The organism is Burkholderia sp. SIMBA_062 (assembly GCF_046534765.1).
GTDB lineage: Bacteria > Pseudomonadota > Gammaproteobacteria > Burkholderiales > Burkholderiaceae > Burkholderia > Burkholderia ambifaria.
Genome location: NZ_JAWRYD010000040.1, coordinates 1 through 55,905 on the forward strand (window position 1 = coordinate 1; position 55,905 = coordinate 55,905).

General features: G+C 63.9%; 57 protein-coding genes and 1 pseudogene (1 of these 58 only partly in view). 18 read left to right on the plus strand and 40 right to left on the minus strand.

What is annotated here, in order from left to right:
* Window positions 1-118 precede the first annotated feature (118 nt).
* The 29 genes from SB786_RS30595 to SB786_RS30735 form a co-directional block, all read right to left on the minus strand.
* Complete coding sequence (locus SB786_RS30595; RefSeq protein WP_410730721.1) at window positions 119-1,270, minus strand: phage late control D family protein; 1,152 nt, start codon at window positions 1,268-1,270, stop codon at window positions 119-121.
* Window positions 1,267-1,695: a phage tail protein gene (locus SB786_RS30600; protein WP_006757087.1), complete on the minus strand. Its 429-nt coding sequence runs from the start codon at window positions 1,693-1,695 to the stop codon at window positions 1,267-1,269. Before SB786_RS30600 ends, SB786_RS30595 begins: the two co-directional genes overlap by 4 nt.
* A gap of 13 nt (window positions 1,696-1,708) precedes the next feature.
* On the minus strand, window positions 1,709-4,471 hold the full coding sequence (locus SB786_RS30605; RefSeq protein WP_410730722.1) for a hypothetical protein: 2,763 nt from the start codon (window positions 4,469-4,471) through the stop codon (window positions 1,709-1,711).
* A complete protein-coding gene (locus SB786_RS30610) occupies window positions 4,468-4,587 on the minus strand; it encodes a GpE family phage tail protein (protein ID WP_014724666.1) in 120 nt (39 codons plus the stop codon). Before SB786_RS30610 ends, SB786_RS30605 begins: the two co-directional genes overlap by 4 nt.
* A complete protein-coding gene (locus tag SB786_RS30615) occupies window positions 4,587-4,898 on the minus strand; it encodes a phage tail assembly protein (RefSeq protein WP_410730723.1) in 312 nt (103 codons plus the stop codon). Before SB786_RS30615 ends, SB786_RS30610 begins: the two co-directional genes overlap by 1 nt.
* Window positions 4,899-4,922: 24 nt before the next feature.
* Window positions 4,923-5,432, minus strand: coding sequence for a phage major tail tube protein (locus SB786_RS30620; protein ID WP_060082134.1), 510 nt, complete (start codon window positions 5,430-5,432; stop codon window positions 4,923-4,925).
* A 29-nt stretch (window positions 5,433-5,461) separates the two neighbouring features.
* Window positions 5,462-6,634, minus strand: coding sequence for a phage tail sheath protein (locus SB786_RS30625; protein WP_410730725.1), 1,173 nt, complete (start codon window positions 6,632-6,634; stop codon window positions 5,462-5,464).
* 111 nt (window positions 6,635-6,745) lie between these two features.
* A complete protein-coding gene (locus SB786_RS30630; RefSeq protein WP_410730726.1) occupies window positions 6,746-7,495 on the minus strand; it encodes a DNA-methyltransferase in 750 nt (249 codons plus the stop codon).
* A complete protein-coding gene (locus SB786_RS30635) occupies window positions 7,473-7,655 on the minus strand; it encodes a Com family DNA-binding transcriptional regulator (RefSeq protein ID WP_410730727.1) in 183 nt (60 codons plus the stop codon). The genes SB786_RS30630 and SB786_RS30635 overlap by 23 nt, the downstream gene beginning before the upstream one ends.
* Window positions 7,656-7,804: 149 nt before the next feature.
* Window positions 7,805-8,143, minus strand: coding sequence for a hypothetical protein (locus SB786_RS30640; protein ID WP_410730728.1), 339 nt, complete (start codon window positions 8,141-8,143; stop codon window positions 7,805-7,807).
* A gap of 66 nt (window positions 8,144-8,209) precedes the next feature.
* Window positions 8,210-8,638 carry a phage tail assembly chaperone gene (locus SB786_RS30645; protein ID WP_410730729.1) on the minus strand — a complete coding sequence of 143 codons (429 nt, stop codon included), beginning with the start codon at window positions 8,636-8,638 and terminating at the stop codon, window positions 8,210-8,212.
* A gap of 1 nt (window position 8,639) precedes the next feature.
* Window positions 8,640-10,316, minus strand: coding sequence for a gp53-like domain-containing protein (locus SB786_RS30650; protein ID WP_410730730.1), 1,677 nt, complete (start codon window positions 10,314-10,316; stop codon window positions 8,640-8,642).
* Window positions 10,317-10,321: 5 nt separating this feature from the next.
* Window positions 10,322-10,873, minus strand: coding sequence for a phage tail protein I (locus SB786_RS30655; RefSeq protein ID WP_410730731.1), 552 nt, complete (start codon window positions 10,871-10,873; stop codon window positions 10,322-10,324).
* Complete coding sequence (locus SB786_RS30660) at window positions 10,866-11,771, minus strand: baseplate J/gp47 family protein (protein WP_410730732.1); 906 nt, start codon at window positions 11,769-11,771, stop codon at window positions 10,866-10,868. Before SB786_RS30660 ends, SB786_RS30655 begins: the two co-directional genes overlap by 8 nt.
* A complete protein-coding gene (locus SB786_RS30665; RefSeq protein ID WP_410730733.1) occupies window positions 11,768-12,133 on the minus strand; it encodes a GPW/gp25 family protein in 366 nt (121 codons plus the stop codon). The genes SB786_RS30660 and SB786_RS30665 overlap by 4 nt, the downstream gene beginning before the upstream one ends.
* The gene (locus SB786_RS30670; protein ID WP_410730771.1) at window positions 12,130-12,837 is read right to left on the minus strand and encodes a phage baseplate assembly protein V; all 708 of its coding nucleotides are present in this window, start codon (window positions 12,835-12,837) and stop codon (window positions 12,130-12,132) included. The genes SB786_RS30665 and SB786_RS30670 overlap by 4 nt, the downstream gene beginning before the upstream one ends.
* Window positions 12,816-12,938, minus strand: coding sequence for a hypothetical protein (locus SB786_RS30675; protein ID WP_410730773.1), 123 nt, complete (start codon window positions 12,936-12,938; stop codon window positions 12,816-12,818). Before SB786_RS30675 ends, SB786_RS30670 begins: the two co-directional genes overlap by 22 nt.
* Window positions 12,939-12,969: 31 nt before the next feature.
* Entirely contained in the window at window positions 12,970-13,437 is a 468-nt protein-coding gene (locus SB786_RS30680) for a hypothetical protein (RefSeq protein ID WP_410730734.1), read from the minus strand.
* A gap of 89 nt (window positions 13,438-13,526) precedes the next feature.
* Window positions 13,527-13,976 carry a phage virion morphogenesis protein gene (locus SB786_RS30685; RefSeq protein ID WP_410730735.1) on the minus strand — a complete coding sequence of 150 codons (450 nt, stop codon included), beginning with the start codon at window positions 13,974-13,976 and terminating at the stop codon, window positions 13,527-13,529.
* The gene (locus SB786_RS30690) at window positions 13,976-14,386 is read right to left on the minus strand and encodes a phage tail protein (RefSeq protein WP_410730736.1); all 411 of its coding nucleotides are present in this window, start codon (window positions 14,384-14,386) and stop codon (window positions 13,976-13,978) included. The genes SB786_RS30685 and SB786_RS30690 overlap by 1 nt, the downstream gene beginning before the upstream one ends.
* A complete protein-coding gene (locus SB786_RS30695) occupies window positions 14,383-14,874 on the minus strand; it encodes a hypothetical protein (protein WP_410730737.1) in 492 nt (163 codons plus the stop codon). Before SB786_RS30695 ends, SB786_RS30690 begins: the two co-directional genes overlap by 4 nt.
* Window positions 14,871-15,671, minus strand: a complete 801-nt coding sequence (locus SB786_RS30700) for an N-acetylmuramidase domain-containing protein (RefSeq protein ID WP_410730738.1) — start codon at window positions 15,669-15,671, stop codon at window positions 14,871-14,873. Before SB786_RS30700 ends, SB786_RS30695 begins: the two co-directional genes overlap by 4 nt.
* Entirely contained in the window at window positions 15,664-15,984 is a 321-nt protein-coding gene (locus SB786_RS30705) for a phage holin family protein (protein WP_410730772.1), read from the minus strand. The genes SB786_RS30700 and SB786_RS30705 overlap by 8 nt, the downstream gene beginning before the upstream one ends.
* Window positions 15,984-16,358, minus strand: a complete 375-nt coding sequence (locus tag SB786_RS30710) for a putative holin (protein WP_012327676.1) — start codon at window positions 16,356-16,358, stop codon at window positions 15,984-15,986. Before SB786_RS30710 ends, SB786_RS30705 begins: the two co-directional genes overlap by 1 nt.
* A gap of 2 nt (window positions 16,359-16,360) precedes the next feature.
* A complete protein-coding gene (locus SB786_RS30715; protein ID WP_012327677.1) occupies window positions 16,361-16,573 on the minus strand; it encodes a tail protein X in 213 nt (70 codons plus the stop codon).
* Entirely contained in the window at window positions 16,573-17,055 is a 483-nt protein-coding gene (locus SB786_RS30720; RefSeq protein WP_410730739.1) for a head completion/stabilization protein, read from the minus strand. Before SB786_RS30720 ends, SB786_RS30715 begins: the two co-directional genes overlap by 1 nt.
* A 104-nt stretch (window positions 17,056-17,159) precedes the next feature.
* On the minus strand, window positions 17,160-17,846 hold the full coding sequence (locus SB786_RS30725) for a terminase endonuclease subunit (protein ID WP_410730740.1): 687 nt from the start codon (window positions 17,844-17,846) through the stop codon (window positions 17,160-17,162).
* Window positions 17,843-18,862, minus strand: a complete 1,020-nt coding sequence (locus tag SB786_RS30730; protein WP_410730741.1) for a phage major capsid protein, P2 family — start codon at window positions 18,860-18,862, stop codon at window positions 17,843-17,845. The genes SB786_RS30725 and SB786_RS30730 overlap by 4 nt, the downstream gene beginning before the upstream one ends.
* 36 nt (window positions 18,863-18,898) lie before the next feature.
* Window positions 18,899-19,723: a GPO family capsid scaffolding protein gene (locus SB786_RS30735; protein ID WP_410730742.1), complete on the minus strand. Its 825-nt coding sequence runs from the start codon at window positions 19,721-19,723 to the stop codon at window positions 18,899-18,901.
* Between the two features lie 144 nt (window positions 19,724-19,867).
* Between SB786_RS30735 and SB786_RS30740 the strand changes: the two genes are divergently transcribed.
* Together SB786_RS30740 and SB786_RS30745 are read left to right on the plus strand one after the other, a co-directional pair.
* The gene (locus SB786_RS30740; protein WP_410730743.1) at window positions 19,868-21,619 is read left to right on the plus strand and encodes a terminase ATPase subunit family protein; all 1,752 of its coding nucleotides are present in this window, start codon (window positions 19,868-19,870) and stop codon (window positions 21,617-21,619) included.
* Window positions 21,619-22,671: a phage portal protein gene (locus SB786_RS30745; RefSeq protein ID WP_410730744.1), complete on the plus strand. Its 1,053-nt coding sequence runs from the start codon at window positions 21,619-21,621 to the stop codon at window positions 22,669-22,671. Before SB786_RS30740 ends, SB786_RS30745 begins: the two co-directional genes overlap by 1 nt.
* A 393-nt stretch (window positions 22,672-23,064) precedes the next feature.
* Here SB786_RS30745 and SB786_RS30750 read toward each other — a convergent pair whose 3' ends face one another.
* From SB786_RS30750 to SB786_RS30775, 6 genes are all read right to left on the minus strand, one after another.
* Window positions 23,065-23,718, minus strand: coding sequence for a hypothetical protein (locus tag SB786_RS30750; protein WP_410730745.1), 654 nt, complete (start codon window positions 23,716-23,718; stop codon window positions 23,065-23,067).
* A gap of 11 nt (window positions 23,719-23,729) precedes the next feature.
* A complete protein-coding gene (locus SB786_RS30755) occupies window positions 23,730-24,323 on the minus strand; it encodes a hypothetical protein (RefSeq protein ID WP_410730747.1) in 594 nt (197 codons plus the stop codon).
* Window positions 24,320-25,114 (minus strand): TIGR04255 family protein, encoded by a 795-nt coding sequence (locus SB786_RS30760; RefSeq protein ID WP_410730748.1) that lies wholly within the window; start codon window positions 25,112-25,114, stop codon window positions 24,320-24,322. Before SB786_RS30760 ends, SB786_RS30755 begins: the two co-directional genes overlap by 4 nt.
* A 303-nt stretch (window positions 25,115-25,417) precedes the next feature.
* Window positions 25,418-26,536, minus strand: coding sequence for a DUF3396 domain-containing protein (locus SB786_RS30765; protein ID WP_410730749.1), 1,119 nt, complete (start codon window positions 26,534-26,536; stop codon window positions 25,418-25,420).
* Between the two features lie 9 nt (window positions 26,537-26,545).
* Complete coding sequence (locus SB786_RS30770; RefSeq protein ID WP_410730751.1) at window positions 26,546-27,274, minus strand: VRR-NUC domain-containing protein; 729 nt, start codon at window positions 27,272-27,274, stop codon at window positions 26,546-26,548.
* Window positions 27,271-27,798: a PAAR domain-containing protein gene (locus tag SB786_RS30775; protein ID WP_410730752.1), complete on the minus strand. Its 528-nt coding sequence runs from the start codon at window positions 27,796-27,798 to the stop codon at window positions 27,271-27,273. Before SB786_RS30775 ends, SB786_RS30770 begins: the two co-directional genes overlap by 4 nt.
* A 626-nt stretch (window positions 27,799-28,424) precedes the next feature.
* On the opposite strand from SB786_RS30775, the gene SB786_RS30780 reads away from it, so the two are divergent.
* Window positions 28,425-28,628 (plus strand): hypothetical protein, encoded by a 204-nt coding sequence (locus SB786_RS30780; protein WP_006757125.1) that lies wholly within the window; start codon window positions 28,425-28,427, stop codon window positions 28,626-28,628.
* Between the two features lie 82 nt (window positions 28,629-28,710).
* Here the strand turns inward: SB786_RS30780 and SB786_RS30785 are convergent, their stop codons facing one another.
* Window positions 28,711-29,511, minus strand: a complete 801-nt coding sequence (locus tag SB786_RS30785) for a cystine ABC transporter substrate-binding protein (protein WP_410730753.1) — start codon at window positions 29,509-29,511, stop codon at window positions 28,711-28,713.
* A 312-nt stretch (window positions 29,512-29,823) separates the two neighbouring features.
* Between SB786_RS30785 and SB786_RS30790 the strand changes: the two genes are divergently transcribed.
* The 3 genes from SB786_RS30790 to SB786_RS30800 are packed head-to-tail and all read left to right on the plus strand — an operon-like array spanning window position 29,824 to window position 38,167.
* Window positions 29,824-32,997 (plus strand): type VI secretion system Vgr family protein, encoded by a 3,174-nt coding sequence (locus SB786_RS30790; protein ID WP_410730754.1) that lies wholly within the window; start codon window positions 29,824-29,826, stop codon window positions 32,995-32,997.
* Window positions 32,998-33,046: 49 nt separating this feature from the next.
* Window positions 33,047-37,702 (plus strand): RHS repeat-associated core domain-containing protein, encoded by a 4,656-nt coding sequence (locus SB786_RS30795; protein WP_410730755.1) that lies wholly within the window; start codon window positions 33,047-33,049, stop codon window positions 37,700-37,702.
* A 9-nt stretch (window positions 37,703-37,711) separates the two neighbouring features.
* Window positions 37,712-38,167, plus strand: coding sequence for a hypothetical protein (locus SB786_RS30800; RefSeq protein WP_410730756.1), 456 nt, complete (start codon window positions 37,712-37,714; stop codon window positions 38,165-38,167).
* Window positions 38,168-38,281: 114 nt separating this feature from the next.
* Here SB786_RS30800 and SB786_RS30805 read toward each other — a convergent pair.
* Window positions 38,282-39,464, minus strand: a pseudogene (locus SB786_RS30805) (IS256 family transposase).
* Between SB786_RS30805 and SB786_RS30810 the strand changes: the two are divergent.
* Both SB786_RS30810 and SB786_RS30815 read left to right on the plus strand, forming a co-directional pair.
* A complete protein-coding gene (locus SB786_RS30810) occupies window positions 39,363-39,578 on the plus strand; it encodes a hypothetical protein (RefSeq protein ID WP_410730774.1) in 216 nt (71 codons plus the stop codon). The pseudogene SB786_RS30805 and the gene SB786_RS30810 overlap by 102 nt on opposite strands.
* A gap of 292 nt (window positions 39,579-39,870) precedes the next feature.
* Window positions 39,871-40,188, plus strand: a complete 318-nt coding sequence (locus SB786_RS30815; protein ID WP_410730757.1) for a hypothetical protein — start codon at window positions 39,871-39,873, stop codon at window positions 40,186-40,188.
* Between the two features lie 82 nt (window positions 40,189-40,270).
* Here SB786_RS30815 and icmH read toward each other — a convergent pair whose 3' ends face one another.
* The 3 genes from icmH to tssJ form a co-directional block, all read right to left on the minus strand.
* Window positions 40,271-41,053 carry a type IVB secretion system protein IcmH/DotU gene (gene icmH / locus SB786_RS30820; protein WP_410730758.1) on the minus strand — a complete coding sequence of 261 codons (783 nt, stop codon included), beginning with the start codon at window positions 41,051-41,053 and terminating at the stop codon, window positions 40,271-40,273.
* On the minus strand, window positions 41,050-42,396 hold the full coding sequence (tssK, locus tag SB786_RS30825) for a type VI secretion system baseplate subunit TssK (protein WP_410730759.1): 1,347 nt from the start codon (window positions 42,394-42,396) through the stop codon (window positions 41,050-41,052). Before tssK ends, icmH begins: the two co-directional genes overlap by 4 nt.
* 105 nt (window positions 42,397-42,501) lie before the next feature.
* Window positions 42,502-43,113 carry a type VI secretion system lipoprotein TssJ gene (gene tssJ / locus SB786_RS30830; protein ID WP_034176290.1) on the minus strand — a complete coding sequence of 204 codons (612 nt, stop codon included), beginning with the start codon at window positions 43,111-43,113 and terminating at the stop codon, window positions 42,502-42,504.
* A gap of 375 nt (window positions 43,114-43,488) precedes the next feature.
* Between tssJ and SB786_RS30835 the strand changes: the two genes are divergently transcribed.
* The 10 genes from SB786_RS30835 to SB786_RS30880 form a co-directional block, all read left to right on the plus strand.
* The gene (locus SB786_RS30835) at window positions 43,489-44,130 is read left to right on the plus strand and encodes a tetratricopeptide repeat protein (RefSeq protein ID WP_410730760.1); all 642 of its coding nucleotides are present in this window, start codon (window positions 43,489-43,491) and stop codon (window positions 44,128-44,130) included.
* Window positions 44,131-44,174: 44 nt separating this feature from the next.
* Window positions 44,175-44,690, plus strand: a complete 516-nt coding sequence (gene tssB, locus SB786_RS30840) for a type VI secretion system contractile sheath small subunit (protein WP_410730761.1) — start codon at window positions 44,175-44,177, stop codon at window positions 44,688-44,690.
* Window positions 44,691-44,705: 15 nt separating this feature from the next.
* Window positions 44,706-46,196: a type VI secretion system contractile sheath large subunit gene (tssC, locus tag SB786_RS30845; RefSeq protein WP_006751237.1), complete on the plus strand. Its 1,491-nt coding sequence runs from the start codon at window positions 44,706-44,708 to the stop codon at window positions 46,194-46,196.
* Window positions 46,197-46,266: 70 nt separating this feature from the next.
* On the plus strand, window positions 46,267-46,770 hold the full coding sequence (locus SB786_RS30850; RefSeq protein WP_006477093.1) for an Hcp family type VI secretion system effector: 504 nt from the start codon (window positions 46,267-46,269) through the stop codon (window positions 46,768-46,770).
* A gap of 62 nt (window positions 46,771-46,832) precedes the next feature.
* Window positions 46,833-47,318: a type VI secretion system baseplate subunit TssE gene (gene tssE / locus SB786_RS30855; protein ID WP_410730762.1), complete on the plus strand. Its 486-nt coding sequence runs from the start codon at window positions 46,833-46,835 to the stop codon at window positions 47,316-47,318.
* Between the two features lie 77 nt (window positions 47,319-47,395).
* Window positions 47,396-49,231 (plus strand): type VI secretion system baseplate subunit TssF, encoded by a 1,836-nt coding sequence (gene tssF / locus SB786_RS30860; protein WP_011655824.1) that lies wholly within the window; start codon window positions 47,396-47,398, stop codon window positions 49,229-49,231.
* Window positions 49,195-50,295 carry a type VI secretion system baseplate subunit TssG gene (tssG, locus tag SB786_RS30865; protein ID WP_410730763.1) on the plus strand — a complete coding sequence of 367 codons (1,101 nt, stop codon included), beginning with the start codon at window positions 49,195-49,197 and terminating at the stop codon, window positions 50,293-50,295. The genes tssF and tssG overlap by 37 nt, the downstream gene beginning before the upstream one ends.
* Window positions 50,296-50,338: 43 nt before the next feature.
* Complete coding sequence (tssH, locus tag SB786_RS30870; RefSeq protein WP_410730764.1) at window positions 50,339-53,008, plus strand: type VI secretion system ATPase TssH; 2,670 nt, start codon at window positions 50,339-50,341, stop codon at window positions 53,006-53,008.
* Window positions 53,009-53,047: 39 nt separating this feature from the next.
* Entirely contained in the window at window positions 53,048-54,169 is a 1,122-nt protein-coding gene (gene tssA, locus SB786_RS30875) for a type VI secretion system protein TssA (RefSeq protein ID WP_410730765.1), read from the plus strand.
* Window positions 54,170-54,248: 79 nt separating this feature from the next.
* Window positions 54,249-55,905, plus strand: partial view of a type VI secretion system Vgr family protein gene (locus SB786_RS30880; RefSeq protein WP_410730766.1) — the 5' portion only. Its footprint extends 905 nt past the window's final position; only the first 1,657 of its 2,562 coding nucleotides appear in the window; it begins with the start codon at window positions 54,249-54,251; its stop codon lies beyond the right edge, outside the window.

Sequence of the window (55,905 nt, forward strand, 5' to 3'; positions counted from 1 at the left end):
TCGGCGAGCGATTCACGCAGGCGCGTGGATAACCTGTTGTTCAACCGCCTCGCCCACAAAAATGCGGACAGGTTCGCTTTTTTGATGCGGCGGGCAAACGGCTCGTCCGTCGAGGGCGCTACTCGCTTCCTTCGGATTCGATCTCCGGCACTTCGCTCGCCTTGACCTCTAGGTCGAGGTCCGATGTAAATCCGCCGTTACCGTCGATCGTATGTGTAACTCGTGCAATGATCCAGTTGCAATCGTCGATGACACGTTTGTAACCGCGCACGGTTACAGGTAATTCGGTCATCAGCTCGGGGCGGCCGAGCGCCAGCACAACGCTGAACTCTGCAACGCCGCGCTGCAACTTCTCCCATTCCGCTTTCGCCGCGCGCGTCGCGTTCGCCTTGTTCGCGTACGTGTGCCGCAACGTCTTCACGTTCTCGGCCGTGCCGAACAACACGTCGCCGCTCTTGTCGATCGGCTTCTTCTTCGCTGTCGTGCGACGCCGGCGCCGCTTCACGGTGGTCGACTGCTTCTTCGCAGTGCGCGTGTTCAGGTAGAACGCCTGCACGCCGGAATACGTGTCCCGATCGGCCACGCCGAACTCGTGACGGTCGCCGACGTCGCGCGTAATCGTGACGGCCGGCAGCGGCTTACCGCTCGCCGTGGTTGCCTCCCCGGCCTTGATGAAGAGCAGCAGCCCGTTCTTCACGGTGGCGATCGCGTCGAACATCTTCGCCAAGCGCGACAGCAGATTGGCGTCCGACTCGGCCGTCTGGTCGATGTGGTCGACGAGCTGCCCGTCGAGCGCCTTGCTGATACGCGCCTCGACCTTGTTCTGACTGGCGATCGCGCGCACGATTGCGCCGACCGTCTGCCGATGCCAGGAGCGCTCCTTCTTGATCGATAGGCCCGCGCGCAGATCGACGCTGCGCGCGCGGATCGTCAACACGTCCGGCGTGCCGGTGTGCCGAACCTCATCGACCATGAATTCGCCCTTGTCGACCAGGCCGTTCGCCGCGCCGGCCCAGCCGATCGCCAGCTTCAGCGTGACGCCGCGACTCGGGATCTCGAGGGCGCCGTCAGAATCGTCGAGGCTGATATCGAGCTGGTCCGCTTCGAAGCCGCGGTTGTCCTGCAGCGTCAGCGAGATCAGCCGCCCGTCGAACTTCTTCGTGATGTTCTTCCCGTTGAGCGTGATCGAGTAGATCGCACGCGGCACGCGATCGTCGGCAATCACGACCTTCTGCGCCAGGTCGGCGCCGGGGATGTCCGACAGGTTCATAGCGAGATCGCCCCCTTGATGGCATCGGTCACGATGCCAAGCATGTCGAGATCGTCGTTGCGTGTCAGAGCAATGGAAAACTCGATGCGGCGCGCGGTGCCGTCGTCGAAAAATAGCGTGCGCGTCGTATCGATGTTGTCGATCGTGAACATGCCGTAAATGTGGCCGGTGCCTTCGATCAGCGGCCAGGCGGTGTGCTGGCCCGCCATGGCTTCGATGACGGCGAGTGACATATCGCCGCCCGTCAGCTCGGGCAGCAGCACGCCGGACAGGCTGATGGTTTCGTCGTCCTCGCCGACGTACTGCCGCGCGGGCTTTCTGCCGACGCGGTTGTTGCTGGCGAAGCGCCAGCCGCGCCGGCGCTTCAGCTCCTGATAGGGTAGGGTCGACAGGCTGAACACGAACAGCCCGAGCGCCATCATCATGACAACCTCTCCTTCAATCCCGGTCGCGTAGGCGCGATCGGTCGCGTGCGGCCTGTGCGGCCTGTTCCTGGCGCATCACCTGCAGCACCTTCCGTGCGAGAGCACCCTCATCCATGCCCGGCGCCGCATACACCTGGATCGTGATCGGCGCCGGCGCGAGCGGTGCGCGCGCGGCGGTCGACGTGACCGTGAGCGGTGGCCGGTTGTCGACGGTGAGCGGTGCGCCGCCGGCGATCGCCGCGCCCGTAATGCTGATGCCGGCGCCGGCGGCGACGATTCGCTTGCCAACTTCGAGCACCGTCGACAGCGGCCCCTCCTGACCCTCGCGCAGACCTTGCTCGAGGCCGGCCATCGTGAAGCCGCCGAGCGCGGCGAACACGCGGCTCGGCGAATGGATGCCGAGCTTTTCCTTGAACCAGCCGATCACGCTGCTGCCGGCCGACGTGATCGCATCCTTCACCGCTCCCAGACCGCTTTTGATACCGTTGACCAGGCCGGACATGAGGTTGGCGCCGAACTCGATGAAGCGCGCAGATACCTGCGCAAAGATCACGACGATGTTCGCGAGCCACGCGCCGAACCCCGTGCCGGCATTGGTCGCGGCGTCGAGGCTCTTCTTGCTGGTATCGACCGGTCCTAAGAGGCGTGTGATCCAGCCCCACGCACTCTGCACCGCTCCGACCAACCAGTCGAACACGGGCTTCAGCGGCCCGAACGCCGCGCCGAGCGTCGCGAGCACGCCGCTGAAGATCGGCGCGAGCGGCCGGAGGCCCTCGGTCAGGCCCTGCCAGAAGCCGGAGAAAAACGCCTTGATCGGCTCCCAATACTTGATGACCAGGAGCGCGGCGAGCGCGATGCCGGCAATCACCAGTCCGATAGGGTTCATCAGCGCGGCGCGGCCGACGAACAGTAGCGCTCGCGCGACGGCGCCGAGCGCACGCACGAAGACGCCGCCCTGGATGCCGAGCAGCGACATGCTGAAGCGCACGATCGCCAGTGGGCCAAGGACGCCCGCGAGCGCGATTGTCAACGTGCCGAGCACGGCGAGCAGCATACCGAGGCCGGCCGCGCCGATCGCGACCGCACGCGTGAAATTCGGGTATTCCTTCGCGAAGCCGAGCAGCCGCTCGAGTACGCTCGTCGTCAGCTCGAGCGCGCGGTTGTACACGGGCAGCACCTGCTCGCCGATGACGGTGCGCAGGTTGCGCACCTTCTCGAGCGCGATCAGCTCCTTCCCTTCCGTTTGCTTCTGGCCCAGCTCGTGCAGCTTGTCGATGCCGTACGCGCCACGATTGAGCTTTTCGTTCTTGTGAATCTGCTCGCGCTGCATGTACATCGTGGCGAACAGGTTCGCGCCGTTGCCGTTCGTCATGATCGTGGAGAATTCCTCCAGGATCTTCGCGTCGGACGTGATGCCCTTGGCCTTTAGCTTCGGCAACAGCACCTTCTCCAACCACTCGAACGGCGACGCGTTGAAGAGGTCGCCACCGATCAGCGCGCCGGGCTTGATGCGCTTCACGTTGCCGATTGTGTTGTACTCGACCGATTTCTTGTCGACGAGCCCCAGCTCGACCAGGCGCTTCGCCGCGCGCACCGTGGTCTTGCCCTGCATCAGGTTGCTGTACGCGGCCTGCACGCCGGTGCCGGCGGCATGCCCGCCCATTTCCTGAATCAGCGGTTCCATCTGGTAGTAGAACGCGTCCTGGCGCATCTGCTTCGCCGCGACTTTGCCGGTCTGGATGAAGTTGCGCCACTCGTCGCCGCCGACGCGGCCGCCGGTCGCGGTCAGCACCTGCTGGACCATGTTCGCTTCGCCCTTGAACGCTGCTTCGCTTTTCGTGCCGCCGCGCAGCTCGATCACCTTCAGCATGTTCATGAACTTCTCTTCGTTCTCGTGCCCCTGGCCGGCACCGAACATCGCCTCGTTCGCGAACTTCATCTTCGCCAGAGTCGGCATCACCATCTGCGCGTGATGCTCGTCCGCGAAGATGGACATCGCGTCGCGCATCAACGTCATGTTCTCGGCGACCGCAACGCCCGGCGTGTTCATCGCGCGCACGTAGCGCTCGGCGTCCTGCGTCGCACGGTCGCCCAGGCCGAGCCCCTGGATGCGGCCCCGCTCGTTCTGGACCTTCTTCGCCTCGGCGAGCGGCTCGCGCAAATCGTTGAGGATGTGCGAGCCGGTCGCACGCGCGGCATATCCGCCGATCGCCATTTCTGCCGCTGCACCGCGCATGGCGCCCATTTTTGCGCGCGCGTCCGCGATGCGCTTCTGACGCGTGTTCAGCGCGTCGAGTCGCCGCGATTGGGCGTCGATCGCGCCTGTCGTTGCGGCGATGTCGGTGCGCAGCGTGCGCTCGTGCTGGGAGAGCTTGCCCGTGTCGACGCCGGCGCGGCTCAGCCGATTGCGCAGCTCGTCGACGCTGGCGGATTGCTTCTTGAACGCGGCGCCGAGCTTCGACGAGGCTTGCCGCGCCTTCGCCAACTCGGCAACCATCTGTTGCGACGGCGGCCCATACGCGCGCAGCGACGCCGCGAGTTCCTTGACCTTCTTCTGCGCGTCGGCGAGCTTCGTCGCGGTGTTGGCGAGCCCCGTGCGCATCTCGCGGAACTCGCCGATGCGCCGCTGCGTATCGTTGAGTTCCTTGAGGCGCGCGCGGGAGTCCCGCAGCTCCTTCACGAGCGTGCGGTTCTTCGTGGCGATCTCGCGGATCGGCCGGCTCGCTTGGTCGAGTGCCTTGAGGACGACCTCAAGGCGCAGGGAGCGGTCACTCATTCATCGCCCCGTTCGTAGCGGACGCGCGCGTGCTCGCGCCAGGTCATCAATTCATCCAGCGACATGGCGTTCATCACGTCAGGCGTCCAGTGGAAAACGAGGGCGATGTCGGCCATCACTTCGTCGACGGCTCGAGGGATGCGTCCTGCTTCACGGAGTTCGGTACCAAAAAACCGGCAAGCTCCGTGCCGAGCTTGACCAGGTCGGCCGGGTCCATGCGCAGCACGTCCTGCTCGGTCAGCATCGGATTGCTGATGCGCGGGAGCACCTTCGACAGGGCGATGACATCGAGCTGCAGGACATCGGTGAGCGTGACGCCGCGCAGCGCGCCGCTGCCCGACATGGTCAGCGTGACAGCATCGATTTTTTGTTCACCACGCGCGATCGGGGTATCGAGGGGCAGCAGGTCGGTTCGTTTCAGGGACATGTTCATTCCTTAGAGGGGGAGGGGTTACAGGCCCAGGTGGCGGCGCTGTTGGGCGAGGCGATCGACGCCGCCGACTATCTCGACGAAGTTGGGGATGTCGATCTCGATCAGGGTTTCGCCGTTGACGACGAGGCGGTAATACGACAGCGACATCGTTCCGGTCTGGTCAGCGTTGTCGCCGGCCTTGGCCTTGCCGGGGTCGATTTCCTTGTAGCGACCGCGCACGTACACCTCGACCCCATCGGTTTCCTCGGTGTCGTCGCGCTGATAGGAGCCGGCGAAGCGTACGGATACGCCGTCGATCTTCGACGTGCCCCATGTCTTGAACATCTCCTTCATGAAGCCGCCCATCGTGACGCCCAGCTCGAGCTTCTCCATGCCGAGGTCGATGTCGACCTCAGCGTTCATGCCGCCGCCGCGATACGCCTCCATCTTGCGCGTGAGCTTCGGCAACTGGATCTCGGGCACCTCGCCGACGAACGAGACGCCGTCCTCGAACACGTTGAAATTCTTGAGTTTGGATGGCAGAGCCATTGTGTTTTCCTATGGTGAGTGGCGGCCCGTCAGACGGCGATGCTTTCCGCGAACTTGACCAGGTAGCGGTCCGTGATGCGCTGCCGGAACGTCAGGTCTTCGAGCGGCGGAACCGGGCAGAAGTCATAGTCGATGAAGCCCTGGCCGGCCTTGAGCGATTCCTTCTCGTTGGCCGCCGGATCGAACCAGCACTGGCCGTCGATCAGGTAGCCGGCCGTTTTCCACGCGCGGAACTTCGCGTTTACGCCGTCGACGATGTCCTGCATCAGCGTGCGGCTCATCGGCTGGTCGACCGCCCACATGTGCGCCTCGGCCATCGTGTCGGCGATCACCTGCGCGCTGCGCACGTAGTTCTCGAACGCCCACAGCTTGTCCTCGGAGCAGGTCCGCGATCCCCACAGACGGTAACCATTCGCGTTCACGAGCGTGGTGACGTCGTGGCTGTTCAGGTACCCAGCGTCGGTGTCCGGGTCCTGCAGGTCCCAGAACACGTCGCGACTGATACCTGTGACGCCGTTCACGACGACGTTGGAGATCGTCTTGTGCCAGCCGGTTTCTTCGTCGATCTTCGCGCGCATGCCGAGTGCGCGCGCCGTGGCCCAGGTGATGTCCTCGGCGTTGGTCGTGGTGTTCCAGTTCACGAAGTCCGGCCAGATTGTCATCAGCTCGCGCTGACCGAAATTGGCGCGGTAGGCGACGGCCTCTTCTTTCGTCTTCGCGCCGAACGCGTTGACGTATGCAAAGCCGCGCAGCCTTTGTGCGACCGTCGCCAGCTCGGTCGCGACAGGCAGGGTGTCCAGACCCGGGCAACCAAGCACGCGCGGTTTGACGCCGAGCCGCGTATTCGCAGCGAGCAGCGCCTTCATGCCGGTGTACTGGCCGTCCGCGGTCGTCGTGCCGATCACATTGCTGGTAGTTTCGTCCGCGTCCTTGCCGGTCGGCACGCGCACGCCGACGATCAGCGGCGAGGTCTGCGCAGCGATCGCGTCGAGCGAACGCGCGAGCGTGCCCTTCGTGCCGGCGCGGCCGATTGCGGCCCGCACGTCCGTGATGAGGAAGGGACGGTTCTCGGGGAAGGTGGTGGCATCGGCGTCGTCGCCGGTACAGACCATGCCGATCACGGCCGTGCTGACCGTGCGGATGGGGCGCGTACCGTCATTGATTTCAATGACGCGTACGCCGTGGTGGTAATCAGAAGGCAAGCTTTTCTCCCGGAAGTGAGCCTTCCGAAAGATTGCCTTCCGCGCGCGCGGAGATCACGCGCGGTAGGTTGTACAGCGGCAGGGCACAACCGAAGCCGCTGCCGCGTGTCGCTATGCGGCGATGGGCAACATGTCCCGCTCGGTCAGGCGCGCCGTCGCGACCTGGTGATAGCTCGGTTCGAGCTCGCAACCGATCCAGTTCAAGCCGGCTTCCTTCGCTGCGTCGAGGAACGTACCGGACCCTGCGAACGGGTCCAGGACAACGCCGCCGGCCGGCGCCAGTCGCACGACGTCGCGCGCGAGCTGGGCGGGCTTCTCGGTCATATGGCGTTTCGGATGCGCGAGGCGCTCGGAGAACACGCCAGGCAGATACACGTCGGCGCGGCGCACGGCGCCCTTCGTCGCCCAGACCAGGAATTCGGCTTGCTGGGCGAAGCCGCCCATGCGCGGCCGCGTGCGGCCACTCGTCTTGTCCCATACGGCGACGCCGCGCCAGGTGAAGCCGGCGGCCTGGATCGCATCGGTCAGGCTTGGCAACTGACGCCAGTCGACGAAGCAGGCGAGGTGCGCTTCGTTGCGGCAGATGCGATAGGCTTCCGCCAGCCACGTCATGCACCAGAACGTCCAGGAGCGCTGGTCCTTGGTGTCGTGCTGGAATTCAGGATAGACGGTCTTCACGTCGCCGCCGATGTACTTGCTCGACGGCGCCTGGCTGCGCGAAGCGCTCGTGGTGCCTCCGGACGAGTAGGGCGGGTCGGTGAAGACCAGATCGACGCACGCATCGGGCATCGCACGCATGACGCTCAAGGCGTCGGCCTGGTGCACGCGGTTGATCAGATCAGCGGAGAGGATGTGTTGCATGGGGCGAATCCCTTGTGTCGGAGGCTCGGTGGCCTGCGGGTAAGGGGCTCGTGGCCCTCAGAATATTCATTGCACCGCAACGCGGGCATTTGATGGTGAGCCGGACGTATTCGCCGGCGCCGAGTTTGCGGTTACAGCTTCCGCATCGGATGTCCTGCATGGGGTGATTCCTGCTTGTGCTAGGATGCCGGCGCCTCTCGAGAGGTGTCGCGGCCCTGGCCAATCCTGCAGGCGTGCTCTGCGGGTGCGGGGCGTGCACGATGTTGCTGCATCGCGCACGTCGCCGCGTCCTTCCCTTCCCGTGTCGCGTTACGCGACGTATTCGCCGCCGGCGAGCATGTAGCGGTTGGTCGAGCCGTACATCATCGACCCGTCCGCATTTGGCGCGCCACCTTCGGGCTTCGGTTCCATCAGTCGCCGCTGGATGTACGCGAACGCCCCCTCGTCGGCTTCCGGCATGCCCGACACGAGGATCGTTACTCCGCCCTGCAACGGCAACTTCCCCGCCTTGAATGTGGCTTCCGACACATAACTCTGTACCGTTCCGCTCGTGTACTTCGACGCTGCATCGATCGAGACATTGCTGACGATGTGGTACGTCGCTCGTGCGCCAGTCGATTCCAGCACGACATCTTTCTTGATTGCCATTTTTGTTCCTTCCTGTGTGAAATGGGCGCTCGACCCAGAATCCTCAATTCAGTTCGCGGCCGCCAATCACAACGGAAAGGTGGGCCACTCGATCTCCGGGAAACCTTCCTTCCCGGTTAAGTCACGAAGCTCGCGACGATAGGCGAGCAGCGCGCGGTACTGCGCTTCGGTGAGCGTAGTCTCAACACCTTCTTCGACCTGGTCGCGGTGCCGCGTCACCAGGCCGTCGGTCTGCTCCAGTAGACGGTTGCGTTTGTTCGTTGCGATCTCGATGCGCTCTTCGAAGGGCTGCGGAGGATGATCAACGAACGCTGGCCGTCCTCGGACACAGAGCGCCATGCAGCGGCCGTGCGATTGGCCATCGAGAAGCCGAGCATGGTCGCTGTCGCTGATCTTGATCGCGCTGACCGGAATCGACTCACGGGAGTGCACTTGATCGTCGTAGAAGGCGATGACTCGCCGAGTGGAATCGATGTCTGCGTACTTTTGTCCCATATCACCAACCGAATGCCGTCCAAAAAAAACCATCGATTGAGCCTTGCCCGGAAGACTGGACGAAGGCTTGAAAGCCAGCGTTGTTCCACCACCGCATCTGAATCCACTGATCAGCCTGGTTCGTCCCGGCGCTGTTATGTGCGGTCGCGTTCAAACAGACACAGGCCGAAGGGAAGGCAACCGGGAAATTGATCACCGGTGGATGGCCTTCTGTCATGCCGCCGCCGAGGTATCCCCACTGGATCATGAATCCGCTGTTGTGTTTCCAAGCGCCGTTCCCGTTGCGGTTGAACATGATCGAACCACCGCCGCCGAACATGTTGTTCAGCCATTGGCCGGCCCACGGCAACCAGATGTTCCCGTCGTTCTGGATGGTCGCTGCGCCGATGTGCAGGGTGCCGTTGTCTTCAAAGAATGCGGGCACCCCGTTGTATGCGCTGTTGATCAGTTCGAGGCCACCACCGCGCCGTGCACGCAGGAACGTTTGCCAGCCGTCTGCCGCGCGGAGGCCGAAATCCGCATCCCATCCATCGCGCGCGAGATACAGACGCCCGTTCATGGTGTCGCCACCGCGATTGATTTTGGCGTTCGGATCGAAATTGCCGGTGTCCCATGGCGTGAGGCCGGCCCAATTCGGCCGTGCGCGAGGGAAACTCACGGTGCCGTTGTCCTGAATCGCCAAATTGACGGCAGTATTGGCGGCGTTCGCGATCATCAACTGGCGACTGGATGCCTGCGCTTGAATTCGCGGCGCATAGCCGTTCGCGTTGAATACCAGCGACGAACCATAGTCGCCCGCGCCGTACAGTGTGACGGCGCCGTTGACCTGGCCACCAATGTTCCTGTCCAGCGGCGTGAGATTCGCGTTATCCCACGGCGTCGCGCCGGACCACGATGGACGCTTCGCGAAACTGATTACCTGCGAGGCTCGAGGAATTTCCAGCACGCGACGCTGCGTGACGCCGTCATCGTCAAACGCGCTGATTGCGAAGTCGTCGGTATCGGACTTGCCGAGCGTCCACCGATTTTTCCCGCCGTTCCTCAGATAGACCGTGCTCCAGCCAGCTCCGTTATCGACGGTCGCGTAGGTCATCGATATACCGGCCGCCGCGCTGACGGGACCGGTGAAGCGCGCGCCCGTCAGTGCGGCGTACCGGATCGCGACTGTCTTCGGCGTCACGGCGCGCGTATCGTCGGTGCCGGAGTCGACCTCGTCCTGCGTTGCCAGCTCGACGACGCCCTTGCGCTCGATCGTCGCCGGCGGATTCAGGAACGTCGTCGGCCCGAAAACGAGCTTCGTCACGTCGATCGAGGTGAACACGGTATCGGCGGCCAGCAGCAGCATCGAGGCCGCCGCCTTTTCGAGGATCGGATCGTTCTGCACGTAGACGCCGAACAACACGCCGTTGTCCAGGTACAGCCCGAACCCGTACAGCGTGTACTGGTCCGCACTGTCGTCCTGGATCACAATGTGGATCGTATCGTTGGCGACGGTATCGCCGCCGAACGTCGTGATGCGCTTCAACTCGCTCGGCAGCGCGGTCATATCCGGTTGAAACACGAAGGCCGCCGTGGCGAGGCCAATCTGCGTGACCTGGCGCGCGGTGGTCCCGGTGTTGCCGGGCGCCACCAGTGCGGCGCGGCCGGCGTCCGTGATGTAGATGAGGTTTCCAGCCATGTTCGTTAATCCGTGAGAGAGAGGCGGCGATAAACGGCCGCGCGCACGCCACATGCGACGCCGATCGAGCCGTGCATGCTGAAGCCCTGCGTGAAGGTGTAGTGGGCGGTGCCGCGCTTCGCGCGATCGATCTCGGCGCGGATGTCGTTGACGTACTGCGCAGTGGCCGGCACGCCGTCACGCGCGCCGACCGTCATCACGATCTCGAACGTGCCCGGCACGCCTCGCGGCGTTTTCTCGAACCACTCACGCATCACCACATTCGCACCGAACGACGCACACACGTCACGCACGGCGTCGGCGGTGCCCTTCTTTCGGGCGATCCGGATCGCGGATTTCACGCGTGCACGCTTCACCTGCTCGGGCCATTCGTCGCGCCAGGTATCGACGCCCATGTGCCAGGCGAGCCAGGGAAGGAAGCGCAGCGGGATTCGATCCGGGTCCATCAGCGTGTCGATCTCGACCGGGATGTCGAGCACGTCCGCGTTGGCTTCGGCGAGGCGCCGCTCGAGCACGGTCGCGTTCGGCGGCAGCAGGGAGACGGCCGGCTTAGTCATCGGCCACCCCACCGTCCGTCAGCTCGATACCCGTGCAGTACGGCGCCTGGTCGATCGCGATCGGCACGCCTTCGGCTGGCGTGTCGAGCAGCACCTTCTGGACGCCGGCGACGCGCATCGACGCGTACAGACCGTCCAATGTGACCTCGGAACCCGGCCGATGCATCGAGTCAGTGAATTGCTGCGTCTTCTTCCGCGCTTCGGCAAGGGCGACCGCTCGATCCGGGCCATTGAAGAATCGCAGCGTCGCGCGAATCGCGTACGGGACGATCTTCGCGCTTTGCACGATGACCTCGTCCGCCTGCGGGCGCTTTTTCTCCAGCGCCTTCTTCACGATGTCGATCAGTTCCTGGCTCGCAGTGCCGTCACCCTCGCGCGACAGGATCGTGACGATCATCACGCATGGCGACGGGCTATAGGCGGTCGCCGCCTTCACGCGCCCGTCAGCAGCGCGCGCATGGAACACGTACGCGTCGTCGGGGCCAGCGACTGAGAAGCCACGCGGCGCGAGCTGGATGCGCTCGCGCAGGCTGTCGTCGTCCTCGTAGACAGGATCGATGCCCTGGTCGGGGTCCCCCGGCGAGATCCGCAGACGGTCGACGTCGAAGAGGGCGCCGATGTGCTCGAGCGTGCTGCGCTTCGCGTACGCGAGCAGGATGCCGCGCGCCTTCTCGTTCATGAGCGCGAGCAGCAGCATTTTTTCGTACGCGCCTTCCTGCAGCAGCTTCACCATCGGCTCCGATTCCAGCTCGAGCGTGGCCGCAATCTCGTCCTGCTGTTCCTTCGGATACAGCGAGATCAGGCGTGCCTTCTTCTCGGCCAGGATTGTTTCGTAGTCGAGTTCGTCGACGATGTCGGGGGCCGGGAGCTGTGACAGATCGATGGGCGTCGTTCTCATGCAGCACCTCGGCCGTTCGTCGCCGGCAGACGCATGGAGAATGCGGTGCCCGCACGCGGGCCGTCCGTGCGCTCGCCTTGCAGCTCGAGCATGGCGCCGCCGTCGATGCCGGTGCTACCGAAGTCCACCTGATTGACCTGGATGCGCGGTTCCCAACGAGCCAGCGCCATGACGGACGCCGCCATCACGCGCATGCGCATCACCGGATTGACAGGGCCGTCGATCAGCTCGGGCAGCAGCGAGCCGTATTCACGACGCATTACGCGCGTGCCGAGGGGCGTGAAAAGGATGTCCGCGACGGACTGCTCGATGTGGGCCTGGCCGGCGATCGCGCGGCCGGTGCGTGCGTCCATTCCGATCATGCGTCACCCGCGATCGGTTTCGAGGTCTGCGCAAACTCGCCTTGCGCCTGGTGCGGGTGGCCCACGAGGCTGACGCCGCGCGCCTTTACGTCGACATCAGCGGTCACAGTGCCGGTGAGATGCGCGCTACCCTCAATCTCGATCACTGGGCCGCCACCGCCGGCGCCGCCTCCATTCTTGCCGGTGGCGCCAGATTCGAACGTGAGCGGCCCCTTCACGAGCAGCGAGCCCGTTACGGTCGTGTCGTCGGCGTCGAGCGTGACGGATTGGGCCTTGACCGTCGCGGTGTTGGTTTCGACCGTGACGCTGCCGGGAGCGACGACGTGCACAGTCGCGCCGGCCGGCAGCGTGGCCGTTAACGCGTGCGCTGCGAAGTCGTACGCGATACGGGCGCCGTCCCGATAGGCCCGGAGGTGTTCGTTCGGATTCGAGCTCGGGGAGTCGTGTTCGTCGCAATAGACGCCGGGCAGGAAGAGGCCCGTCGTCGGTTCGCCCGAAGGGCAAAGGAGCAGACCCGGCTCGCCGATCGACGGCGGGTCCCACTCGATACTGTCGCCGGTGCGCTGCGCGAGCCAGCGAATCCAGTCGGTTTGCAGGCCGCCGGATTCGATGCGAACGCGGCGGGCGCCGTGATCGACTTCGATCACGGTGCCCTCGCGAAGCAGGCTCTCGATGCGGCGGTTCAGGTCAGCAAAATCATCCATGCGGCAAGGATGCCGCGCGCGCGGGAGAGGGTCACGCGGATGTCGTTGTACGCCGACAGGTGACAACAAAAATGCCCGCGGAACGACAGTTCGGCGGGCATTGCGGCGGCGGTATTGAGCGCGCGCGTCGGTTTATTTGACTTCTGGGAGGTTACACCGAAGCTTCCAGAGCATGAGCAACACGATTTCTTCAATCACATCGTTGCTGCGCGCATTTGGTCCGAAATTATAAATCTGCGGGTTGCCGTCGATCCTGATGATGTGCCAGTTCTCATTGAGCACGATCTTCAGGATATCGTCGCTGGACACCTTACCGTCATGTCCTAAGCGAATTTCCGTAAACGTCACAATTCCTACGATGTCGCTCCCGAGTCGGCCATGACCTCCCGAGACGATCACGTCGCCGTAAGGCGTTCGCAATTCAACTCTGCGCCCGATAGATTCTGCTCCTGTGGCTGATGTGCCTTGCGACGCGTAATCAGGCCGATTCATGAGCATGTGAACGGACGCCAGGAAATTCCCCATTACGCTGCTCACCTGCTTGGCTTTCGACAGGCCCTCGGTCGTTTTCATCACTGTGGACGGTTCGATCACCGACATGTTGGTCTCCTTGTTGTGGAGCGTTCATTCTGACAATCCCGCAACCTCAGAGCAAGAGACGTCCTTTCCATGGACCACGAGCTTCGCGCCTACCCCGACAGGAAATCGAGCACGACGTCGGCGATCCGGTCGACGTCCGCATCGGCCAGGCCGAGCAGCTCGCGCACCGGATATTGGACGACCGGGCCGTTGCGCTCGACGCGATCGCGCAGGCCCTCCTGGTGCACGCGCGCGATGCGCTCGACCTGGCGTGTGAAATGGAGGACCGACGCGTCAGCGGTCGACGCGGTTTTGAGGAAGCGCGCGGTTCGCAGCTTCGCGAACATCGCACGCCGGATGCGGCCCTTCTTTCGTCGGGCCTGCGGCTTGCGCGGTGCGTACCGGCTACCGTCGGGGTTGCGGGCTTCGGCGATGCGTCGCGAATGGCGCCGGCGCAGCTCGATGGCCAGCCCTTTCGCCAGCACCGCGCGCTGCGCGGACGTGAGCTGACCGAGCAGGCCGGTCGCCCAATCCTCGGCGCGGGACAGTCGATCGACCATCAGGCCCCCGCGATCGGCGGCTCGCCGAAGTGGCGAATCTCGTAGCCGCCCGGCTGCTCGACCACGCCGACGCGCTCGGTCAGCTTCAGCAGGATCTCGACGTCCGATTTGCCGTTGTCGAGCAGCTCGGCCTGGAACTTGAATCCGTCGCGACAGAGGTCGCGGTTGAGCAGCAGCTCGGGCTGGTGGATCTTCAGCCAGGCGATGATCGGCACCATCAGGTGATCCGAATGGCCGGCGTAGTCGGTCACGACGATGTCGAGCGTGTACGCATATTCGAACGACAGCGATTTCGCGGCGGTGACGGCAATGGACCCGTGTTCGATGAAGATGTGCAGCCGGTCGGGATCGCGCGCGAACTCGGGCAGGGCGGCTGTCAGCGCGGCGCGCAGGCTGTTGGGTTTGTTCATGGCGCGGGTTCCTCACCATCGCGCACGCGAGCTTGCAGCGCGATCAGTTGCTCGGCGTTTTCGTGACAGGTGGTGTAGTTGCCGGCGACGGTTGTGGCGACGGCAGAGAGCGCAATGCCCGAGGGGGCCGCATCAGCGCTTCCGGGATCGCCCACCGGCACGTTGGCGGCGGCGCCGTCGTGCACGCGCACAAACCCAACAGGAACAACGCAGGCGCGATCCGCTTCGCGATCCACATAGACGGGAACCTCCTTGATGATGGTGTCGCCCTTCTCGCGGACGACCTGGACACGGTCGACGTACTGCGTGACGACCATCACGTCGCGGCGTGCCGCGTCGCGCTCGGCCGTCCGATCGCGCACGTCGCGCGCGAGATTGTCGACGCGCCGGCCGGCGTCGACCAGGCGCGCATGCTGGATTGCGATGACGACCGCAGCTATGGCGAGCGCGATCGCGCCGGCGACGAAGATACGGGCGCCAGTCGTCACGCGGCCGCCCGGCTGTAGCGATCAAAGGCCCGTTCGAGCTTCACGTCGTAAAGGTGCTCTGCGTAAGCGTTGCCGTTGTACAGCTCGGCGAACTTCGCCCACTTCTTACCGCGCAACGCGGCGAGCATTACCTTGTCAGCCAGGACGAAGCGTACGAATGCCTCGAGCTGCTCGGCCTCGCTGACCTTCATCGCCTCGACATATGCGAACACGTCCGGGTAGCCGAGCGCCTTCCAGTGGAAGCCCATGATTTGAAACGCGCCCCAGCTCGTCGCCTCGAGCGCGCACGCGGCTGAAATCTGCGATGCGCTCGCGAGACGCGCGTATTCTGCAGCGTCGCCGGCGTAGCCGCCGCGTTTCTGGTTGATCAGGGCCGGATATTTCGCCGCCAGCGCGTCCGCGTCCAGGCCGGCCGCCGCGAGCTGGCGGTACATGATGTGCCGCTCGTACAGGATCACGGGCCGCCCGTCAGGCAGGAACCCGGCGCCTTTCGATTCCACCTCGTTGACGGCACGCACGGCCGCGATATCGACCTGCAGCCGATCAGCCGCGCGCTGCAGGTCGGCGTCGGTGAGGTGGCGCGGATCGCGCCGGCCGGCCGAGAGTGTCGACCACGTCTTCGGGCCGACGATGCCGTCTGCGACCAGCCCGTGCGTGGCCTGGAACGCCACCACGGCGTTGCGGGTTGCGTTGCCGTAGATTGCGTCGGCGTCGATGCGCGCGCCGGCTGCGATGAGCTGGCGCTGCAGGTAGCTGACGTCGGCGCCGCGGTCGCCGAGGCGAAGCGTTTTATACATGGCGCCCCCATACCTTGAATTGCAGCACGCGCGCGATCACGGAGTCGCGCGGGTTGCCACGGTGGAACAGCTCGACGACGTTGCCGCGAACGCCGTACACGGCGAGGCACAGGACGCCGACCAGCACCGTGTCGGCGAGATTCGCCGGCGGCAGCATGCCAAACGCGGCGCGGATCGGCGCGGCGCCGGCGGCGACCGCGATCGTGTACGCCAGGCATGCCGCGAGCGGCCGGTGTGTGCTCGTGCCACGGCGGAAGGTCACGAGGCGCAGCGCGAGCGCCGCGCACAGCATCACGTAGACGGTTGTGAGCATCACTTTTCCCTCCCCTTGAACACGTTCAGCAGCCGATCGGGCGCGTCGGCCTGGGCGATCAGCCACAGCAGCAGTTTCACGACGAGCGCGGATGCGATCAGCGCGCCGATGCCGGCGTGCACCTCAACGCGGGCCGGCAGCACCGCGTCGAGCGCGGCGGCGAATAGCTCGGCCGTGAGGCACCCGGCGACGAACGAGATCACGAAGAACGCGATGCGCTTCGGAATCGACGGGTCGGCGGCCGTCATCACGAACAGCAGCGAGCCGGCGAACGCGCCCATGACGACGTTGGCGTCGACGCCGGGAAACAGCGACAGCGTGGCGACGCCAAGCGCCGCGACCGTCGCGGACGACGTGGAAATAGGTTCAGCCATTCTCAGTCCCATAACTGGAGCCGCTCGGCGCCGGATTGCGCCGCTTGCGGTACTTCGTCGGGCAGCTCAACGAGCAGCCCGTGAGGCAGGATCGGGCCGTACTGCGCCAGGTCCCGGTTGAGGTCGAGCACCGCTTCGACGACGCCGCGCGTGCGGCCGAGCACGCGCCAGCAAAGCGCGTCGATGGTTTCCCCCTGGAGCGCCCGCACCTCCATCAGATCAGCTCCACCGTCACGCGAGAGCGCCCGATGATGTCGCTGATGGCCCAGCGGACATCGCGGCGCAGCTCGTCGCCCTGGGGCTCCAGCTCGTCTGCGCGGCGTGCGCCATCGCCTGTCGTGTCGTAGTCGCGGTACCGCTCGATGAGCGTCGCCTTCGCCAGGCAATACACCGCGCGCCGGTAGTGCTGCAGCCGTACGCTTTCGCCGTCGAGCTGGTCGGCCGGCGCGTCGGCCAGGCAGGTGATGCCGGCATCGCGCCAAGCCGCGCGTGCGCTGCGCAACTCGTCGTTTACCTCGGCGATCGCGGCGAGGAGCTCGTGCCGCAGACGGGCGTCGGTGATCGACCCGTCGAGGCGCATCGTGTCGCGCGCATGCTCGAGCGACACATCCGGATAGAACGGGTCGTTCTTGATCGGCTTGGCGGGTTCCGCATCCGCCGGCGCACGCGGCAGCGGCGGGGTCGAGACAAAGGACATGGTCGGGTTCGTCAGGTTGATCGGTAGAGGCGGTGGACGGGGCTTTCGCGCGGACAGTGCCGGCTACGGCCCCGTGCCGCCTGGTGCGCGGGGTACGCTCGGTGTCAGCCACCGGGGCCGGACTGGCCCCCGTTGGCGGAATTCTTCAGCTCGCGCTCGAGCCGCTCGATATCCTTCTTCACACCCACGTTCGCGAAGAGCTGCAGCGCGCGGCGTAGATGGTCGAGGGCACGCGCCGGATCGGAAGCGGAGAGGCCGTAGCCGATCGCCTTGTGCAGCTTCGCGCGAACTTCGTCGGGCATGTCGGCCGTTGCCGTGAGCTGCTCGATCTCGACGAGCGGCTCGACCTGGATTGCATCGCCGGCGCGATGGGCGCGCAGCGCGGCCTCGGCGAATTCCTCGACGAGCAGACACGGCGTGCTGCGTTTGTACTGGTCGGGCAGCGGGAGAGCGTGCTGCAGGGCATACGCACCGATCTCGAGCGCGCCCTGGTAGTCGCCGACGTCGACCCGCCAGACCATGATCGTCATCAGCACGTCGTCCTGGGCGCCGGCCGCGCCGTCGAGTACGCCCGCGACCCACGCGTCGTATGCGGGAAGAAACTGCCGCTTCAGGTCGGCCTTGCGCTCGAGCGACTCGACGGCCTTCAGCGCGCGGCGGTGTTCGTCGAGCTGCGCGAGCATCAGCGTGTACGCCGAGTCGTCGCGCAGCCCGCCGGCACTCGTCGGCGTGCCGCGCGCGGCCGTGGCCGCGACGGTCCGCTGGAAGTGTTGGCGGAAAGGGTTCGTCATGCGCCACCTTGCGGAGCGGCCGGGGCAGCGTCGACGAGCTGGATGTCCTCGACCACGCAGCCGGCGCCGTACTGCTCAATCACGTACGCATCGTTCGAGCTTTCATAGTTCTCGATGCGATCGCGTTCCGGCTTGTCCACGAGCGAACGCCGGCGAGCTCCGGTTTGCCAGTAGATCGACAGGTTGTCCAGGCGCGTGATCATCAGCGCATGAGCCGGGAAGAACGGAACGCTGACGGCCGGCAGGTTGCCGATGCGCTTCTGCGACACAACGATGTCGGTTGCCAGCGTTTCGGTCGACGGCTGCGCCTGGTTGATGAGCGGGAAATACTTGTCCTGGAGCAGCTCGCGGCCGCAGATCACGACGAGTTTCGGGTCCTCGGTGTACCACGGGTCGAGGAACTCGTTGCGCGCGAGCGAAACGACGGCGTCCAGATTCTTGAATTCTTCGCCTTTGCCGATCTTCACGCCCGAGAACACGCGCTGTTTCGCGTTGTTGCGGTACTGCTGCAGCCAGCCGATGTTCACGTCCTGCAGCAGCGGATTCGCAGCGAGATCGGTGTCGGCCGCGACCTTCTCGCCGTTCCAGCCAATCATGATGCGATCGAGTGCCTGGCGAATGATGATGGAGTCGCGCAGACGCGCCTGGAAATCGGGGAATTTTGCCCACGCGTCGAGCTGCTGGTAACGGGAATGGGAGTCGTAGTTCGTCTGCTCGCAGCGGTATTTCTGGTTGTCGAGCGCCGACACATCGCGCGTCTGTCGCTCGCGTTTGGTCGTGTCCGTCCGGCTCGCGATCGGGCCGGATACGCCGAGACCGATCTTCTCGCCTTCCATTTCCTCGACGCCGATAATGTTGATCAGGCCAAGGAATGCGCTCGATTGCTGAATCTTGGTTTCGAGCGTTTGCTGCACGCTCGGCGCCACCGAAAATTTCTTCGTGGCATCGCTGATGCCGTTGAGTTCCTGGATGCGGGCCAGGAACCGGTTGTACTGCTCGCGGGTAGTGTTCAGCATGGGTTCTTTGTCTCTGGGAATAGGGATGAGGGCGGGTTAGCAGTCGGTCTGCGCCCCGTTGTCGCTGCCCGTCGACGTCGGTCGCTGTTGCGTGCTGCTGTCGGTGCGCGACAGTTTCTGGACCAGCTCGCTGTGTCGCTTCTCGCCGTCCTTCTGCGCGCGCTTCAGCTCGTCAACGTTCGTGTTGAATTTCTCGAGCTGCTCCAGCATCTGGCTCTGGCTTTCCGCGAGCGCGACGACCGATTGCGACAGGTCGGAAAAGCGCTGGTCGTCGGTGGCTTCCTTGCGGTTCAGCAGGCCGCGTACCTTCGAGAACAGCGACTTGCCGGCATCGGCGGTACGCGGGGGGGCATCCTCGTCTTCGATCTCGATGTCGGCTTCGATGGCGGCGCTGAAGAGGTTTTCCGGGCGCTGCTTCCGTGCGTCGTACGCTTTGTGCTTCGCACTGAACTGCAACATTTCCGTGCCGAGGCTTGCCGGGTTGTCGGTGACGGCGAGACCGACCAGGTACGCCTCTCCCGTGCCGGCGAAATCGGGATCGACTTCCATCGACGTGTAGACCTTCTGCCGCTGCTCGGTGGTCAGCGCGACCAGGTCTTTGGTCGGCGACAGTTGCGCGAGCAGACGCATCTTTCCGTCCTGCTCTTCTGCCTTGAGCGCGATCACGTCGCCATACGCGCGGAACGTGCTATCCGGGGTGTAGCCGCGAATGTGTTCCATGTTGATGCGTGCGCCGTACGTTTTCGGGTCGTAGCTGCTCGCCATCTGTTCGAGCATCGCGCGATCGATCGTGCGGCCGTCCGTCGTCGCGCCTTCGGTCGCGATCCGGAAAAACTTCGTCTTCTTTGCGTCCTGTGCCATGTGCGAATCCGCTGAGAGGGGGCTGTGTTCAGGGATTCCAGTTTCGGCAGTTCGAACCGGAGTCGCAATGCGTGATGGTTGTGCGCACAACCGATACAACCGTATGAAGTAGGGCCTACGCGCGCGCGTCGGTAGCCTTGCTGCATGACTGCACTTCCCATTGATTCATCCGACGTTGATCCGCGCCGACGCGCACGCGACCTGTACTGGCAGGGGTATCGCATCGCGCGTATCGCCGAGCTGCTCGGCGTGAAGGTGGCCACGCTCTATAGCTGGAAAAAGCGCGATGGATGGGACGAGACCGAGCCGGTCGATCGCGTCAACATGACGATCGAGGCGCAGCTCATAAAGCTCGTCACGAAGGAGGCGAAGGAAGGGCGCGACTTCAAGGAGATCGACCTGCTGACGCGTCAGCTCGACCGGTTGCGATCGCGACCAGCGAACGATGCAAAGGTGAGCGAACCCGGAGGCAGTGGCGGCACGCGCCGATCACGCAGCTCAGACGACCGCAACGCATTCAGCGAAGAGCAGATCGAGAAGTTGAACGACGCGTTTCTCGAATCGATCTTCGACTATCAGCGCACCTGGTATCGGGCAGGCTTCAAAGAGCGGATTCGCAACATCCTGAAGAGCCGGCAGATCGGGGCGACCTGGTACTTCGCGCGCGAAGCGCTGCTCGATGCGCTGAACACGGGCCGCAATCAGATCTTCCTGTCGGCCAGTAAGGCGCAGGCGCACGTGTTCCGCCAGTACATCGTCCAGTTCGCGAAGGACGCGGTCGGCGTCGAGCTGAAAGGCGATCCGATGGTGCTGCCGAACGGCGCGACGTTGTACTTCCTCGGCACCAATGCGCGCACGGCCCAGAGCTATCACGGCAATCTGTATTTCGACGAGTACTTCTGGGTGCCGCGCTTCCAGGACCTGCGCAAGGTTGCGTCCGGCATGGCGATTCATTCGCAGTGGCGCCAGACGTATTTCTCGACGCCGTCGAGCCTCGCGCACGACGCGTACCCGTTCTGGTCCGGTGCGCTGTTCAACCGCGGTCGGCCGAAAGATCAGCGCGTGACGATCGATATCTCGAACGCGGCGCTCGCGGCCGGCCGCGCATGCGCTGACGGCCAGTACCGACAGATCGTGACCGTCGAGGATGCCGTGCGCGGCGGTTGCAACCTGTTTGACCTCGAACGGTTGAAGCTCGAATACAGCGCCGACGAATACGCGAACTTGCTGCTGTGCCAGTTCATCGACGATTCGCTGTCGGTCTTCCCGCTCGCGACGTTGCAGACGTGCATGGTCGACACATGGGAGGTGTGGGACGACTTCAAGCCGCTGTACCTGCGCCCGTTTGGCGACGAAGAGGTGTGGATTGGTTACGACCCGTCGCACACGGGAGACAGCGCGGGCTGCGTCGTGCTGGCGCCGCCGAAGTATCCCGGGGGGAAATTCCGCGTGCTCGAGCGGTTCCAGTGGCACGGCCTCGACTTCGAAGCGCAGGCCGCGCAGATCGAGGCGTTGACGAGGCGCTACCGCGTGACCTACATCGGCATCGACACGACCGGGATCGGGCAGGGCGTCTATCAGCTCGTCACGAAGTTTTTCCCGGCCGCGACGCCGTTCCACTACTCGGTCGAGATCAAGACCGCGCTCGTGATGAAGGCGCAGAACGTGATCCGCAAAGGCCGGCTCGAGTTCGACACGGGCTGGAAGGATCTCGCCGCCGCGTTCATGGCGATCAAGAAAACGATCACGCCCAGCGGGCTGCAGGTCACGTACAAGGCGAGCCGATCCGAAGAGGCGAGCCACGGCGACCTGGCCTGGGCGTGTATGCACGCGCTCGCGAACGAGCCGCTCGAGGGCGCGACGAGCACCAATACCGGATTTATGGAGCTTTTCTGATGTCACGCAAGATTCGACGCGGCGCCGGGCGCCGCACGCATGGCCGTGCCGAGCAGGCCGCCGAATCCACGCCGGCGCCGACGCCGCGCACGGAGGTGTTCTCGTTTGGCGATCCGATCGAGGTAATGGATCGGCGCGAACTGCTCGAGTATGTTGAATGCATGCGGATGGGGAACTGGTACGAGCCGCCGCTGCCCCTGGACGGCCTCGCGCGCTCGTTTCGAGCCGCGCCACACCACAGCTCGGCCATCTACGTAAAGCGCAACATTCTCGTGCAGTCGTACATCGAGCATCCGCTGCTACCGCGCGCGGACTTCAGCCGGTACGTGCTCGAGTACCTGGTCTTCGCCAACAGTTACCTCGAGTTGCGCATGAACCGGCTCGGCGCACCGATGGCGCTGAAGTCGTCGCTCGCGAAGTACACGCGGGTCGGCGTCGAGCCAGGTCAATACTGGTTCGTCACGAACGTGCGGGAGCCGTACGAGTTCCCGAAGGGCTCGGTCTATCACCTCTACGAGCCCGACCTGAACCAGGAGATCTACGGGCTACCCGAATACCTGTCGGCGTTGAACTCGACCTGGCTGAACGAAAGCGCGACGCTGTTTCGCCGGCGCTACTACAAGAACGGGAGCCACGCCGGCTTCATCCTGTACATGACCGACGCGGCCGAGAAGCAGGAGGATGTCGATAACCTGCGCTCGGCGCTGAAGAACGCGAAGGGGCCGGGCAATTTCCGGAACCTGTTCATGTACGCGCCGAAAGGGAAGAAGGACGGCATCCAGCTCCTGCCGATCGGCGAGGTTGCGGCGAAGGACGAGTTCTGGAACATCAAGAAGGTGACGGTCGAGGATCAGCTCGCCGCGCACCGCGTGCCGCCGCAACTGATGGGGATCATCCCGTCGAACGCGGGAGGGTTCGGTGACGTGGAGAAGGCGGCCGGGGTATTCAATGGCCTCGAGATCGAGCCGCTGAAGGCGCGGCTCCGGGAGCTGAACGACTGGATCGGGACCGAGGTCGTGCGGTTCAGAGACTTCGAGATGCCGAAGGGCTGACGCCCGAGCGCACACCAGGCAAAGCAAAAAGCCGCCGGGCACTTCGGTGCCGGCGGCTTTTTTGCGTCTGTCGATCATGCAAGGTCGGGGCGGACTAGGGCGCCTCAGAGTGGCTGCCGCCTGGATGCCCCCCAAGAGTCGGGCGAGCCCGCCGCAGGGCCGTGGCGGGCCGCGTGACGCGCCGGAGGCGCCGTCCCAAGGGCCGGACCCTGCCCTTGGGATGACGATCAAGACCCGGCGCGCGCAGTTGTGACCCCGCCCCACCTGCCCGCAAAAACGAACGGTTTTTATGCACTCATGCGCCCGGCGCTCGGGGCCGCCTGGCGGGGGCCGCGCGGCGGTCGGCGGGCCGATTCTTCTATGCAGTTTTATGCGCCTTGGTTATGCAGGTCACTACTTTGCTGCCGAATGTGGCGCAGGAGCGGGTGTCTCTGTCGGGCCATCTTTAGCGGCTAGGAATTTCCTACCTTCGCCATTCGCCCAAATTCGAAAGCGATGCCTCATGAGACGCAATTCAGATGGCCGGAGGTAAAGAAATGGCGCCGGGGGGAATTGAGCTCGGACCTTCTTTAATTTCCCATGCTTTTCAAGGAAATCCCGTAAATTCATAACTGCAGCGGTTTGCGCGTTATTTCCGCCCGCAATTACTTCATCGCTGAATCCGAAATGGGCATGCGCGAAATCAATCTTTCCATTTATGGGAAGCGGTGCATCGAGCAGTACGAATTCTTTCGGGCCACCGTTGGAAAGCACATCGCGCAGACCGCGGCTGTTGAATCGATGGGCCCCTACTTCCACGCGACCAGATTTCCGCAACAAGAAATCAAACACAAACATTTTTAGGCGTCGAGGCGAGGAGTAGCATTGGCGCGCAACAGACTGCTTGCGCGCCAGTAAATTTTTTTTTTGAAATGCTTGTCGATTAAATGTTCCGGATTCCCAGTTGTACGGCTCTACAACTGCAAGCAATATGTCTTCTTTGTCGGTGATCTTCCCCGGCGAAACATTAAAATTGTTCAATCGTTGTTCGTTATTGGAATCCGACATCGCTGAAATGCTCAAACAGTGAGGTAACCTTTCAAATCATCCGGCATTCCACTCCCGGCGACTGCTGTTTGCGTGCCAGGAACGTATCGTCCATTCTTGAAATACGCATAGCCATAGCTATCGTCGCCCTCAAACATTGCGGCCGCCTTCTTTGAACCATCGACCCATTCGAGAGTGATGATTCCATCGAGACCAATCGTGGCGTTGGGTAAAGGAATATCGCCGGGAAGCTCCTCAATGAAAACGAGCGCTTCAGGGACGGCCACCGTGAGAAGTTCGGTTGAGTCCTCGTCATCTAACCCGTCTAGATCGAGGAATCCCAAGATTTGCCGCCCGAGAAGTAACTTTTCTTTGGATCGGTCTACAAGTGGTACATCCGCGATGATTTCCCCGCTCGATTCAGTAAAGGAATTGTCACCACTAGTCGGAATGGTTGCTGCGCTGAATAATTTTTTAATTCCAGGGCTGTAAGCAAATCCAATCCATTTGCTATCCTCTATTTGGATTTCTGGAAATTCCTCAAACGCAAAGCTGGCGGCTGTCGATCGCAGCCACGGATTATTAGGGCGATTTGAAAAACCGAGATCAAGTGTAATGGCAGTCATTTCCTTTCCTCCGGGCGCAACAGTTCGTTCAACTGTGGGGTAACGAGAGATTGAAACGCCACGCGTGCCGCGAGGTTTGCGGCGTGGAACCAATCGGCTATCTCGTTTACTGCGGTGTTCCCGCTTTTTTCGATCGACAACTGAACAATACAACCATTCACCTGATTTGCCTGACCCTCGGCCACCTGAATCAACAAATGCGACCCATTTGGGCTGGGAATCGGCAATTTTGTTTGCGATGTAGTCGAAATTTCCGTCGCTGTGGCACGGAGTTTATCGACAAAACCGTCCGGTAGAACCGACTTCAGGCCCAAATATTCCGACGAGAATTGCGCATAATTTCGGAAATTATGCTTCGCGGTGAAGGAGTTAAGATACTTGAGCTGAAGCGACTTGATCTTTAAAAATCGCTCCGGATTAGGGAAGGATTGAAGCAGTGCGTCGACCGCCGACACAACGGTAGGTTCGAAGTCTGGCCATCCGGTATAGGTTTGACCTGACATATTGACCGTGAATACGCCAGGTCCGAGCTGGGCTTTAGGCCAAACTTCCGCGGACGGAGCGAAGCGCAATATGGGTTGCCACGCGAGCAACTGCTTGGGCACTTGGGGCGGCACCAATTCTTGCACGTTTGCGAATCCAGCAGCCAACATGCGCGGAGTCAAATCTGCTCGAATGACATCAAAGAAGGGGTCGACGGCCGCGCCGGCCGGCATGACCAAGGAAGTTAGCTCCCATTGGACCTCGCATATCACTTCCACGAGAGAGGGATTCTGGTAGATGATGCCCATCGAAGCGGTCTAGTAAGTATCGAAAAATTGGCTTTGGTGGAAGCTTATCAGGAACGGGCGATGGCAAGCGACATCTTACGCGGCATACTGCCACATCCCATGTCCGTTGTACTTGGTGACGTCAAGGTCGTTCCGTCACCTTCACTCGCTCATCCGAGGGCGATGCAGCAAAATTGCAGCTTCAACGGGCGGGGCTTTTGCAGTTCTAATATTTCCGTAAATCTTTGATTTAAAAGGAAATGTTGTGCGACGGTAAAGCTGCCGAAGGCAGTGTTTGGCGAACGAACGCTCGCGCCTACAAGGCTATGCGCGTTCATTGTTGAGTTTGCGCGTTTTATGCAACTCGGCCCAGTAGGCATTGAGCTGCTCGTCCGACACATTGAAGCGCCGCAGCCACCCTTCGGTCGCGACGACCGTATTGAGCAGCGGCGCAGTGCTATCGAGCGTCCCGTCCTGCAGGGTCTCGACCGAATTCGCAATGATCGGCTTCAGCGCGCGATTCAGAATGACGTACGCGGCCGGCGGCGAGACGGGGATTCCGGGTCCGTTGGACACGCCGGACTCCGGCGCGACGCCGGCCTTGATCAGTAGGCCGCCGTCACCGAATGGCTGGCGGGAGAACCAGTCAGGCGGAAGCATGAGCGACGATGCGCCGCCAGCCGCGCGAACGAGATCCCCGTCGAGCGCGTTCAGCCAGTCGACGGTCTTGATCTTCGTGTAGAGCTTGCGGACAGTCGATCGCATCGGATCGCCGACGTCGATGCCAGGCCCGAAGCGACGCGCGTAGAAATACTCGCTGGCTTCGTTCGGCCGCCGCCCCATCGGGGGCACGTTCACGGCCAGGCCGCCGTGCCCGTGGACGGTCGGTAGATCCTTGGCGAACGCATTGAACAGCGTTTCGAATACGCCCGGCCGCTGGACGAGAAACGCGCGCGGCACCGTGAAGGCCAGGCCGTCGAGACCGCGCTTGCGCGCTGCTTTCCCTTCGCTCAGCGCGAACACGGTAAATTCGTAGAACCCGGCGGCGAGCTTGTGCTCGGCGCTGGTCATCGCGACCGCGAGCGTTTCGTCGGCGGGCACGCGCGCCGCGATGCTCTCGAATCCTGGGGCCTTGTCGTATTGGGCCGGCTCTTCGCCTTCGGCGTACAACCAGCGCAGCGGACCCGATTTCGACGCCGGTTCGCCAGCGGCCGCCTCGAGCGCGTGGTGATATTCCTCGATCGCCGCGTTGTATTGCTTGAAGCAGCGCACCAGTGCCTGGCGCACGTCGGGGGCGAACCCGTTGCGGAAGTACAGCACCCCCCGCACGACCAGGGCGGCACCCGTGATTCCCTTGCGGTGCGCGGGTTCGTACAGGCCGAAAGGCATCGTGTCCGCACGGCGCGGATCCTTTGCCCAGGCTGCGATTTCGTCGTTTGTCATGGCGGCAGATTACAAAGCGGGGAGCGGCGGCAGAGGCATGGGCTGGAGCGGTGGAGCTCCCGGCGCACTCGTGCCGGTCCCGAACAGTTCGTCCAGGTCAGATTGTGAAGCGGTTTGCCTCGAGCGCGAAGTTTCCTTCTGTCCGTTGTCGTCTCCGCATCCGCAATCAGCCGCGCCGAGGTGGACGAACTTGGAAGGGCCGCCGGCAATTTCGATGTAGTCGTCCTCCTGGTCGGGGCCATACGCATCCCCGGGAAACTTCATCTCCACGACCGTCTTGATGTTCGACTGCACCGGCGGCTGTGACGGGTCGTTCACGATGACGACGTCTGGCCGCCGGACGTCGCCTTTCTCGTACTTCTTGCCCTTGCTCGGCCACACGTCCTTGATCCATCCGCGAATCCCAGTATTGGGCTCGAGCGGGTCGGCATGGTCCATGATCGGCTCAGGCGGATCCGTCGTCATATCGTACGGCTGTTCCGGGCGGTATTCAGTCGGGACGCCCGTCTGCATCTTCGATACTTCGTTCGGCAGCCCGAGCCGCATCTCAACGCACCGCTGCCGCTGGATGGTCCCGGCTTTCGTCGCGACGCCGATGCGTCGGCACTCGCAGAACGTGTGGCACAGAACCTTGCGGTCTTTCGGCGAGAGCTTGGCCGCGCTTACTCCGACTTGGGTTGTCTGGCCGCCCTGGCTCATGCCCCCGGCGGACGAGCCCGGGGAGTAGCCACCGCTCATTCACTGCTCCCTGGTTGCTGGAACGACAGAGACGACGCCTGATGGCTGCTGAGCCAATCCGTGTGGCCGCTGGCATCAGTCGTGCCTTGGATCGTCTGGCCGTCCGCGGATGTCACCGTGTACGGATGATTCGCGATCGGCGCGCGGGTCTTGTCGTCGACGAGCTGGAAACGTCCACGATACGCACCGTCATCCTGCGCGACGTTCTGCGCCAGAACGCTCTTACCAGCGCCGACCGAGCCGCCCGCGCCGGACGTCGGTTCCACCGTCGCCTGGCCCTGTGACGCGAGCAGCGTTGCACCGCAGGCTGTCTTGTCGCCCTGGGTGGCCACCGCCCGGCCACCGAACGTCATGCTGCGAACCCTGACGCCAACAATCGGATAGACCCCGCCGCACTTCGGACACGACACCATGTCGCCCTCCAGCGCGAGCGGCTTGCCGAAGACGACATTGGTCGACATGCAGGCGAGTACGCGGCCGCCGTGGTCGGTTGCGTCACCTTCGCGGATGAATGCTGAACTCATGCCCAATCCCCAGAGGAAAAACAGCGAGGAATCTAGCATGCCGCTATACCCCGCTTCCCCTGTCAGGACTGACGGGACGCACTCTCCGACCGCGTTTCCAATCAGCAGTGGAACCTTGCCAGACAAGGCAAAGAGGCAGATAGAACGGCCCGTTTTGGAAACGCGGAATTGCGCTAAGTCCTTGCAATGGTTGACATTTTCGAGTGCTTTGTAATCATCAGGTGGCGGGTTCGAGTCCTGCAGCCGGCACCAAATCCGAAAAGGGGTTACGGAATTTTCCGTAACCCCTTTTTTCGTTTCGGCGCAATCCCACCTCCATCTGCCACGTCGCGCCGACGGGCGCGCCGCCCGCGCGCTGCATTTCCGCCAGCCAGCACGCCTCACTACGCCCCTTCCCCTGTCACGCCCGCGTCACGCTGCACCCATAACGTTGCACATTCCCGTCGCGGCACCATCGTCGCGATCCGGGCGTGCGCACCCCGCACGCGACGCCGTGCCCGCGTCGCGCAAGCGGCCAACCGGGATCTCGCTCCCGGCAGCGCATCGACCATGCACCGCGCCATTCCATTCGAAAACACGATCGACGCCGATTGAGTTGGATCGCGGACGATCAGGAGACACGGACCATGCTGAGTCCACATGAATTCTCGATGCTGCTGCGCATTGCTCGCGCGCCGGACAGCGTCGACCCGTCGAACCCGGCTTTCGCCGTGCTCGTCGAAAAGCGGCTCGTTGACGATACGCAGGTACGCGTGAATGCGGTGGCTGCACGCCCGGCGCTGACACCGATCGGACAGTTGCTGCTCGCGCGCTTCGACGAAGCCGCTTGAGAGGAAACGAACAGAACCGCAGAAGAGCGTCACGCCTTCGCCGCGGCGAAGGACGTGACGCGATGAAAGCGCGGCGAACCGCTTACTGCGCGAGCGGCACCGTCACGTCGCTGCCGAACCAGTGCATCGAGATCTTCTTCAACGTGCCTTCCTTGCGCAGCGATTCCAGCGCATCGTTGATCGCCTTCTCGAACTTCGGATTGCCCTTGCGGAACGGGATCGCCATCTCCTGCTTGCCACCGTTCAGCACCGCGCCGGAGCGCAGCGGCAGGTTCGACGTCTTGATCATGTACGGCAGCATCAGGCGGTCGTCGAGCGTCGCCTCGATCCGGCCCGCGGCGAGGTCGCGCAGCTTTTCCGGCGCGCCCGGGTACGTCTGCACCTCGATGCCCGGCACGCTGCGCGCCATCTGGTCGTAGTTGGTGCCGAGCGTCACGCCGAGCTTCTTGCCCTTGAAATCCTCGAGCGACTTGAAGTTGCGCGTGTCGTCCTTGCGCTGGATCAGTTGCGCGGCCGAGTACGTGTACGGCTGGCTGAAGTCGAGCACTTCCTTGCGCTGCGGCGTAATGGTGACCTGGTTGACGATCACGTCGAACTTGCCGGCCTGCAGCCCCGCGATGATCCCGCTCCATTCGGTCGGGATGAACTGTGTCTTCACGCCGAGCTTGCTGGCGACCGCATTCGCGACGTCGACATCGAAACCCTCGAGCTGACCCGAGGTGCCGCGCGAGTTGAACGGCGGATACGTGCCTTCGAGCCCGACGCGCAGCACGCCGGTTTTCTTCACCGTGTCGAGCAGATCTTCCGCGTGCGCGGCGACGGCCGTGAAACCGAGGGCCGACGCGAGCAGCAGGCCCGTCAGCAGAAACTTCGAACGTTTCATCGCAGATCTCCAGTGTTCAGTGTGGTAATTATGCGCCGGGCATCGAGCGTGCCCGGGCTGGGCCGGAATGCGGGCACGTAGACACTACTCGCAACCGGCGCGCGCCGGAAGTCGAATTGGCCCTGATTGCAATGGATTTCAGCGGGGGGGCGGTGGCAATGCATGACGGCGCCGCATCTGATGTGTTTAGAAATGCGCTTTTAAATCAGGGGCATTTTGCCTTGCGTGCCGTAATTTGTCTGTAAAATCGCGCGTGCGAAATCGCATAGCGCGCCATCCGAGGGCGCGTCACAAGAAGAAAAGGCCGTTGCCATGAACATGCAGAACACGATTGCCGCATTGCGCGGCGGGTTGCTTCAGCAGGACCGGCTGCTGAAGCTCGATACGCCATTGGGGGCCAACGCGCTGACCGTGCAGCGCGCGGTCGGCCGTGCGCGCATCGGGCGCGCATACGAATTCACGCTCGACGTGCTTTCCGTCGATGGCGATCTGGAACTCAAAAAACTGATCGCGCAGCCCGTCACGTTGTGGCTCCAGCAGGGCGATCGCAGCTACCGGCCGGTCAACGGCTACGTCCATACCGCGCGCCGCCTCGGCGCCGACGGCGGGCTCACGACCTATCAGCTCACGTTCGCCGATTTCACCCATTTCCTGAAGTTTCGTCGCGACCAGCGCGTCTGGAACGACACGAGCGTCGACCAGATCATCAGCGATGTGCTGAATCAGCATCCGCAGGCGCAGGGGCATTTTCGGTTCGCGCTGTCGAAGTCGCTGCCGAGCCGGTCATACACGCGTCAGCACGACACCGACTGGCATTTCGTGCACCGGTTGATGGAGAGCGAGGGCCTCTACAGCACATGGCAGCAGGCCGACGACGGCAAGTCCCATACGCTCGTGATCACCGACGACCTGCAGGCGTTCGTGCCGCTGTCGCCGGAGATGGTGCGCTTCTATCGCGGCGGCGCGGCGAGCGAAGCCGACGCGTTCACGCAATGGTCGGGCACGCGCACGCTGCAGAGCGTGACGCGGACGACACGCACGTTCGACTACAAGAATCCATCGCAACCGTCGAACCCGAAGGGCACGACGCTGCCGACGATGGGTGGTCAAGGCGAATTGCCCGATCAGCTCGAAGTCTATGAGTACACCGGGGCGTACACGTATCTGGACCAGTCGCGCGGCGACCATCTGACGAAGATCCGGATGGAGGAATGGGAGTCGCAGGCGAAGCGCTTCCATGGCGCGGGCGGCGTGCGCGCGATCGATGCCGGCCGGCGCTTCGTGCTGTCGGATCATCCCGAGCACGATCGCGATCCGGCAGATCAGCGCGAGTTCGCGACGATCGGCGTCGAATGGTGGATCGAGAACAACTTGCCCGTGGCAAGCAGCAGCGCGGACTTTCCATACAGCCTGCGCGAAGCGTTGACGCAGGCGCAGGATGGCTACGGCGCCGATCCCGCGTTTCGCGTGCCGCACGATGACGGCTCGGTCGGCTTCTACCTCGTCGAAGTCGAAGCGCAGCGCGTCAGCGTGCCGTATCGCAGCCCGTTCGAACACGAAAAGCCGCAGATGCATCTCGAGACGGCGATCGTCGTGGGGCCGCAGGGCGAGGAAGTCTATACCGATGAGTTGAACCGGATCCGCGTGCAGTTCGTGTGGGACCGTCTGAACCCGGGCAACGAGAACGCGTCGTGCTGGGTGCGCGTGGTGCAGTCGGATACCGGTGGCGGCTACGGCGGCGTACATGTGCCGCGCATCGGCGAGGAAGTACTGATCGACTATGTCGGCGGCGATTGCGACCGGCCGCTCGCAGTCGGACGCGTGTACAACGGCGCGAACCAGCCGCAGTGGCATAGCGACGGGATTCTGTCCGGATATCGGTCGAAAGAGTATTCGGGCGGCGGCTACAACCAGCTCGTGATGGACGACGCGACCGGACAGAACCGCGTGCAGTTGATGAGCAGCAGCGCGAACAGCCTGCTGCATCTGGGCTACATCATCGACCAGAACGGCAATTCGCGCGGGTCATATCTCGGCAGCGGGTTCGACCTGCGATCGGATGCGTATGGCGCGGTGCGGGCGAGCCAGGGCATGTACGTCACCACCCATCCGAAGGCGCCGAACAGCCAGCCGCTCGACGTGAAGGAAGCGCAGCAGCAGCTCGTGACGGGCGAGAGCCTGGTCGAGGCGATGTCGGGCGTGAGCGAGCAGCATCAGGCCGAGAGCATGAAGGACGCGCAAGACACGATGCGCGCGTTCACCGACGCAACGCAGAACAACGTATCGGGCAGCACGTCGGGCGGGCGCACGGCAGGCGGCGGCACGGGCAACGCGAACGCATTCAAGGAGCCGGTGATGCTGTTCGGCAGCCCGTCCGGGATCGGGATGTCGACGCAACAGTCGCTGCACATGGTCGCGAACGATCACGTGAACGTCGCGAGCGGACAGAGCGTGCATGTCGCGGCGGGCAAGTCGCTGATCGGCAGTATCGGGCAGAAGCTGAGCCTGTTCGTGCAGAACGCGGGGATGAAGCTGTTCGCGGGCAAGGGCAAGGTCGAGATCCAGGCGCAGTCGGATAACGTCGAGGTGACCGCTCAGAAGGCGGTGAAGGTAGTGTCCGCAACCGATAGGATCGAGATCGCGGCCGATCAGGGGATTCTGTTGACCAGCGGCGGCGGGTATATCCGCATCCAGGGCGGCAACATCGAGATTCATACGCCGGGCGCGGTGGATGTGAAGGGCGCGTCGCATACGTTCGCGGGGCCGGCGAGCATGGGCTATCCGCTGCCGAGCCCGCGTCCGGATCAGCCGGGGCAGCTCGAGCTGTTTCACAAGTACGTGAACGGCGAGGCCGTGAAGGGTGGGTTGTTCACGGTGAAAGACGTGAACGGCGCCGTGCTGAAGAAAGGCGCGCTCGACGGCAGCGGCTATACGGTCGTGAGCGGTTTGCCGCCGGGCGCGGTGCGCGTCGAGTTCGGGAAGGACCCGCGCGAGTCGGATCAGCCGGCGAATTACTTCAAGCAGGCGAAGTGGCCGGCCGAGCCGGTCGAGCCGTCGCCGGAAGCCGCGCAGGCAGCGGCGAGCGGTCAGCTTGCGAGCCAGTTGCAGGGAGTGGCGCCTGCGGCAACCACGGCGGCGATGGGGCTCGCCAGCGGCGGCAGCGCGGGCGCTGCGCTCGGCGGGCTCGCGAGTTCCGCATTGCCCGCTGCCGCGAGTGCGCTCGGCGGAGCGGGCGTCGCGTCGGCGTTGCAGACGGCCTCCAGCCTGAACGGTGCCGCGAAGCAGGTGGCCGGGATGGTGCAGGCCGCACGTCAGGGTGGGCTTGCGGCGCTGGCTGCGCCGGCCGCGAATGCCGCGTCCGGGGCGCTGCAGGGTGCGTTGCCGGGCGTCGCTGGAGTCGCGGGCAAGGGCGCCACGACGGTGGCATCGGCCGCGGGCGGCATGAGGCTGCCGACCCCCGGGTTTGGCGGACCGCTGAAATCCTGAGAGGGCGGCTTGTCAGCCGTCTAAAAAAACGAATTCAACGAAGAACGACATGGCACAACAACTTCCACCGGGCGCTGAGAAGGAACAGGCCGTTACCTGGCTCAGCGATGTTTCCCCCAAGGATGTCGCCGCGGGCGGCAACCGCTTCGATGCGTGGTTGCGGCGGATCAGCGGCGATCACATCACGTTCGAGGACGTGAAGACGTTTGCCGGCGCGGTGCCGATCGTCGGCAACATCATGGCGATGGTCGACGCGCTCGGCGATATTGCCGAGATCGTCGAGAAGCGCGGCGGTCAGGTGCTCGACTATATGAGCCTCGCGATCAACCTGCTCGGCATCATTCCGATTCCGCCGACGCTCGCGCCGTTCCGGATGTCGGCGCGGCCGCTGCTCGCGCTCGTTCGTCACGAATTGCTGGCGACGCGCAACAATCTCGGCGCGGCGATCATCTCCGTGCTGGTCACGCATATCAACGCGACTTGCGCGACCGAGATCGAGGATTTTCTCAACAAGCTGAAGGCTGGCCTCGTCGAGCTGCTCGACGGATGCGCATCGAAAGCCGAGGAGATCATGCTCGCGCTCGCGACCGGCATGGACAAGGCGCTGCACGGGCAGCTCTTCGACGCGAACGCCAATCTGAGGCGCCAGCAGCAGCTCGCCAAAAAGATGGCGGACGACCGGCCGTGGTACAGCCCGAGCCGCGTCGGCGACGGCATCCAGTTCGCGTACGAGGGCACCAAGGCGCTCGGGAAGAAGGCCGTGAACAAGACGGCGGGCACCATGGCGACGCTCGCGCCCGACGCATGGCTCGAGCCGTTTCGCGGCACGGTGACGTTCCTGCGGACCGAGGCGCCGAAGATCGCGACGTCGATCCGTTCGCTTGCCGGCAGCGAAGAAGGCAAGATGATGTGGCTGGTCTTGCAGCTGATGGAGGCAGTCGCGCGCGTCAAGGCACGCGCGAAGCTCCATGAGCAGAGTGCGGACGTCAAGGCGGCAGGGACGAGCCAGGCGAAGAAGACGCGCGGGCAGGAGGGGCTGGAGAAAACCAACGGCCAAGCACCGGCCGAAGGGCCGGGGAAGAGCGCGTGCAAGGCTTGCGGCGTCGGGGCATCGCCCGCATCGATCGATTTCGCGTTCGGTGACGAAACGTTCGCGCATGTCGATTTCGACCTGCCGGGCGCGCTGCCGCTCGTCTGGGAGCGTACATACCGTTCCCGGCTGTCCGCGTATGACGACGGCGAACTGGGGGCGCGCTGGATCACCCCCTATACGACGCGCATCGACATCAAGAACGGTCAGTGGATCTATCGCGATGCGGAAGGGCGCAGCATCGAGTATCCGGCGCTTGCGGCCGGCGCGGTGCACGACGATCTGTCGGAGAACCTGACGCTGTCACGGCTCGACGATACGTGGGTGACGATCGCATACGGCCATGCCGTGCTGCATGTGTACGAGCGCCGCGGCGACGTGTTCCGGCTCGCGATGCAGAAAGACCGCGCCGGAAATACGATCACGCTCGACTACGATGCGCTTGATCGCCTCGCGCGCCTCATCGACGCTAGCGGCAACGTGCTCGCGTTCGAGCACGACAAGCATGGCCGGATCGTGCAGATCGAGCACGTGCTCAAGGACGGTGCGCGTCGCACGCTGGCGCGCTACGAGTACGACGCGGCCGGCGACCTCGTGCGCGCGGTCGATCGTCATGGCAATGCAAGGACGTATCAATATCGTCGCCACCTTGTGACGCGCTATACCGATCGCACCGGGCGCGGGATGACGCTCGAATGGGATGGCGCGGATGCCGAAGACAACGCGGACGCCAAATGTATCCGTGAATATGCCGATGACGGGAGCCTCGATCTCCGGCTCGCGTGGAACCCGAATATCCGCCTGACCTATGTGACCGACGCGCTCGGGCAGATGACGCGGTACTACTTCAACATCCACGGTTACGTGTACCGGATCGTGTATCCGGACGGCAACCAGGAGTGGTTCCGGCGTGACGCTCACCACAATCTGGTGCTGCATATCCGGCAGGATGGCAGCATCGAGCGGCGGGAATACGACGCGCGCGGCAATCTGGTCCAGCACGAGCTTGCGGACGGCAGCGTCGTCGCGATGGCATACGACGACAAGGATCAGATGATCCGGCTCGTCGATCCGAACGGACACGTGTGGCAGCGCAAGTACGACGATGCGGGCAACCTCGTCGAGGAGATCGATCCGCTCGAGCACTCGACGAAGTACGAATACAGCGACAAGGGATTGCCGACGCAGATCACCGATGCGAAAGGCGGCTCGAAGGTGCTCGAGTACAACGAGGCGGGTCAGGTCACAAGCTATACGGACTGCTCCGGAAAGAAGACGGAGTGGCGGTACGACGCTATTGGCCGCGTGATCGAGACCAAGGACGCATCCGGTGGCGTGGTTGCCTACGGTTATGGTGCGAATGGCCAATTGACGGAGATTCGTTCGCCGGCCGGTGTCGAACACGTGCAGTACGACGCCGAAGGACGATTGCTCAGGCATACGGATCAACTCAATCGAGCGACGCGATATGGCTACGATGCGGCGGGCCGCATCGCGAGCCGTGCGGATGCGCTCGGTCAGACGCTGGCGTATCGCTACGACCGTCTCGGCCGCTTGAGCGCGCTGACCGACGCCAACTTCGCGACGTACCAGTTCCACTACGATCCGGCGGGGCGGCTGATCGAGGAAGTTGCGTTCGACGGCAAGTCGACGCGCTATCAATACGATCCGGACAGCGGCCGTCTTGTTTCGGTCGACGAGGCCGGTTGCGTGACGTCGATCGAGGTCGACGCGAACGGCCGTCTGCTGAAGCGTGTGGCGGGAGAAAGCGAAGAACGGTTTGCCTACGATCCGATCGGCAGGCTGACCGACGCGGTGAACCGGTACAGCCGCGTGCAGTTCTTCTTCGATCCGGTCGGCAATCTGGTGCGCGAACATCACGCGTACGAGCTGTTCGGCGAACGGCGCAGCTACGTGTGGCATCACGAGTACGACGAACTTGGCAACCGGCGACGTACGGTGCGGCCGGACGGGCATGCCGTCGACTGGTTGATGTACGGTTCCGGCCATGTGCACGGGATGCTGCTCGATGGCGAGGAGCGCGTGCAGTTCGAGCGCGATGACCTTCATCGCGAGACGGTGCGCATGCTGTCGAGCAAGATCGGTCAGCGCACGCACTACGATCCGGCAGGGCGCGTGTTGCAGCAGACGGTTCAACGGTCGACGTCGCCCGCGCCGCTTGCCGAGCGGCGGTATCGCTATGACGCGGCGGGGCAGTTGTCGCGGATCGAGGACAGCCGCAAGGGCGGGACGGACTATCGATACGATCCGGTCGGACGGCTGATCGAGGCGATCAGTCCGGTCGCGAAGGAACGGTTCGCGTTCGATCCGGCGAGCAACATCATCGATCCGGTGCGATCTGCGGAGACGCCGGCCTCTCGGCCGAGCCCGGTGCGGCCGGAAAGCACGTTGCCGGTTGAGGTGCCGAAGGTGCTGGGCAACCTGCTGAAGGCGTATGCGGGGATGCACTTCGAGTACGACGCGCGCGGGAATCTGGTGCGCAAGCGTACGCCGGCGGGTGAGCAGGAATATGAGTGGGACGAGTTCAATCGCTTGCTGTCTGCACGGGTTGCCGAGACGTCGCGGCAGAGTCAGGCGCGGTATTTCTATGACGCGTTTGGTCGGCGCATTGCGAAGGAAGTGAACGGCGAGCGGACGGTGTTCGGGTGGGATGGGGACACGCTGGCGTATGAGAGCGATGGCGAGCGGGGCACGCACTATCTCTACGAGCCAGGGACGTTCGTGCCGCTGGCGCAGTATGTGGCGGGGCCGGTCGACGGGATCGCGACGCCGGAGTGGAAGAGTACCGACCGCTATGTGCCGGAGGAGGATCCGCTGCAGAAGGTGCCGGAGCGGCGGGGCGGCGCGGTGCTGTTCTATTATCACTGTGACCAGATTGGCACGCCGCAACTTCTTACCGATGGCGATGGCGACGTTGTGTGGGAAGCGTCGTACAAGGCTTGGGGGGAAGCGCGGGAGGTGATTGCGCGGGCGTCGAAGGCGGCGGGGATTGTGGTGAGGAATCCGCTGCGATTTCAGGGGCAGCAGGTTGATGATGAGACGGGGCTGCATTACAACCGGTATCGGTACTATGATCCGAGTAGCAGCCGGTTCGTCAGCAAGGACCCGATCGGCCTCGCAGGCGGGGACAACGTCTATCAATACGCGCCGAATCCGGTGGGATGGGTTGATCCACTTGGCTTGGCGCGTTGTCCATGCGATTGCTTAAAGAAGGGAAACCCGGAAGGCAACGGTCCATATCGAGGCGGCTCAAAGGGCGGTATATCGCGGCCTGGGGTAGAGGGGCATCATATGCCTGCCGATGCAGTAACCAAGTCGCAAGATGGATACTTAGGGTATAGGGATGGCCCAGCTATTGCCATGGATCCGACTGACCACGCGGCGACTTCGAGTTATAAGAATTCTGCGGCCGCTCAACAGTATCGAGATCGTTTGGCGACTATGATTGCGTCCGGCAACTATCGCGGCGCGATGGCCACGGAAATTGTTGACGTTCGCCGTGTGGCTCGCTCCGTCGGAGATCCAACCAAGTACAACGAGGCGATGCAAGAAATGCTTGCATATACAAAGTGTCGAGGTATGTTGAAAAAGTGAGGTGATTCAATGGCGGCGAGTTTCTCTTTTGACCAATGGCGTGACCGCTTACATGCTTGTGCGGATTTCGCGAGCGAAGAAAAATGCGATGAATTCTTAGTGCTATTGAAAGCAGCTGAGGAGAACGTGAGCTACGAAGTCGTAGTGGAACTTCTTAGAACGTTCTCGGATGCAGACGATTTTGGAATTCAAGAGCGAACTCGAAATGTCGTGGAGGCAGCCGATCGCCACATATTTTATCCCGCATTGATTCGTGAGCTTGGGGGGATAATTGAGCGAGCTCCCCAAAAACAATGGGCGGTTACGCTTGTGGGAATTGAATTGGAATACGGGGATTTTGAGTTTTTGATGAGAAACGTGTTGCAGTCGAGCGACGAAGAGAGGGCTGAATTTATTTCATTTCTGAAATCTAGTGAATTCATGGGCGAGTATCCGACAGTCTCGAAGTACTTGATTGGTTTGTAGGGGGCGAGTGAAGTGGAGTGGCGGAGCAGTGAGTCGATTTATTAGTGGAGATGCAAGTGATTGCTGTGACGGAACCTGTCCGCATTTTTGTGGGCGAGGCGCTTGAACAGCGCGTTATCCGCGCGCCTGCATAAATCGCTCGCCGAACAGGATAGCAAACTGGTTCATCGCTGATTTCCGGTCGAAAGCGGCCCGCACAGTCTTGGCCAGTACGTTGCGCAGCGCCAGCCAGAGCAGCTTGATCGCCGCCTCGTCATTCGGGAAGTGACCACGCGTCTTGATGATCTTGCGCAGTTGCATGTTCAGACTTTCAATGGCATTTGTTGTGTACACAACCCGCCGAATCTCCGGCGGAAACACGTAGAACGGCACGACGTGCTCCCACGCGCGTTGCCACGACTGCACGATCGTCGGGTACTTCGCGCCCCAAGGTCCGTCGGCGAAGTCTTGCAGCGCCTGCCTTGCCGCCTCTTCGCTGGCAGCCGCGTAGATCGGGCGCAGCGCTGTGGCGAGCGCCTTACGGTCCTTGTAGCTGGCGTATTCGAGGCTGTTGCGGATCAGATGCACGATGCAGGTCTGAACGGTGGTCCGCGGATAGGCCGCGCTGATGGCTTCGGCCAGCCCCTTCAAGCCATCGACCACGGCGATCAGGATGTCCTGGCAGCCGCGCGTCTTCAGCTCGTTGAACACCTTGAGCCAGAACTTGGCGCCCTCGGTCTGCTCGATCCAGAGGCCCAGCACGTCACGCTGTCCGTCGGCCTGGATGCCCAAGGCCAGATAGACGGCCTTGTTGCTGACTACGCCGTCGTCGCGGATCTTGACCCGCAGCGCGTCGAAGAACACCACCGGATACATTGGCTCGAGCGGACGGTTCTGCCAGCTCAGGGCCTCGGCCATCACTTCGTCGGTGACCGAGCTGATGAAGTCGGGCGACACTTCGGTGCCGTAGTGCTCGGCCAGAAACCCTTGAATCTCGCGCACGCTCATGCCACGCGTATATCGCAATGATGCGTTCGTCGAAGCCGGTAAAGCGGCGCTCGTGCTTCGGAATCAGGATCGGCTCGAAGCTGCCGTCACGGTCACGAGGCACGTCGACCCGGACCGGGCCGCGATCGGTGATGACCGTCTTGCCGCTGGCGCCGTTGCGCTCGTTGACCTGCCCGGGCGGCTTGGGCTGGCCAGACGGGTAGCCTAGATGCAGATTCATCTCGGCGCCCATTGCGCGTTCGATGATCGCTTTGTTGAACGCCAGCATCAGATCCTGGACCTCGGTTGGCGTCATCGGCCCCTTGACCAACTGGTCCAGCAGTTCCTTGGGCAGTTCAGGCAGCGGCCCGCGGGCCGCTGCCTGACGCGCTACGGTTTGTCTTTTCTTCTTCATCGGCATATCCATGACTTTTACTCCGCATGATATGCCTCGCCCACGAAATCACGGATAGGTCCGAAGAGCGCCATGACTCAGTTCGCGCCGGTTTATACGGAACGATTCAACAATGGACTCTGAACTCAGCCCGCCTCGCACACGAAATTCCGGATACCTCTTCCCGCGGTGTTGTCGTCGAGCCAATCCCTTCGGCACTCGCACGACACAGGATAACCAAGCCCGACCAATTTCCCCGTCGTGGAATCGGCATAATGACGGCCTGCCAACGTGACACTGCGGCACCCAGCAAAAACTCATCCTCGTTACCACCGCACTACCCATGTCGACCATCACCGCGGCCACCGCGTCGCTGAAGCACATTCTCGAACACCCGGGCGACTTCTCCGGATGGCTGTGTCTGCCGCCGACACCATGGACGCTCGATACAGAGGGCGCGTTCACCGAAGACGCCGACCACACTGAAGCCGACACGCCACCCGCCACCGCCCCGCACCCCGGCTGGCGCGTGACGCTGAGCAGCGCGACGATCGAGGACATCGTGATCAACGCACATGACCAGGTCGACGAACCAACGGTCGCGCAATTGTTCGATGCATTCGTGTTCTACGTCGACAACGATGAGTTCATCCTGCTCTGACGACGCGCGCCACGCGCCACAGTAAAAAAGGACCGCCGAGCGGTCCTTCTTTCATGAATCGACAACGTCCATACGAAGCCCCTCAAGGTAACGAAATCGTCAAATTCGCAGACTCCGGTCCGACCTTGACGACTTGCGAATAAGGCGCTAACGCCTGCAACGTCTTGTCCTTCAGATACGTATTGAGCCCGAGATACCCGAGCAGGGCCACAAGCGCGAACACCGCCCCGATCGCCCAAACCGGCACCTCGCGCTTCAACCGATGCGCGATCTGATCGGGCAGCGGCCAATGCGGCGCGAACGGCGCGCGCTTGCCTTTCATATGCGCGATCTCGTCGCCCAGCCGCGCAGTGAGGTAAGCCAGCTTCTCCGGCCCTTCGAGCAGATACTTGCCCTGGAAGCCGAGCAGCAGGCACATGTGAAACACCTCGAGCGACTGCAACCGCGCCGCGCCCTGCGCGCGACAATCCTCGAGATACTGAAAGAACTTCTCCCCCGCGAGCTGCTCGCCGAACAGCACGAGCTGCAGCGGCCGGCGCTCCCAGTCGGCCCGGATCTTGAACTGCGACGACAGCACCATTTCATCGACCGCCGCGCAATACGCGAACTTCGCGCCGTACACGTCCTCCGCGGCGATATTCAGCTTCTTCGCGCCGCGCTCGAAATCCGACAGAAATTCCTGGATCTTCGTGCTGAACTCGCTCGCGCTGTCCGGCTCTCGACCGTTCTTCAGCAGGAACAGCATGAAGAACCCGTCGTACAGCAGGTCGACCAGCGAACGGGCCTGGAACGCGGCGTCGGTCGACGCCGGGGTCTGCAACGGTGCCGGCGTGTTGTCGCCGAACAGGGAGGGCGCGTAGCTCATGAGGTGACCGCGATCAGTTCGAATTTCAGGTCATTGATGCCAGTCGGCGCGTAGATCATCGCGGACTGGGCCTGCAGCATGCGCTCGTACAGCGCGCCGCGCGAATCGAGCGAGAAATAGCACGCGCCCGGCCGCACGGGGATCGCGGGCGGCACCTGCGGCGTGTACGACAGCCGCACGCCGGGCATCGCCGACAGCACGAGCTTGTCGACGTCGTCAGGCGCACCGACCTTGAAGCGGGCCGGCACGGCATCGACGAGCTCGACGTTCGGCATGTCCGCGGACACGGCCAGGTAGAACTCGGTCTTGTCGTCGATCTTGCCGGAATCGAGGCGCCCGAGGTGGAACGACGGACGCACCTCGTCGAGCGTGATCGCGAAGTAGCGCGTCGAGATCACTGTGTCGAGCAGCTCGCGCAGCATCAAGTCGAGACGCGCGAAGCTCGGGCCCGGATCGTCATGGCGATACACGGGCAGGTCGGCGAGCGTATAGCCCTTCGAGAACGTCATCAATTGCCCCGCGAGGCGCAGCAGCTCCTGGAACAGTCGTTCCGGATGCAGCGCCGCATGCTGGTGCAAGTGCGCGAGCGTCGCGAATGCGGCGTTCGCGGTGTGCAGCAGCCAGAACGACGCGATGTCGCCCGAGCGGAACTCGATGATGTTCTTCGACGGCTCGCGGTGGAAACCGTACAGCGCGTTGACCTTCGCCTGCAGCGCGTCGACGAGTTGGCGCAACCGCTGGTGCAGGATCGGCGAAGCCTCGATCGCGAGGCACGGCGGCACGAAGTTGTCGTCGATCTCGAAGCCGGACGTCGCGGTGCGGCGCACGCGCACGAGCGGCACCGACAGCAGCTGGTCGCGCGGCTCGCTGTGCGCGATCAGCTTGACCTGCGTCTTCAGGAACGTGATGTCGGCTTCGGCGGCGTCGGTGAAGTTGTCGGCGACGCTCGTCTGCTCGCTGACGAAACGCGTCATGAAGCCGGCGGCCGGGTCGTCGCTGTAGTTGGTGCCGTTCTCGCGCAACGGGTGCAGCGCGAGGTAGAACACGAATTCGTTGATGCCGTCGGGCAGCGTGTCGAGCGCGATCGGCGGCGGCAGAGCGTCGGCCTGCGGCGCGGCATACAGCGCACCGTCCGGGAACACGAGCGCGAGCGCGGCCACGCGCAGCACGTTGCTGCCGAGCGCATCGCGGTCGATGCGCACCGAGCGCAGGCCCCAGTTGTACGGCTGGATCGCCTGGATGGATTCGAACAGGCGCGCCTCGTGGTAGGCGTCCTGCCGCTGAAAGTGTTGAGGCCGGAGGAACAGCCCTTCCCCCCACAGCACCTTGGCCGAATAACTCATGTCAAATCCGGTTAATGTGGCGTTGCGATGTAATCGATGTGGTCATGCCCGAATTAACTCGCCAATTTGTTAACTCTTGTTAATTGACATTCGCGCGTCATGTCTTTAACCGCAGCTGACCGACGAAAGCATATTCAGCGGTTGCGAAGGCGCCCCTTGTTGCGGGGCGATCACGGAGCCATCGGTGACCGTCATCGCGCAATTATGCAGGCCGATGATTATGCCGGATTTCTCCGACTTCGCCGGGTCGAACGTCAGTTTCCATCGCTGGATGGCGGGATCGCGGAACAGCGCGACGATGCCGAATGCCTGCGCTTCGCGCGATACCTTTTCGGTCGCGGTATAGCGCTGGCCCGGAATCAGCGTGATTTCACGCACGTTCAGCAGATCGGCGCCCAGCGCGGCCTTTTCCTTGGTCGGATCGGTGAACGCATCGAACGGCGCCTGCTGGAACGAAGTCGGATCCTTCAGCGCGTAGAGTCTCACCACTAATGCGAGCGGCTTGCGATCGTTCGCGGCATTCAGGTTGGGCGCGGCGGCGAGCGTGAGCCCGATGTTGCGCGGCGGCTTCTGGGCATCGGGCAGCTCGGGCTTGCCGACGCCGGCAGCCTGCAGCACGGCGCTCGCGGCGGAGCCGAGCAGCGGGGCGGCCGCGCAGCCGGCCAGGAGCGCGCAGGCAATCAGCGGCAGCGCATAGCGAATCATTGACGATCTCATCGTATTTCCGGCGTGCCGCCTTTAACTCCCCTGTCAAAACTACCGGGCCTTCCGCGTTCTCCGCGCATGCCCGCCTTATCTGGCGTTCAACTATTAAGCACACGTGCGGCGCATCGCGTCCTCGGAAAATTTTTCCGTCGCCCCGGCGACGCGTGGCCGGCCGAGTAAAACTTGCGCATTCCGGTCGATGGGAAAGCCGCCGCCGGGCCTTTGCCAGAGGCGTTTCGAGGGGTAGCGCCCGGTTTTAAAAGGAATTACTCTGCACGCAGCGATTGAATTATGAAAAATTGATCGGTACTATACCCGCGCGCTTCATGCAAAGCAAAAGAACCAGATTCTCAACGATTTTAATACTCACGCGCCGGTGGATATAAGATGAAAGACCGTCTCTTCGCAAAACTTTCTGGGGTAGTGCTGGCTTGCGGCGTGATCGCCGGTTGCGCGAGCCAGCCGCCGGCGCCGCCGACTGCCGAGGTGTTCAACAAGTCGCTGGCCGATGCGGACGCCGTTGCGAAGTCGGGTGACCAGGACAAGGCGCTCGGCCTGTACCAGCAACTCGCGAAGGCGGATCCGACGCGCGAGGAGCCGTGGTCGCGCATCGCGCAGATCCAGTTTGCGCAGAACCACTATGGCCAGGCGATCGTCGCCGCGCAGGAAGCCCTGCAGCGTGACGCGACCGATCGCCAGGCCAAGAGCGTGCTGGCCGTCGCGGGCCTGCGGATCGCGACGCAGTCGCTCGGCGAGTTGCGCCAGGACTCGTCGCTCGCGGGCGACGCGAAGTCGGACGCGCAGGCGCTCGCGAAGCAGTTGCGCGACACGCTCGGCGAATCGGCGCTGTTCCCGCCGGAGCAACGCGTCACGAAGGCGCGTGCGCCCCGCCGTATCGTTCATCGTCCGAAGGCCGGTGCGGCACCGGCCGCTGAAGCGGCAACGACCGCGCCGACGCCGCCCGCCGCGCCGCAGGCGGCCGCGGGGCAGAAAGGCGGAGCCGATCCGTTCAGCGCGCTGCGCAACTGACCGCAACTGACGCGATAACCACAACTAACCTGGGAGCCGTCGAGATGGCCAAGAAAGAAAGCATTCAGAAAAGCTTGCAGAAAATTCGGCCGCCGCGCGTCCAATTGACCTACGAGGTCGAGAAGGGCGATGCGATCGAGGTGAAGGAACTGCCGTTCGTCGTCGGGGTCGTCGGCGATCTGGCGGGCCAGTCGGAAATCGAGCAGCCGAAGCTGCGCGACCGCAAGTTCGTCAACATCGACCGCGACAACTTCGACGACGTGATGAAGGCGATCGAGCCGCGCGCCGCGTTTCAGGTGGAAAACCGCCTGAGCCCGGAAGGCGGCAAGTTCGCGGTCGACCTGAAGTTCCGTTCGCTGTCGGATTTCAGCCCGGACGAAGTCGTCGAACAGGTCGAGCCGCTGCGCCGCCTGCTCGACGCGCGTTCGAAGCTCGCCGACCTGCGCAACAAGCTCGCCGGCAACGACAAGCTCGAGGATCTGCTGTCGGAAGTGCTGAAGAACACGCAGCAGCTGCAGGAGCTCGCGAAGGGCTCGGGCGGCGACAAAGACGGCGAATGACGACGGAGTATTGAGATGAACCAGCAAACGGCTGCGGCCCAAGCGAGCGGCGCGGAATACGCCGCCGGGACTTCGTTGCTCGACGACATCGTCGAGAAGAGCAAGGTCGCGAAATCCGATTCCGAGCATGCGCGTGCGAAGGACCTGATCGGCGAACTCGTGCACCAGGTGCTCGACGGCACGGTGATCGTGTCGGACAACCTGTCGGCGACGATCGACGCGCGCGTCGCGGAGCTCGACCGGCTGATCTCCACGCAGCTGTCCGCGGTGATGCACGCGCCGGAATTCCAGCGCCTCGAAAGCACGTGGCGCGGGATGGACTATCTGGTCAAGGAAAGCAACACGGGCCAGACGATCAAGATCAAGGCGCTGCACGCCCCGAAGCGCGACCTCGTGCGCGACTTCAAGGGCGCGAGCGAGTTCGACCAGAGCGCGCTGTTCAAGAAGGTCTACGAAGAAGAGTTCGGCACGTTCGGCGGCTCGCCGTTCGGTGCGCTGATCGGCGACTACGAGATCTCGCGCCAGCCGGAAGACATGTACTTCATCGAGCAGATGTCGCACGTCGCGGCCGCCGCGCATGCGCCGTTCATCGCGTCGGCGTCGCCGGAGCTGCTCGGCCTCGAGTCGTTCTCCGATCTCGGCAAGCCGCGCGATCTCGGCAAGGTGTTCGACACGGTCGAATACGCGAAGTGGAAGTCGTTCCGCGATTCCGAGGATTCGCGCTACGTCGGCCTCACGCTGCCGCGCTTCCTCGGCCGCCTGCCGTTCAATCCGAAGGACGGCCAGACCGCGGAGAACTTCAACTTCGTCGAGGATGTGGACGGCACCGAGCACGACAAGTACCTGTGGTGCAACGCGGCGTGGGCGTTCGCGGCACGCCTGACCGCCGCGTTCGACGACTTCGGCTGGTGCGCGGCGATCCGCGGCGTCGAAGGCGGTGGCCTCGTCGAGGATCTGCCCACCCACACGTTCAAGACCGACGACGGTGAAGTCGCGCTGAAGTGCCCGACCGAAATCGCGATCACCGATCGCCGCGAGAAGGAGCTGAGCGACCTCGGCTTCATCCCGCTCGTCCATTGCAAGAACTCGGATTACGCTGCGTTCTTCGCCGCGCAATCGGTGCAGAAACCGAAAAAATACAGCACCGACAGCGCGAATGCGAACGCCGTCCTGTCCGCCCAGCTTCAGTACATCTTCTCGGTATCGCGCGTCGCGCACTACCTGAAGGCGATGATGCGGGACAAGATCGGCAGCTTCGCATCGGCGCAGAACGTGGAGACTTTCCTCAACCGGTGGATTTCGCAGTACGTCCTGCTCGACGACAACGCATCGCAGGAACAGAAGGCGCAATTCCCGCTGCGCGAGGCATCCATACAAGTGTCGGAGATTCCGGGCAAGCCGGGCTCGTATCGTTCGGTCGCGTTCCTGCGCCCGCACTTTCAGCTCGACGAACTCTCGATTTCTCTGCGACTTGTCGCTGATCTGCCCAAACCGGCAAATTCATAAGCGAGTAGATCGCCCGGGCGGGCCGCCTGGGTAGGACGTTAAAACCACCTCTTTGGGGAGTCGAAGGGCCATGTTACATATGCACTTGCAGTTTGGTAGTCCCGCGGTGAAGGGCGAGTCCGCGGACAAGGACCACCAGGGCTGGATCGAGTTGAAATCGTGGGATCACTCGATCGTTCAACCGCGTTCGGCAACCGCATCGACCGCTGGCGGTCACACGATGACGCGTTGCGAGCACGGCGACATGATTTTCACGAAGGAAATCGATTCGTCGAGCCCGCTGCTGTACCAACACGCTTCGGGCGGCACCACGTTCGACGAGGTGACGGTCCATTTCTCGCGCGCTGACGGCGAAGGCAAGCGCGTGCAGTATCTGGAAGTCAAGCTCAAGTACGTGATCATCTCGAGCATCGCCCCGAGCGTTCGCGAAGAAGGTCTGCCGCTCGAGACGTTCTCGCTGAAGTACGCAGCTGTGCAGTGGAAGCAAACCCAGCAGAAGATCGGCGGCAACCAGGGCGGCAACACGCAAGGCGCCTGGAGCCTGACGAAGAACGACAAGACCTACGCGGTCTAAGGTCGGTTGCGGCAACGGGGCGCGCGCGTCCCCGTTGCCGTTTTCGCTGTGCGAGCCGGCTGATGAAACGATTCGAACCCAGTTTTCTCGACAAGCTGTTCGACGACGAACCGCACCTGCCGGCCTCGGCAGCGATGCGGCAATTGTCGCTGGACGAGCTCAAGAACACGGTCGCCCGCGACGTCGAGGCGATCCTCAACACCCGTATCGCGCACACCGAAATCGAGCTGGCCGCGCTGCCGGAATGCCAGAAATCGGTGCTGACCTACGGGCTGAACGATTTCGCGGGGCTGAGCCTCGCGAGCCATTACGACCGCGCGTTCATCTGCAAGTCGATCCAGCAGGCCATTGCGCGCCACGAGCCGCGGTTGCAGCAGGTGCAGGTGACGTTCGAGCTGAACGAACAGTCGACCAACGCGCTTTACTTCGCGATCCAGGCGCTGCTCGTCGTGCATCCGGCCGAGGAGCCGGTGAATTTCGACGCGATGCTGCAGCCGTCGACGCTGCAGTATTCGGTCACGCGCACACGCGCGGCAAGAATGCTGTGAGTCAAGCCGCCGAGCGGGCCGGACCGCCCGGTGGAGGAACAGGGTCCGGCAGGAAATATTGAGGTTCGGGGTCGTCGATGGAAGAATTGCTGCCGTATTACGAGCGCGAATTATCGTTTTTGCGGCGCTATTCGCGAGATTTCGCCGAACGCTATCCGAAGATCGCCGCGCGGCTCGCATTGTCCGGCGAGCACTGCGAGGATCCGCACGTCGAGCGGATGATCGAGTCGTTCGCGCTGCTGGGTGCGCGCATCAACAAGAAGCTCGACGACGACTACCCGGAATTCACCGAAGCGCTGCTGGAAGTGCTGTATCCGCACTACCTGCGGCCGTTCCCGTCGTGCTCGATCGCGCAATTCACGCCGGCTTCGCCGGGCCAGCAGACCGAACCGGTCGTGATCGACCGCGGCACCGAGCTGAAGAGCCGTCCGATCCGCGGCGTGCAGTGCCGGTTCCGCACCGCGTACGACGTGACGCTTGCGCCGATCCGCATTTCGGAAGCGCGCTACATGCCGGTCGCGCTCGCGCCGAGCGCGACGGTGCTGCCGTCCAACGCGACGGGCGTGATCTCGATCACGTTCGAATCGCTCGCCGCGCAGCTCGATCTCGGCGCGCTGAAGCTGCCCACGCTGCGTGCGCACCTGCACGGCGAACAGTCGTTCGTCGCCGCGCTGACCGATTGCCTGTTCGTCAACGTGCTCGGCGCGTATGTCGAGCCTGAGCGCAACGGCCGCTGGACCGCGCTGCGCAAGCTGCCGATCGCGCACGCCGGCTTCGACGAGGACGACGCGCTGATCGACTACCCGGCGAAGTCGCACCCCGCCTATCGCCTGCTCACCGAATACTTCGCGTTCCCCGACAAGTTCGATTTCGTCGATTTCGACGTCGCGGCGATCGCGCGCGCGTCGGGCCGCTGCCAGCGCGCGACGCTGCATCTGGTGCTGCAGGACGTGCGCAGCGATTCGCACGTCGCGCGGCTGCTCGAGTTGCTGACGGCCAGCCATTTCCGGCTGTTCTGCACGCCGATCGTCAACCTGTTCCGCCAGCACGGCGAGCCGATCCGCATCACGCACCGCGCGGTGTCGTACCCGGTGATCGCCGAAGCGCGCCGCGCGTTCGCGTACGAGGTGTACTCGATCGATTCGGTGAAGCTCGTCCGGCAGCAGGCGCACGAGGAATCGGTGATCGAGTTCCGGCCGTTCTATTCGCTGCATCACGGCGAATCGGCGCGGATCGGTCATTACTGGTTCGCGCGCCGCAACGACTGGGTCGCGCAGAAAAGCCCCGGATACGAAACGGAGATCTCGATCGTCGACATCGACTTCGAGCCGACGTCGCCGCAGACCGACACGCTGAGCCTCGACCTCACCTGCACGAACCGCGACCTGCCTTCGATGCTCGCATTCGGCCTCGAAGGCGGCGACCTGTTCCAGGAAGGCGGCGCGCAGACGAGCGGCATCTCGCTGCTGCGGCGCCCGACCCAGAGCGTGCGTTTCGAGCGCGGCCGCGCCGCGCACTGGCGGCTCGTGTCGCACCTCGCGCTGAACCACGTGTCGCTGGTCGCGCACGGGCTCGCGCCGCTCAAGGAAATGCTGACGCTGTACGACCTGCGGCGCACCGCCGTGTCGATGCGCCAGATCGACGGCCTCGCCGGCGTCGAGCAGCGCGGCGCCGTGCAGTGGCTGCCCGGCAAGCCGTTCGCGACCTTCGTGCGCGGCATCGAGATCCGGCTGACGATCGACGAGGAGCACTTCGTCGGCGCGAGCCTCGCGTCGTTCGTGCGCGTGCTCGACAGCTTCTTCGGGCTGTATGTCCACCTCAACAGTTTCGTTCAACTAGTCGTGGTGTCGAAGCGCACCGGCGAGGAGATCATCCGATGCAAGCCCCGAACCGGCGAATCGATCCTGGCGTAGTCGACGCGCTGCTGGACGAGCCGCACCGCTTCGAATTCTTCCAGGCGGTGCGCGTGCTCGAAGGACTGTTCGCGCGGCAGGCGTCCGATGCGCCCGGCGCATGGCGGCACGGCGACGTCGTCGCGCAGCACATCGAATTCCGCAACACGCTGTCGCTCGGCTTTCCGCCGAGCGAGATCGAAGGCGCCCGCTCGTTTCACGACGGCGGCGCGCTGCTCGATTCCGGGGATGAACGCGACGCCGCGCTCGCGGCCGGTGAGCTCGGTCACGTCGAGCTGACGCCCGCGTTCTTCGGGCTGCTCGGCGCTCAGGGCGCGCTGCCGCTGCACTACACCGAGCAGATCGTCGCGCGCGAGCACCTGAAGCGCGACCACGCGGCACGCGCCTTCTTCGACGTGTTCTCGAACCGCGCGACCGCGCTGTTCTACGCGGCGTGGAAGAAATACCGGCTGCCGTTCCATTACGAACTCGATCGCGACGAGCGCTACCTGCCGTTGCTGCTCGCGATCGCCGGCGTGCCGAGCGACGAGATCCGCGACAGCCTCGCGGCCGGCGCGGGCGGCGTGCTCGACGAGGCCGTCGCCGGTTACGCGCTCGCCGCGCGGCACCGGCCGATGTCGGCCGCGTACCTGCAGCGCGCGCTGTCCGACTACTTCCGCGTGCCGGTGAAGATCGACCAGTTCGTCGGCAAATGGTACGACGTGCCGCCCGACCAGTTGAGCGTGCTCGGCGAGGTCAACGCGGTGCTGGGCGCGACGGCGCTCGTGGGCGAACGTGTGTGGCAGCGCGACATGCGCGCGCGGATCGTCGTCGGCCCGCTGTCCAAGCGCGACTACGAGGCATTCCTGCCCGGCGGCGCGCACGCCGTCGCGCTCGAACGGATGCTGACGCTGCTCGCCGGCGTCACGCTCGAATACGAGGTGAAGCTCGTGCTCAAGCGCACCGAGGTGGGCGCGAGCGTGCTCGGCGCGGGCTCGCGGCTCGGCTGGGACGCGTTCCTCTGCACGCGCGACGCGCTTCACGACCGCTCGGACGCCCGCTACGAACTGCACGTGATTCACTGATTCCAAACGACAATAAACACCAATCGAACCTGAGATCGACGCCATGAGCACGCCTCTGAAGACCCTGATCACGAAACTGAATCCGCTGTGCCGGCACGCGACCGAGCGTGCGGCGAGCGCGTGCCTGGCGCGCGGCCATTACGAGGTCGATCTGGAGCATCTGTTTCTCGCGCTGCTCGACGAAGCGACGGGCGACCTGCCGCTCGCACTGCGCGCGAGCCGCGTCGATCCGCATGCGCTGCGTGCCGATCTCGAGCGCGAACTCACACGGCTGAAGACGGGCAACACGCGCACGCCGGTGTTCTCCGTGCATCTGATCGCGCTGTTCGAGCAGGCGTGGCTGATCGCGTCGCTCGATTCGCAGCTCGGTCGCATTCGCTCGGGGCACCTGCTGCTCGCGCTGCTGACCGCGCCCGATCTCGCGCAGTTCGCGCAGCGCATGTCGTCGCAGTTCGCGGAAATGAACGTGACGGACCTGAAGCACAAGTTCGACGAGATCATGGGCGGCTCGAGCGAGGCCGAGCCGCGCCAGCCGGATACGGAAGACGGCGACGTCGCGTCGGCCACCGACGGCGCCGCGCTGGCGGCCGGCCCGTCGAAGACGCCCGCGCTCGACACGTACACGACCAACCTCACGCAGCGTGCGCGCGACGGCAAGATCGACCCGGTGATCGGCCGCGAAGCGGAGATCCGCCAGGCGATCGACATCCTGATGCGCCGCCGCCAGAACAACCCGATCATGACCGGCGAGGCCGGCGTCGGCAAAACGGCGGTCGTCGAAGGGCTCGCGCTGCGGATCGCGGCCGACGACGTGCCGCCGCCGTTGCGCGGCGTCGCGCTGCACGTGCTCGACATGGGGCTGCTGCAGGCCGGCGCGAGCGTGAAGGGCGAGTTCGAGAACCGTCTGAAGAGCGTGATCGACGAGGTGAAGAAGAGCGCGCACCCGATCATCCTGTTCATCGACGAGGCACACACGATCATCGGCGCGGGCGGCCAGGCCGGCCAGAACGACGCGGCGAACCTGCTGAAGCCGGCGCTCGCGCGCGGCGAGCTGCGCACGATTGCCGCGACGACGTGGAGCGAATACAAGAAGTACTTCGAGAAGGATGCGGCGCTTGCGCGGCGTTTCCAGGTCGTGAAGGTCGAGGAGCCGAGCGAGCCGCTCGCGGCCGCGATGCTGCGCGGGATGTCCGGGCTGATGGAGAAGCACTTCAACGTGCGGATTCTCGACGACGCGATCACCGAGGCCGTGCGCCTGTCGCATCGCTACATCAGCGGCCGCCAGCTGCCGGACAAGGCGATCAGCGTGCTCGACACCGCGTGCGCGAAGGTCGCGCTCGCGCACAGCGCGACGCCGGCGGCGATCGACGACACGAAGAAGCGCATCGAGCGCATCGATGCGGAAATCGCATCGCTGGAGCGCGAATCGGCGGGCGGTGCGTCGCACGACGAGCGGCTCGGCGAGCTGCGCGGCGCGCGCGACACGGCGCTCGCGCAATTGACCGAGGACGAGGCGCGTTATGAAGCCGAGCGCGTGATCGTCGCCGAGATCACCGAACTGCGCGACACGCTCGACAAGGCGCGCGGCCCGTCGGAAGACGGCGAGCCGGTCGACGTGCCGGCCACCCGCGAGAAGCTGGCCGAACGCGTCGCGGCGCTGCACGCGCTGCAGGGCGGCGAGCCGATGGTGCCGTTGCAGGTGGACGGCCACGTCGTCGCCGAGATCGTCGCCGCGTGGACCGGCATTCCGCTCGGCCGCATGGTGAAGGACGAGATCGACACCGTGCTGAACCTGCAGCCGCTGCTGAGCGCGCGCGTGATCGGCCAGGACCATGCGCTCGACGCGATCGCGCAGCGCGTGCGCACGGCGACCGCGAACCTCGAGGATCCGAACAAGCCGCGCGGCGTGTTCATGTTCGTCGGGCCGTCGGGCGTCGGCAAGACCGAGACGGCGCTCGCGCTGGCCGACATCCTGTACGGCGGCGAGCGCAAGATGGTCACGATCAACATGAGCGAATACCAGGAAGCGCACAGCGTGTCGGGCCTGAAGGGTTCGCCGCCGGGCTACGTCGGCTACGGCGAGGGCGGCGTGCTGACCGAGGCCGTGCGTCGCAACCCGTATTCCGTCGTGCTGCTCGACGAGGTCGAGAAGGCGCACCCGGACGTGCTCGAAATGTTCTTCCAGGTGTTCGACAAGGGCACGATGGACGACGCTGAAGGGCGCGAGATCGACTTCCGCAACACGCTCATCATCCTGACGTCGAACGTCGGGTCGGCCGCGGTGATGCAGGCGTGCCTGAACAAGCCGGCCGAGGAGCTGCCCGAGCCGGACGCGCTCGCCGAGGCGCTGCGTCCGCAGCTGTACAAGACGTTCAAGCCCGCGTTCCTCGGCCGGATGAAGGTCGTGCCGTACTACCCGATTTCCGACGACGTGCTGGCCGAGATCATCGAGCTGAAGCTCGAACGGATCCGCCGCCGCATCGACGCGAACCACAAGGCCGCATTCGAGTGGGACGAATCGCTCGTCGATGCGGTGCTCGCGCGTTGCACCGAGGTCGACTCGGGCGCCCGCAACGTCGATCACATCCTGAACGGCACGCTGCTGCCGGAGATCGCGGGCCACGTGCTCGGCCGGATCGCCGACGGCGCGGCCATCGCGCGCATCGCGGTGCGCGCGGACGAGGCCGGCGAATTCGCGTACACCGTCGAATGAGCACGGCCGCGCAACACGCATTGATGAACTGACCGAACCATGCCGATCAATCTTCCCGAGCTGCTGACGCCGATCAGCGATGCGTCGCCCAGCGGTGACGACCTGCTGTTCTCGAACGAATTCGACGCGATCCAGGACGCGCGGCGCTATGACGATCCGACGCTCGACCAGGGCGAGTGGGTGACCGAGATCAAGGAGGCCGACTGGGGCTTCGTCGTCGATCACGCGGGCGAGCTGCTGCGCACGCGCACCAAGGACCTGCGGCTCGCCGTGTGGCTGACCGAGGCGCTCGCGCTGGAGGACGGCATCACCGGCCTCACCGAAGGCTATGCGCTGCTGGAAGGCCTGTGCCGCGACTATTGGGACACCGTGCATCCGCTGCCCGAAGGCGACGACGTTGAATACCGGCTCGGCAACGTCGCGTGGCTGTCCGGCCGCACGGCCGAGTTGCTGCGCGGCATTCCCGTGACGGAAGGCGCGTCGAACGCGTTCACCACGCTTGACTGGGAAGTCGCGCAGCATGTGGCGCAGGCCGTGAAGCGCGACCCCGATCACGCGGACGACATCGCGCGCGGCAAACCGTCGGTCGAGCAGGTCGATGCGTCGCGACGCGTGACACCGATCGCGTTCTACACGACGCTGCTCGCCAATCTGAAGGCGTTCGAGTTTTCGCTCGACGCGTTCGAGGAGCGGCTCGTCGAACGTGCGGGCGATTCGGCGCCGAGCTTCCGGCAGGCGCGCGACGCGTTCGAGACCGTGTACCGGCTCGCCGAGCGCTTTGCGCGCGAGCAGGGCTATACGGGCAGCGCGCCGCATGCGCCGTCGGCACAGCAGGCGCAGCCCGAGCGCCTCGAGCCGAGCTTCGGCGATGCGTTCCCCACTCAGGAGACCCATGTGCAGTCGCAGACCGCTCCGCGTCCGCCGATGACGCAAATGATTGCCGGCATCCAGAACCGCGCGCAGGCCGTCGACCAGTTGCGCGCCGTCGCGCGTTACTTCCGGCAGACCGAGCCGCACAGCCCGGTCGCGTATCTCGCGGACAAGGCCGCCGAATGGGCCGACATGCCGCTGCACAAGTGGCTCGAGAGCGTCGTGAAGGACGACGGATCGCTGTCGCATATCCGCGAGCTGCTGGGGGTGAGGCCCGATGAGCAGTCGTGAGGCGGTCTTGAACGACGGCTTTGAGACCTGAGAGCGCGGGCCCGGCAGGCTCGCGATGAACGAGAAGAAAGGGTGACGCATGAACGTGACCGAACTGGCACAGGCGATTCGCGGCGGCCTGATTCAGCAGGACCGCCTGCTGAAGACGGATATCCCGTCGCTGCCGAACAATGCGCTCGTGCCGCGCCGCGCGGTGACGCGTTCCGAGCTTGGCCGCGACTTCGGGGTTGTGCTCGACCTGGTATCCGCCGCGAGCGACATCGAGCTCAAGACGCTCATCGCGCAGCCGATCACGCTGTGGATCCAGCAGGCCGACAAGTCGTATCTGCCGATCAACGGCTATATCCATACGGCGCGCCGGCTCGGCGCGGATGGCGGCCTGTCGAGTTACCAGCTCCGCTTCGCGTCGTGGATGCACTTTCTCAAGTTCCGCAGCGACATGCGGTACTGGCAGGACGAGCCGGTCGATGCGATCCTCGCCGATGTGTTCGACAGCCATCCGCAGGCCAAGGGCCAATATCAGTTCGCGCTATCGAAGCCGTTGCCGTCCCGGTCGTACTGCCGCCAGAGCGAAACCGACTGGAATTTCGTGCACCGGTTGATGGAGGACGAAGGGCTGTTCGGTTTCTGGCGGCACAGCGAAGACGGCAAGGCGCACGCGCTCGTCATCACTGATGACCTGCATGCGATCGACGCGCTGTCGCCGAATGCCGTCACGTTCGACCGGTCGGGCACGGGCACCGAAACCGCCGGTTTCACGCAATGGGCCGCGTCGCGGACGTTGCAAAGCACGCAACACACGACGCGCACGTTCGACTACAAATCGCCGTCGTCGGCGGGCAGTCCGAACGGCACGACGCTGCCGACCAAGGCCGGCCAGGGCGACCTGCCGGGCCAGGCGGAAATCTATGAATACACCGGCGCCTATACGTATCCGGGCCACGAGCGCGGCGAACATCTGTCGACGATTCGCCTCGAGGAGTGGGAGTCGCGCGCGAAGCGCTTCTTCGGCGTGGGCGGCATGCGCGCGATCGATGCTGGCCGGCACTTCACGCTGACCGGTCATCCCGAGCACGACCGTGATTCGGCCGGCGATCGCGAGTTCGCGGCCATCGGCGTCGCGCGATACATCGAGAACAATCTACCGATCTCGGACCACGAAGCGAACTTCCCGCATAGCCTGCAGGACGAGCTGGCGCGGGTGAAGGGCGGTCATGTGGACGCGGCTGCGTTCGAGGTCGGACACGACGACGGCTCCGCCGGGTTTTATCTCGTCGAGGTCGAGGCGCAGCGCGCGAGCGTGCCGTATCGGAGCCCCTTCGAGCACCGCAAGCCCGCGATGCAACTCGAGACGGCCGTCGTCGTCGGCCCGAAGGGGGAGGAGGTCTACACGGACGAGCTGAACCGGATCAAGGTCATGTTCGTCTGGGACCGGCAGAGCGAAGGGCGCGAGAATGCATCGTGCTGGATGCGCGTCGTGCAGTCCGATACCGGTGGCGGTTACGGCGCCGTTCATATTCCGCGCGTTGGCGAGGAAGTGCTGATCGGCTACCTCGGCGGCGACTGCGACCGGCCGATCGTGATGCACCGCGTCTACAACGGGGCCGTCAAGCCGCAATGGCATAGTGACGGGATCCTGTCGGGCTTCCGCTCGAAGGAGTATGCGGGATCGGGGCATAACGAGATGGTGCTCGACGACGCGACCGGGCAGAACCGCGCGCGGCTGTTCAGCAGCA

Excerpts from the sequence above, each read along its gene's own strand:
- SB786_RS30595 (WP_410730721.1), bottom strand. The coding sequence starts at position 1,270 with ATGAACCTGTCGGACATCCCCGGCGCCGACCTGGCGCAGAAGGTCGTG.
- SB786_RS30600 (WP_006757087.1), bottom strand. The coding sequence starts at position 1,695 with ATGATGATGGCGCTCGGGCTGTTCGTGTTCAGCCTGTCGACCCTACCC.
- SB786_RS30605 (WP_410730722.1), bottom strand. The coding sequence starts at position 4,471 with ATGAGTGACCGCTCCCTGCGCCTTGAGGTCGTCCTCAAGGCACTCGAC.
- SB786_RS30610 (WP_014724666.1), bottom strand. The coding sequence starts at position 4,587 with ATGGCCGACATCGCCCTCGTTTTCCACTGGACGCCTGACGTGATGAAC.
- SB786_RS30615 (WP_410730723.1), bottom strand. The coding sequence starts at position 4,898 with ATGTCCCTGAAACGAACCGACCTGCTGCCCCTCGATACCCCGATCGCG.
- SB786_RS30620 (WP_060082134.1), bottom strand. The coding sequence starts at position 5,432 with ATGGCTCTGCCATCCAAACTCAAGAATTTCAACGTGTTCGAGGACGGC.
- SB786_RS30630 (WP_410730726.1), bottom strand. The coding sequence starts at position 7,495 with ATGCAACACATCCTCTCCGCTGATCTGATCAACCGCGTGCACCAGGCC.
- SB786_RS30635 (WP_410730727.1), bottom strand. The coding sequence starts at position 7,655 with ATGCAGGACATCCGATGCGGAAGCTGTAACCGCAAACTCGGCGCCGGC.
- SB786_RS30640 (WP_410730728.1), bottom strand. The coding sequence starts at position 8,143 with ATGGCAATCAAGAAAGATGTCGTGCTGGAATCGACTGGCGCACGAGCG.
- SB786_RS30645 (WP_410730729.1), bottom strand. The coding sequence starts at position 8,638 with ATGGGACAAAAGTACGCAGACATCGATTCCACTCGGCGAGTCATCGCC.
- SB786_RS30650 (WP_410730730.1), bottom strand. The coding sequence starts at position 10,316 with ATGGCTGGAAACCTCATCTACATCACGGACGCCGGCCGCGCCGCACTG.
- SB786_RS30655 (WP_410730731.1), bottom strand. The coding sequence starts at position 10,873 with ATGACTAAGCCGGCCGTCTCCCTGCTGCCGCCGAACGCGACCGTGCTC.
- SB786_RS30660 (WP_410730732.1), bottom strand. The coding sequence starts at position 11,771 with ATGAGAACGACGCCCATCGATCTGTCACAGCTCCCGGCCCCCGACATC.
- SB786_RS30665 (WP_410730733.1), bottom strand. The coding sequence starts at position 12,133 with ATGATCGGAATGGACGCACGCACCGGCCGCGCGATCGCCGGCCAGGCC.
- SB786_RS30670 (WP_410730771.1), bottom strand. The coding sequence starts at position 12,837 with ATGGATGATTTTGCTGACCTGAACCGCCGCATCGAGAGCCTGCTTCGC.
- SB786_RS30675 (WP_410730773.1), bottom strand. The coding sequence starts at position 12,938 with ATGCCCGCCGAACTGTCGTTCCGCGGGCATTTTTGTTGTCACCTGTCG.
- SB786_RS30680 (WP_410730734.1), bottom strand. The coding sequence starts at position 13,437 with ATGTCGGTGATCGAACCGTCCACAGTGATGAAAACGACCGAGGGCCTG.
- SB786_RS30685 (WP_410730735.1), bottom strand. The coding sequence starts at position 13,976 with ATGGTCGATCGACTGTCCCGCGCCGAGGATTGGGCGACCGGCCTGCTC.
- SB786_RS30690 (WP_410730736.1), bottom strand. The coding sequence starts at position 14,386 with ATGAACAAACCCAACAGCCTGCGCGCCGCGCTGACAGCCGCCCTGCCC.
- SB786_RS30700 (WP_410730738.1), bottom strand. The coding sequence starts at position 15,671 with ATGTATAAAACGCTTCGCCTCGGCGACCGCGGCGCCGACGTCAGCTAC.
- SB786_RS30705 (WP_410730772.1), bottom strand. The coding sequence starts at position 15,984 with ATGCTCACAACCGTCTACGTGATGCTGTGCGCGGCGCTCGCGCTGCGC.
- SB786_RS30710 (WP_012327676.1), bottom strand. The coding sequence starts at position 16,358 with ATGGCTGAACCTATTTCCACGTCGTCCGCGACGGTCGCGGCGCTTGGC.
- SB786_RS30715 (WP_012327677.1), bottom strand. The coding sequence starts at position 16,573 with ATGGAGGTGCGGGCGCTCCAGGGGGAAACCATCGACGCGCTTTGCTGG.
- SB786_RS30720 (WP_410730739.1), bottom strand. The coding sequence starts at position 17,055 with ATGTCCTTTGTCTCGACCCCGCCGCTGCCGCGTGCGCCGGCGGATGCG.
- SB786_RS30725 (WP_410730740.1), bottom strand. The coding sequence starts at position 17,846 with ATGACGAACCCTTTCCGCCAACACTTCCAGCGGACCGTCGCGGCCACG.
- SB786_RS30730 (WP_410730741.1), bottom strand. The coding sequence starts at position 18,862 with ATGCTGAACACTACCCGCGAGCAGTACAACCGGTTCCTGGCCCGCATC.
- SB786_RS30735 (WP_410730742.1), bottom strand. The coding sequence starts at position 19,723 with ATGGCACAGGACGCAAAGAAGACGAAGTTTTTCCGGATCGCGACCGAA.
- SB786_RS30740 (WP_410730743.1), top strand. The coding sequence starts at position 19,868 with ATGACTGCACTTCCCATTGATTCATCCGACGTTGATCCGCGCCGACGC.
- SB786_RS30745 (WP_410730744.1), top strand. The coding sequence starts at position 21,619 with ATGTCACGCAAGATTCGACGCGGCGCCGGGCGCCGCACGCATGGCCGT.
- SB786_RS30750 (WP_410730745.1), bottom strand. The coding sequence starts at position 23,718 with ATGTCGGATTCCAATAACGAACAACGATTGAACAATTTTAATGTTTCG.
- SB786_RS30755 (WP_410730747.1), bottom strand. The coding sequence starts at position 24,323 with ATGACTGCCATTACACTTGATCTCGGTTTTTCAAATCGCCCTAATAAT.
- SB786_RS30760 (WP_410730748.1), bottom strand. The coding sequence starts at position 25,114 with ATGGGCATCATCTACCAGAATCCCTCTCTCGTGGAAGTGATATGCGAG.
- SB786_RS30765 (WP_410730749.1), bottom strand. The coding sequence starts at position 26,536 with ATGACAAACGACGAAATCGCAGCCTGGGCAAAGGATCCGCGCCGTGCG.
- SB786_RS30770 (WP_410730751.1), bottom strand. The coding sequence starts at position 27,274 with ATGAGCGGTGGCTACTCCCCGGGCTCGTCCGCCGGGGGCATGAGCCAG.
- SB786_RS30775 (WP_410730752.1), bottom strand. The coding sequence starts at position 27,798 with ATGAGTTCAGCATTCATCCGCGAAGGTGACGCAACCGACCACGGCGGC.
- SB786_RS30780 (WP_006757125.1), top strand. The coding sequence starts at position 28,425 with ATGCTGAGTCCACATGAATTCTCGATGCTGCTGCGCATTGCTCGCGCG.
- SB786_RS30785 (WP_410730753.1), bottom strand. The coding sequence starts at position 29,511 with ATGAAACGTTCGAAGTTTCTGCTGACGGGCCTGCTGCTCGCGTCGGCC.
- SB786_RS30790 (WP_410730754.1), top strand. The coding sequence starts at position 29,824 with ATGAACATGCAGAACACGATTGCCGCATTGCGCGGCGGGTTGCTTCAG.
- SB786_RS30795 (WP_410730755.1), top strand. The coding sequence starts at position 33,047 with ATGGCACAACAACTTCCACCGGGCGCTGAGAAGGAACAGGCCGTTACC.
- SB786_RS30800 (WP_410730756.1), top strand. The coding sequence starts at position 37,712 with ATGGCGGCGAGTTTCTCTTTTGACCAATGGCGTGACCGCTTACATGCT.
- SB786_RS30810 (WP_410730774.1), top strand. The coding sequence starts at position 39,363 with ATGCAGATTCATCTCGGCGCCCATTGCGCGTTCGATGATCGCTTTGTT.
- SB786_RS30815 (WP_410730757.1), top strand. The coding sequence starts at position 39,871 with ATGTCGACCATCACCGCGGCCACCGCGTCGCTGAAGCACATTCTCGAA.
- icmH (WP_410730758.1), bottom strand. The coding sequence starts at position 41,053 with ATGAGCTACGCGCCCTCCCTGTTCGGCGACAACACGCCGGCACCGTTG.
- tssK (WP_410730759.1), bottom strand. The coding sequence starts at position 42,396 with ATGAGTTATTCGGCCAAGGTGCTGTGGGGGGAAGGGCTGTTCCTCCGG.
- tssJ (WP_034176290.1), bottom strand. The coding sequence starts at position 43,113 with ATGAGATCGTCAATGATTCGCTATGCGCTGCCGCTGATTGCCTGCGCG.
- SB786_RS30835 (WP_410730760.1), top strand. The coding sequence starts at position 43,489 with ATGAAAGACCGTCTCTTCGCAAAACTTTCTGGGGTAGTGCTGGCTTGC.
- tssB (WP_410730761.1), top strand. The coding sequence starts at position 44,175 with ATGGCCAAGAAAGAAAGCATTCAGAAAAGCTTGCAGAAAATTCGGCCG.
- tssC (WP_006751237.1), top strand. The coding sequence starts at position 44,706 with ATGAACCAGCAAACGGCTGCGGCCCAAGCGAGCGGCGCGGAATACGCC.
- SB786_RS30850 (WP_006477093.1), top strand. The coding sequence starts at position 46,267 with ATGTTACATATGCACTTGCAGTTTGGTAGTCCCGCGGTGAAGGGCGAG.
- tssE (WP_410730762.1), top strand. The coding sequence starts at position 46,833 with ATGAAACGATTCGAACCCAGTTTTCTCGACAAGCTGTTCGACGACGAA.
- tssF (WP_011655824.1), top strand. The coding sequence starts at position 47,396 with ATGGAAGAATTGCTGCCGTATTACGAGCGCGAATTATCGTTTTTGCGG.
- tssG (WP_410730763.1), top strand. The coding sequence starts at position 49,195 with ATGCAAGCCCCGAACCGGCGAATCGATCCTGGCGTAGTCGACGCGCTG.
- tssH (WP_410730764.1), top strand. The coding sequence starts at position 50,339 with ATGAGCACGCCTCTGAAGACCCTGATCACGAAACTGAATCCGCTGTGC.
- tssA (WP_410730765.1), top strand. The coding sequence starts at position 53,048 with ATGCCGATCAATCTTCCCGAGCTGCTGACGCCGATCAGCGATGCGTCG.